The sequence below is a fragment of the Clostridium sp. genome (genome assembly GCF_047718555.1).
GTDB lineage: Bacteria > Bacillota > Clostridia > Clostridiales > Clostridiaceae > Clostridium_I.
The window spans coordinates 1-57,671 of record NZ_JBDNRK010000014.1 but is presented as its reverse complement, the minus strand read 5'-3'; the positions used below and the strand labels follow the sequence as shown (position 1 = coordinate 57,671).

Here is a 57,671-nt window from a genome sequence, read left to right as displayed (position 1 = left end):
CTAATGAAGGCACCATTGAAATACTTGGAAAAGATATAAGAAAGAATAAAATATTTGCAAAGAGAAATATAGGAATAGTTCCTCAGGATATAGCTATATATGAAGATCTTACTGCCTATGAAAATGTGAAATTCTTTGCAGGTCTTTATGGTTTTAGAGGAAAAGAGCTAAAAACAAGAGTAGAAAAAGCACTTGAATTTGTGGGACTTATAGATAAGGCAAAAAGCTTTCCAAAAGGATTTTCTGGTGGAATGAAAAGACGTCTAAATATTGCCTGTGCCATTGCTCACAGACCTAAGGTTATAATAATGGATGAACCTACCGTTGGAATTGACCCACAGTCAAGAAATCATATACTTCAGTCTGTTAAAAAATTAAATGAAATGGGAAGCACTATTATCTACACCAGTCACTATATGGAAGAAATAGAGGAGATTTGTACAAGAATAGGTATAGTAGATCATGGAAAGCTTATAGCAGAGGGTACAAAGGAGGAACTGAAAAGCAGCATTTCTGATACAAATACAATTTGGGTAACTATACAGTCTTTAAACAATTTTCAGTTAGATGAATTAAATGAGATTAATGGAGTTATAGGTGCTGAATTGGAGGATAATATTGTTAAGATAAGCAGTTCACAGGATGTAAATAATCTGGATAAAATAATTTTGTTCTTCACTGAAAAGAATATCCATATAAAAAATGTAGAGACAAAGACACCTGATTTGGAAACTGTATTTCTTACGCTTACTGGCAGAAAGCTTAGAGATTAGGAGGGAATTTTATGAGTGTTTTAATTATAGCATTAAAAACCATAAAGCAAACTTTTAGAAATAAACAAGCAGTTATCATGGGACTTCTGTTTCCAATAGTATTAATTTTTATATTGGGTACAGTATTATCCAGTGATTTTAGTGACTCCACTACCTTTAAAAATATAAGTGTAGCATATTTGGAGCAGGACAGCGGCTATTTATCAAAGGGCTTTGATGGTTTTATAGATAAAGGAAATTCTATTGGAATAAAATATTCAAAGGTGAACACAGAGGAGGAAGGTTTAAAAGCTGTTAAAAATGGTAAGGCTTCTGGTTTTCTCGAAATAAATGATAAGGGAATGAAATTATATAAAAGTGACCTGGCGGGTATTCAAGGTAATGTTGTGGAATCCATAATGAAATCATTCCTTGAAAGATATGGTGCTGTAATGGAGATAGCTAAGGTTAATCCAGGAGCTTTAAATGAAATTAATAATAACGCCAGCTATGAAGGATTAGTTACTAATATTTCCTTGAATAATAAGGCAAAACCAGAAGCTATGGATTATTATGCAGTAACTATGCTGACCCTTATAATACTCTATTCTTCTATGACTGGAATGTATTCAATAGCTGGTGAAAGAACGGGAAAAACACAAGATCGTCTGTTTTGTGCTCCTGTAAGTAAATATAAGATATTAATGGGAAAGACACTAGGTATTATTATTTATTCAGTACTGCAGATTATACTAATTATAGCCTTTAGCAAATTTGTATTTCATGCTTACTGGGGAGATCATCTGGGAACAGTGTTTATTATAGCCTTGGCAGAGTCTGTAATGACTGTAAGTATTGGGGCAGGTCTGTCCTTTATAATAAAAGACACTGGAGTATTAAGCGGATTATTAAGCATGTTTAGTTCTATACTGGCATTTTTAGGGGGAGGGTATTTCCCTTTGGATGGTATGGGTAAAACTATGCAGCTGGTAACTAATATATCTCCGGTAAAATGGATTAATCAGGCAATGTTTCAGGTAATATACAGTAATGATTTCAGTTCTGTAGGTATTGCTATAGGTATAAGTTTATTAATATCTGCTATTTTTATTGTAATTTCATCACTTGGATATAGAAAGGAGGCAGTCTAAAATGAAAAATGTAATTTGGCTGGCAATGAACAATTTAAAAGTAACATTAGGAAAGAAAAAAAGTATAATTGCATATTTTGTGTTACCTGTGCTTTTTATGTTAATTCCAATGATTCTATATAGTAATGTTGGAAATGGTTCCATAAAAGTAGGAGTGATAGACAGGGATAAAAGTGCCTTATCCAGTGATTTTGCAAAGGCTATTGGGAAACAGGATAGTTTCAAGTTGACGAGTATAAACAGTGAAAATCCAAAGGGAGACATCGCAGCAGGAAAGGTAGATTGTGTTATCACTATTCCTCAGGGTTTTGAAGAAAGTGTGTACAATAATTCTTTGAAAAATCCGGAAATATTGTCTCTAAAAGGGGAGTCTTCTACTGCTTGGATAAATAATTATTCTAATATATACTTGAGAAATCTGCTGGACATCTGGAAAGCATCTAAGGGAGATAAGCAGGTATTCAATAAAATGTATGATGGCTTGAAAGAAAACAGCCTGTCTTTTAAATCCACAACTGTTCAGGATACGGCAAGAGGTAAGGGAATGACCTCACAAAGTATTGGATTTTTAATTATGTTTATGATGGTAGGAGCAGGCTCCTTTACAGAAATTATTCTTAAAGAAAAGAAAAATAGAACCTATTTTAGAATATGTTCTGCACCTGTAAGCTCTAAAATATATATATTCAGCAATGTAATTTCCAGTTTTGTAATTGTGGCAATTCAATCTTTGATCACTTTACTTGCTATGACAAAGATTTTTAAAATTCAAACCTATGTACCTTTTTGGCAGATGTACGTAATACTCTTATGTTTTGGCTTTGTAGCCATAGGACTAGGATTACTTTTAGTGGCCTTCTCAAAGGATTCCACACAATCAAATATGTTAATGAATCTAATAGTAACGCCGACCTGTATGCTTAGTGGATGCTTTTGGCCAATAGATTTTATGCCTGAAACCGCAAGAAAGATTGCAGATTTTCTTCCACAAAGGTGGGCAATAGCAGCTGTAGAGAAACTTCAAACCAATAGCAGTTTTTCCAGTATATATCTTCATCTTCTAATTATATTGGGCTTTGCATTTACTTTCTTCATAGTAGCAGCCTATAGATTCAGTAGAGATGAGAATATAAAGAATTTTGTATAAATGATTAAAAAAGGCTCAAAAATTTGAGCCTTTTTTTAACTACTATGCTGAATTTCCTTTGCCTTTTCACTTAAGATTTCAAAATTATCCTCTTTTTCTTTAGCATCAACTACAGGTATATTCAAGGAAACTGCCCCATCAGGCAATTCGCCTTTTAATCCCAAATAATAATTCCTTATTGGTTTTAGATTATCATCCAGTTCATAAACCAGAGGAGTGCCTGTTGGAATATTTAGATTTACTATTCCATTTGCAGGAATCTTATCTAAATATTTTACTAGTGCTCTAAGAGTATTACCGTGAGCAGCTATTATAATTTTTTTATTTGCTTTAATTTCTGGCACAATAACTTCATGCCAGTATTCCAGTACTCTTTTTTCTGTATCTTCTAGATTCTCCGTAAGTGGAATTTCACTTTCTTTTAATCCATTATATTTAGCTTCATTGCCAGAATATCTTTTATCATTTTTATCTAGAGCTGGTGGTCTTACATCTACAGAACGTCTCCAGGTATGAACCTGTTCTTCACCATATTTTTTAGCAGTTTCGGCTTTGTTTAGACCCTGCAGAGCACCATAGTGCCTCTCATTTAATTTCCAGCATTTATTTACAGGAATCCACATGAGATTCATTTCATCCAATATAATATCAAGAGTTTTTATTGCTCTCTTTAATACTGATGTATAGGCAATATCAAAATTATATCCATTATTCTTTAATATTTTCCCTGCTGTTCTGGCCTCTTCAATTCCCTGTGAAGATAAATCTACATCTGCCCATCCGGTGAATCTATTTTCTTTATTCCATTCACTTTGACCATGTCTTATTAAAACTAACTTTATCATAAAATCACTTCCTTTTTCTAATAGAGGAAATTTTAGAATTAATTTGTTTATAACATTAAATTTATATACAGTATTTCAGTTTTCAAACTAGTGAAATTTTTAAATTGATAATTTCATTGATATTAGTATGATTATTTATCTCTACTTATATTATAGTAAATTTTAGCTATTTGTGAAATGAGATACTGGTAATGATATTCATTATTACCTAGAGATTTAACAACATGTAATGCTTTTTTTCTCTATTTTTCTAACATTAAATTTATATTTCATTTGCAAGTGTATTTAAGTATATTGTAAGAATTTTTAGTAGATTTTATTCATAAAAATTCTTTACTCAGAACATATGTTTGCATATAATATAGTTAATAGAATAAAATCTAGTAACTATATTTATCTAAACGCAATGAAATAGATAAATTTTAAAGAACTGAAGTTGATGTAAAGGGGACTTAAGTTTGATTATGGAGAATAGTAATAATAGAGTTATATTTCACATTGATGTAAATTCTGCATTTTTATCCTGGAGTGCAGTCTATAATCTTCAGCAAGGTGGAATCATAGATTTTAGAGAAATACCAGCTGTTATTGGTGGAGATTCTAAAAGCCGCCATGGGGTGGTATTGGCAAAATCTATTCCAGCAAAAAAATATAATATAAAAACAGGAGAATCTTTATTTTCTGCAAAAAAGAAATGCCCTGAACTAAAAGTTATTCCGCCTCAACATGATTTATACAGAAAATACAGCAATGGCATGATGAAAATTCTGCAGGAATATACACCTGTCATAGAGAAATTTTCCATTGATGAATGTTTTATGGATTTTACAGGTGTAAAAAAGGCCTGTGAAGATCCTATAAATTTTGCCTATATCATAAAAGAGAGAATAAAAAGAGAGCTTGGCTTTACTGTTAATGTTGGTATAGCTCATAATAAGCTTTTGGCTAAAATGGCTTCAGATTTAAGGAAACCGGATAGAATACATACTCTTTATCCACAGGAGATAAGGAAAAAAATATGGCCGTTGCCTGTAGAAAATTTATTTATGGTAGGAAGAGCCACAGTTCCTAAACTTCATAAATTACACATAAAGACCATAGGTGAACTTGCCAATTGTGATTTAAATACTTTAAAAAGTGAATTTAAGAGCTATGGTGCTTTAATTTGGAATTATGCAAATGGTATTGAAGCTTCACAGGTACAGGATAATAGACTTATAAATGCCAAAAGTATAGGTAATTCTACTACTCTTGCTGCTGACATAAAGGATAGAAATTCTGCCCATATAGTTCTGTTCTCACTATGTGAAACTGTTGCCATGAGACTTAGAAGTTCACAAAATCTTTGTAAAGTAGTAACTGTAGTAATAAAGAACAGTGAATTTATAAGTTATTCCAAACAAAAGCAGCTCTGCAGTGCCACAGATTCTACAAAAGAGATTACAAAAACAGCGTATGAAGCATTTGATAGGGCATGGAGAGGGGATAAAATAAGATTACTTGGAGTAGCTGTATCCCATTTATCTTCCAATGAGCTATATCAAATGTCTTTATTTGATAATAAAGATAAAGTTAAAGATAAGAAATTGGATACTACTTTAGATAGTATAAGGCTCAAGTATGGTTCTAAGGCCGCTATGAGAGGAGTATTTGTTAAATCTGAAATTAAGCCTATGAGTGGAAGATTAAAAAAGGATGATTAACTATGCTAAAAGAACTAGTAATTCTTGTTTATATAAGACAAGAATACCATACTCTCAGAATATACGAAATCATGGTATTCTCTTATATAATACTATAAAACCGCAATGTTTCGTTAAGATCTTTTTTATATCTCTTTAAATTACAAATTGTAGTATTATTAAAAAAATTAAGGGTTGTTCATATTAATTTTTACATCAGCGGTGAAAAAAGTCTGCTTATTCCCTGTAAAACTCTAGTAATGATACCTCTAGAATAATACCATTCTTTAGTAACAAGCTCAGAATCTTTCATATCATTTTCAAATATATTTATGCATTTTGATAAGAAGGCTGTATTGTATACAAAGACATTTACTTCAAAATCTAGAGCAAAGCTTCGTATATCTATGTTTGAAGTACCTAAAGAACAGACATTATCATCTATTAATATCATTTTGGCATGTAAAAAACCAGGATATAGGTAAACTTTTATTCCATACTCCAAAAGATCATTTATGTAAGATGTGGTAGCTTTATATACAAATTGTTTATCAGGTATTTTTGGCAGCATAATTCTTACGTCTATGTTGCACATGGCTGCTGTTTGCAGTGCTTCTAAAAATGGACCATCAGGAATAAAATAAGGAGTTTGAATATATATCTTTTTCTTTGCAGAAGAAATCATTTTTATAAAGCTTCTCTTTATTTGCTCTTTGTTTGAATCTGGTCCACTGGAGACTACCTGAATGCCAATGGAACCCTGAGGTTTTATATCTGGAAATAAACGTTCTATAAACAGTCTTTCATGAGTTTCTTTTTCTTTTGAAGCATAATACCAGTCAGTTAAGAATATTTCCTGAAGGAAGTAAACCGAACTGCCCGTAATTCTCAAATGAGTGTCTCTCCAGGGAAGCTTGCGTTTCCCAAGGCCCATGTATTCATCACCGATGTTCATTCCGCCTACATAGCCAATTTTACCATCAATTGTTATTATCTTTCTATGATTTCTATAATTTAAACTGATATGATGTCCAATAGTTACAGGAAAAAATTTGCAAACTTTTCCACCAGCATTTATTAATTTCTTAAACATTTTAAAGGGAGTAAGAATGCTTCCTACCTGATCGTAAAGAATACGTACTTCAACACCATTTTTTGCTTTCTCAGTTAATAGATCTACTATCTTTTTTCCTATGCTATCATTCCTTATTATAAAGTATAAAATATTTATAGTATCTTTAGCGTTTTTTATATCTTCTATAAGAGCATTATATTTATCTGCACCGTTAGTAAATATGGATACATCGTTATCTTGTGAATAAATACTCTTATTTGCATTAATGTTTAATTTTATAATATTAATGTAGTTAATTGTATTTTTATCTGTAAATATTACACTTTCACTGTTTATTAAATATTTTTCTCTTATAAGATATTTGTTGTAAAGAGCTTCAAAATCTTTTTTTATTCTTGTTATCTTTTTATTCACATGTACATTTCTTCCGAAGACCAGATATACTATAAATCCTATTATGGGTAAAAAATTCATTATAATTATCCACACAATACCCATCATAGGTTTTCTTCTTTCTATATAAAGTGTTATAAGAACACAGAAAATATTAGCTAAATAAGTGCATATTACTACGTAAAGCAATATTGAAAAACTCAAAACTTCATCTCCTCTTAGGTTGATTTTTTAATACAGAATTAGTATTACCATTTATCTTTTGACTAACCATTGTAAAACTGAATATCAATGAATCTTATTTAGTGGGAATTTGTACTCCCACTAAATTTAGATGAATTATCCAGGGACGTGTCGCTGTTATCTCCAGCTTTATATGGTGGAGTGTTACAGCGACTAGTCATCGGATAAACTTTTTTTAAATAAAAATATTCACTATACAAATTATATATACTAATTGAGAAAATATCAATTTTCAAATAATTTATATTTTTAATTTAACTTTTGTATTAATATTTGATAAGAAAGATAATAGTAGAGCAAGAAATAATAAATTTGGCCAGAATTTTGACTACAACTATAAGATATAAAAGTAAAAAATGGATTTGCAGAATCACCCTAATTCATGAGTATATCTTCCATAGCCTCCAAATTTAAAATCTTAAAGGCATTTTTATGAAAATCTATAAGTCCATCTTTTTTCATGTTTATAAGTTCTCTTGACAGGGAAGGGCGGGGAACTCCCAATGACTCTGCCATTTCTTTTCGAGAGGAATTTATTTGAAATAGTGTTTTCCTATTTACATGATAGCTTTCAAGTAGAAGGCTTGTAATTTTCTGTCTTAGGGTTTCATAGGATAGATTTTTTAATTTATTATTTAACATTAGAATTTTGTTAGATAATAACCCCATAAAATTATTTAAAATAGACACGTTCATACTACAAAGAGTAACAATATCTTCTTTTGATATAAATAGTATTTGAGAATTTTCAGAAGCTACAATTGTAGAAGGGTATTTATTTATATCTGAAAATATTATAACTTCACCAAAAATATCTCCACTGAAAAATTTTGCTATAGTAACAGTTTTACCAGAGGCAAAAAATTTCTTAATTTCTATGGAGCCGTTTATTATTATACCGATACTGGAACAATTATCACCTTCAATGGCTATAGTTTCGTCTTTTAAATAGGAACATATTTTATAATCTATTTTAGCTAAAAGTGTTTTAATAGTTTCTTCGTTAAAATTTTTAAATATAACACAGTTTTTAAGTATATCAGTTAAATTATTCATAGTATATCAATCCCATCAATAAATTATTTTTTATGTTTCTCTATTTTTATTAAACTTCAGCTCTGTAAGTAATATATCCAATCGTTAATAATAATTAATTATCCTTAAAAATTAATAAATATGTTTAATTTAGTAACCTAGGTTACGGATTTTATATTAATATGTTACTATAATAGAGTAATAGAAACAAGAGAATAAATCTATTAAATTTCAATTTATCCGACGACTACCATCTGTAATACTCCCATCTTCTATCAAAGTGGGAGATAACGGATGCTACGTCCCTGGATAACGATTTCTAAGTTTCAGATGGAGAAAAAAACTCCACCTGAAACAAAGAACTCTGTTTATAATAGTGAGAAAAGGCGAACTATTATAAATTGAAATTTAGTTTGTAATATTCAAAAATTATGAATTAAATAACAATCAAAAACGGAGGTAATATAAAATGAAAAGAAAAATAGTTAAAATACATGAAGAAAAATGTAACGGCTGTGGAATATGTGTAAATGCCTGTCATGAGGGAGCTATAAAAATTGTTGATGGTAAAGCAAGACTTATAAGTGATGAGTATTGTGATGGGTTAGGAGATTGCTTACCAGGCTGTCCTGAAGGAGCTATAGAAATAATAGAAAGAGAAGCAGTGGATTATAGTGAAGATGCAGTTCAAAAACTAAAAGAAGAGAAACTTGCTAAAAACCAAGAGGTACAAGCTATGCCTTGTGGATGCCCTGGAACTGCTGCAAAAGCCATAGTTAGAAAGGCATCTGCTGCAAACAATATAAAAATTAAACAGGAGTCTCTAGCAGAAAGCAGTTCTAATGCTTCAGAATTAAGGCAATGGCCTGTGCAATTAAAACTTATAAATACAAGAGCACCATATTTAAAGGGAGCTGATCTCTTAGTGGCAGCAGATTGTACAGCCTATGCTTATGCTGATTTCCATAAGGATTTTATAAAGGATCACATTACTGTCATAGGATGCCCGAAATTAGATGATGTTAAATTCTATGAAGAAAAATTAGCAGAGATTTTGAAAATTAATGATATTAAAAGTGTAACAGTAGTGAGAATGGAAGTACCTTGCTGCGGAGGAATTGTCAATGCAGTAAAGGCAGCTATGTTAAATTCACAGATTATTGTTCCTTATAGAGAAGTTATTATAGGAACAGAAGGAAATATATTATCCAGTAAATAAAGCGTTTGTAATGGCCTAAAATTAAAGTTAGATGGCTGTGTAACAATGTATGCATTGTTACACAGCTTTTTGTCTATTCAGTTATTAAAAGTAGTTATTAAAATAGATTTAATAACTGAGGAAAGTACATATTTTTCAGATTGCTGCATAGTTACTTGCCTGTAAGAATGTTGTTGTTTATAATATCCCACTCATCATCAGTAAGCCAGCCCTGTATATTATTCTTTATTTCCACTACGATAAAACTTTCGTCATCAGTGTTGAAGGAATCAGCTATTCTATCCGTTATATCTTCTGTAGAAAGGCTAGACTTAATAAACCATACAGAAGATCGGGGAAAGTGCCAGGAAAAGCTTGAACAATTTTCAATAACCTCTAAAAAATCACCAAAGTCTTTAGAATTTTTATCTACACTTGTAACCACAATGTATGAAGCCATAAAATCACCTCTAAAATTGATTTTAATAATGATTATGTTTTTTTATAAATAGAATTACTGGGTAAACATATTTATAATGTATTTTCTAAAATAATTCTATAGATAAATAAGAAATCCTTCTTTGCTTGTATTTATTTTCAGAGATGCTTTAAAATAGGCTTATATATTGTAAATATCCTAAATATCACATTAAATATATCCATAAAACTTATTTTATGTCTATTATTCAATAAGATCTTGATGCTAGTATTCCTATAAATTCCTTTACAGATAAGCTCAATTCTAAAAGTGCATTACTTGAAGGGATAAAATCATTTAATTCAAAGCTGCCTTTAATATTGGTTTGATAATCCGTCGGGAAAGGTAATACAGCGGTATTAAATTTTTTAAATTGTTGAACAGCTCTAGGCATGTGGAAAGCTGAAGTAACTAATATAGGATTTTTAAAATTGCATTTATCTAAAATTTTCTTTGTATATTTAGCATTTTCTGTAGTGTTGATACTTTGGTTCTCAATAATTATTTTATTTTCAGGTATTCCCATGGTAATTAATATGTTCTTTGATATTTCAGATTCGGTTCCTGTAGATTTAAATACTTTACCACCTGAAATTATTATGGGTACATTTAATTTTTTGTATAATTCTACAGTGGTGATAAGTCGATTTGCAGCGAAACCAGACAGATGACCCTTAAAGCCTAGATTTGGAGTATCCAGAGTTGCTCCACCACCAAGCATTACAATTACATCTCCTTTTGGATTTTCTGGTACATTGTACTTATTTTCTAATAATCCTATTATAGAATTATCTACAAGAGGCGTAGTAAAAATATAAAAAATAAGAGTTAATAACAACAGATTTTTACCAAATTTAGCTTTGTATTTAAATAATTTGAGACTAAATATTAAAAGCAATAATATGAAGATTCCTGGAGGCAAAATAAAAGTTGAATATAGAAATTTTATAAAATAAATCAAGTCCAAAATCACTCCCTTTTATAAAATAATTTAATGTAACTATCAATATAAATTTATCACAACAGTACTTATAAGAAAAGTTTAAGTCAAAAAAGTTTTAGGTGCATAAGCTATAAATAGAGTAGTAACTAATATGAAAGGAAAATTTGAAAAGCTATTATATCAGTATATAAAGAAATATGGAGTTAAAATATTGGAATGTCTTTATTGATATTAAATTTATAGTATGTACAAGTTATATGTGTCAATTTGTAATAGGTAGAATAGTATATAGTAGGTAAAAAACAAAAGATGAAAAAATTATATATAGGAGGATGTGATTTTATGGGTTGTAAATCTAGTAGTGATTTTTTAGGTTTAGGAAGAAAAAATAACAAGATAATAATCATAATACTGATATTTGTTTTATTTATTGGCTGCGGAGGTAGCCAAGGCGGAGGATGCTGCCCAGATCCTTGCTGCAGGGGAAGAAGAAGACGTTCAGGTTTTGGCGGATCTTCATTAATACCAATAGCGATAGTTCTTGCTATAGTATTTGGACTTGGAAATAATAGAGGTGGAAATACAAATATAATTAAAGTTAATACAGATCCATCAGATGTTCGAGGAGAATCTACAGAATTCTCATCTTGTGATTATTAGTTTATCCGATGACTAGCCGTTGTAACACTCCAATGCGCTCTGTGAAAGCGATCCGCACAAAATCTAAGATTTTGGTTCTCTGCTCTTCAGAAGGTGGAGATAACACTGGCACGTCCCTGGATAATTCATCTAAACCCAGTGGAAATACAAATTCCCACTGAGTAAGATTCATTAATAATACTTTGACGTAAGTCCTTAAAGGGAGAGATAATATGTATGAAAACTGTTGCAGCTTAAACACACTTACAATACTGATTTTAATAATTCTTCAATTTGGAAATAAGGGGAAAAAGTCAAGTACAGAGGGATGTAGTAGCAGTAGTAGTAGTAGTAGTAGTAGCAGTAGCAGAAGAAGTAGTAGAAGAAGTAGTAAGGAACTTGTAGATAATGATGTATTATTTATAATTACATTATTTTTTCTATTCTGCTATAAATCCCGTAGAAGAAATTGTTTTTAAAGATAATTTGGAGGAGTGTAATTTAAAAGTCCTCCTAATTAAGAGGTGATACTATGGCAATAAACGAAGATGAACCTTTAGAAGGGGAAGAAGTAATAGATGGCAAAAATACAGGCTTTGGTAATATGGATTTTGGGAATTTGGCTGGAATGCTAAAGAATGTAGATATGAGCCAGATAATGAATTTACTAGGATCTGTTGATATGAATCAGATGTCGTCTCTATTTGGATCCATGTCTGGTGGCGGTGGAAATTCTGGAAATGGCGGAAGTACTGGAAATACTGCCAGATATTCTGGAGGCAGAGGCAGAGAATTTGAGCTTTTAAATGCGATAAAGCCTATGGTGAGTCCTGAGAGAGGCGACCTCATAGATATAATCCTGCAAATTTATACTATAAGTAAAATACTGAGGTAATCATTTGGTGCATTTGGTGAAAATGCACCATTTTTAAATATACAAGATAAATTATGTATATCTATTAAGTTTATTAATGGAAACAAATGAGATGAGAGCAAAATTATAAATTTAGAATAATATATTATAGAGCTTTTAACAATATGGGAGGAGTGAGTATTATGGGAATAGGAGATATATTGGGAGGTGCAGGTAATGGTTCTAATAAATTGATAGTCTGGGCATTAGTTTTAGTTATTGTATTTGGCTTTGGTAAAGGAAAAAAATTCAATAATTTTAATTTTAAGAAAAAACCTTATTCTGCATCACAATCATCGAAAGGCAAATATGCATCACAACATCGCAAAAAAAGGCATACTACAGAAGAAACCTTCAAGAATAATCCTTTCAATAATAATCCGTTTTCCAATCTTGGAGCTAGCTTTGGAGGTAGTAGCAAGGGACTTGGAAAAATGCTGGGTGGCAATGCTTTATTTATTATAGTAATAGTGGCAGTAATTTTCTTTTGTAAGGAAAAAGAGGAAAAGGAAGAAGCTAGAGAGGAAAATAGAGAGGAATACGGAGAAGAATATAATACTACACCATAGAAATTACAATAAAAACTTTATTTTTAAATAATTGATAGGTTAAAGGAGGAGAAAGCATGTCCAGACATAGTAGAAATCATCATCATAAGAGTATAAGCCCACAGAATAGTAATAATGGTAACAGCATTAATAACAATAGTGGTGGTTCCTTTAATTTTGGAAATATAGCTCAATTGTTAAGTAATATAGATATTAATCAAGTTTCATCATTATTAGGAAAAATTAATAATCCGCGGGCAGATAATAGCCAAGTAGGTGAAGTGGTAAATAGAGATAATATGGCTGATGAGGTTAGCAATATTAGCACTATTAATCAAGGTAATGGTCAAGGTAATGGAGCAAGAAATACAAGCAGAGAAGAAATAATAAGATCTATAAACACTCTTGTAAATTCTGATAAAGCAGAATTGTTAAAGATAGTAATGGAAATATATGGAGCAAGTAAAACTAAGGGCAAATAAAACATAAATTAAAATATAATTTATGATATCACACTTTATAGAATAATGAATAATATATATTAGAAAACAAAAGATGGAAAATATGATACAGTGCATTATTAGCCAGAGGAGGGTTATTAATGAGTAGAAGATATGAAACAGAATGCTGCGGTGGAGGATATGCAAATCCAGGATTTCCTAATGTAGGATATCCAATGGGAGGATTCACCGGTGGCCTATTTGGAGGTAAAAACTGTGCTTGCAGCTTACCTACTTTGATAATATTAATTTTAATAATACTTCAATTTAGTAAAAAGAGAAGAACAAGTTCATGCACAAGCTCAAGTTCAAGAACAAGTTCAAGTTCACGATCTTCAAGCCATGGAAAATTAGTGGATAACAGCATATTATTTATAATTGCTTTATTCTATTTATCTTGCGCTAATCCTTGTAAGAGAGGCTACTAATTGTTTTAAGGGGATGGGCATATGCCCATCCTTTAAATAAAGAGGTGATTTAATGTCTAGTAGGAGATCAGATCATCATAAAGAGGAAAAAAATGACAATTCAAATCAAACTGAACAAAATTTAAATCCTAATGAAATACAAAATATGCTTAAAAATGTTGATATGCGAGAAATACAAAAAATGTTAGGTAATGTAAATATGAATGAAATACAGAATTCATTAAAAAATATAGATGTTAAGCAGCTTGCGTTTATAATTAACATTATAAATTCACTATCAAAGAATAAAAAATAATACACCATTTCAAAAAATATGAATAATATATATTAGAAAACAAAAGATGTAAAAAAATGTAACATTGGCCACAGCCCAAAAAAAGGGGGGTATATAGTATGAGTAAATGTAAAAAACATGAAAGACATGAAGAAGTAGGATATCCAGGAGTTATTGGAGTACCATTTGTAAGTGGAAGTTCTTGTGCATGCAGTTTACCAACATTAATTGTTTTAATATTAATAATACTTCAATTCTCTAAAAAAGGCGGAACCCATAAGAAAATAGATAAAGGCATATTATTTATAATAGCTTTATTCTATCTATCTTGCGCTAATCCATGTAAACAAGGTTTATACTAAAAATAGAGGGCTTAAGGGCCCTCTTTATTAATTAAAAACAGGTTTGTTTTTTTATCCTTTGTGTTATAAAATTATATATAGGATTTGTATATTTTCACGATATAAAATATCCTGCAATTGGAGTTATTATTTAATATTTCAAGGCTTCCTAATATTAAAATGGTTAAAAAATTAATCAGTGTAGCTTTGTTTACACAAGATGTTTAAAGGAGAGATTTATTATGCTAAAAGCAGTGATTTTTGATATGGATGGAGTTTTAATTGATAGTGAACCAGAACATTTAAGAATACACGAAAAAATGCTAGAATCCCTAGGCATAGAACCGTCATCACTTGATCATTCAAAATATATTGGAGTTACTACTAATTATAAATGGAGTGATATAAAGAGCAAATATGACTTAAGCTATTCTGTTCAGGAGTTAGTTGATATAAATAGACATAATTATTTTGAATATATAACTGCTAAGGATACAATAATAGAAGCAATACATGGAGTTGATGAATTTGTAAAAAATATACATAGCGACGGGCTGAAATTAGCAGTTGCATCATCATCGCCTATAGATGTAATAAAAACCGTGGTTAAGGGAATTGGACTGGAAAAGTATTTTAATGTATTAGTAAGTGGAGATTTTGTGAAAAGAAGTAAACCTGAACCGGATATTTTTTTATATGCAGCAGAAAAACTTGAAATAAATCCTGAAAATTGTTTAGTGGTAGAGGACTCACATAATGGTTCTATTGCTGCCAAGAGAGCAGAAATGAAATGTGTTGGATATAAAAATATTAACTCAGGGAACCAGGATATATCAGCTGCAGATTTAATAGTAGATTCTTTTAATAAAGTACAGTTAGAGGAGTTAAAAAGGTTGTTTACAAAATAGGGTATAGTAAATATAGAGAGAAGTTAGTACGCTGTTATATCTGAACTGATAGTTTTTATTACAAGCCTAATAGTGACTATGTTGGAGGAGATACAATGATTATTGGTACTGCGCAAATAAAACTAGGAGCAAATTGGGTTCATTCATTAAAAGAGAAAAGAATGATAGTGAAAAGTATTATTGGAAGAGTTAAGAATAAATTTAACGTATCTATAGCAGAAGTAGATAATCAAGATTATCATCAAACTATAAGTCTTGGTATAGCCTGTGTTAGCAGTGAGAGAAAACATGCTGATGAGATGATTCAGCATGTAATAAATTTTATTGAAGGCAATACGGAGGCAGTTTTAGAAGATATAAACGTGGAGATACTATAATAAAATTTATATTATTTTGTCATAAAGCGTTGAAGTTTTTCATTATTTCTATTAGAATTAATGGAGAGTAAGTAATTTTTAATTACAAATTAATACTTTAAGATAATAGATTTTATAAATTATATGGGACGTATTTAGTCCCATGTGGTTGCAGGAGGTATGTATATGAAAACAATAGCTGTATTAACAAGTGGTGGAGATGCACCTGGAATGAATGCTGCCATAAGAGCAGTAGTAAGGACTGCTCTTGATAAGGGCATTAAGGTTATGGGAATTGAAAGAGGGTATAGTGGACTGATAAATGGTGAAATCTTTGAAATGAAGCGACAAAATGTGTCAGATATAATTCAAAGAGGTGGTACTATTTTAAGAACTGCTCGTTGTGCTGAATTTATGACTGAGGAAGGAAGAAAAAAGGCAGCAGGTGTTTTAAAGGTATTTGGCGTAGATGGATTAGTTGTTATAGGTGGAAATGGGTCTTTTATGGGAGCACAGAAACTTTCAAAGCTTGGAGTTGCTACAGTAGGTATTCCTGGAACTATAGATAACGATTTATCATATACAGATTATACATTAGGTTTTGATACTGCATTAAATACGGTATTAGATGCTATAAACAAGCTAAGAGATACTTCTACTTCCCATGAAAGAGTAAGTATAGTTGAAGTTATGGGAAGAGACTGCGGAGATATTGCTCTATATTCCGGTATAGCTGGGGGTGCAGAAAAAGTTATAATTCCTGAAAAGGATTACGATTTTGATGAGTTATGCAAAACTATTCTTGAAGGAAAATTAAATGGAAAAATGCACAATCTAATTATAGTTGCAGAGGGAATTGGCGGTTCAGCTGAATTAGCTAAGGGAGTTGAAAATATTACAGGTATCGAAACAAGAGCAACTATTTTAGGACATATACAGAGAGGAGGAAGTCCATCCGCCTTTGATAGAATGCTTGCTTCAAGAATGGGTGTTAGAGCTGTGGAAGTTCTAAATGAAGGAAAAACATCAAGAGTTATAGGAATAAGAGACAATAAGATAACTGATGATGACATAGATGAAGCCTTAGCTATGCCAAGGAAGTTTGATGAAAGACTATATGAGATATCAGAAATACTTTCAAGATAAGTTGCAGATTTATACAAAGATATTGTGAAGAAGTATTAACATATGTGTAAACGTTTATGGACAGGCAACTCATACTTAATTCTTTAAGCATAAAAAACTTTGTTCTGAGATAATAAACATTGTCTCAAGGATGAAGAAAAAGCAGGAATAATTACCTGCTTTTTCTTCATTTACAGTATATTAACCAATTGGTCTATATTAATATAATTCCTATAAATGCATATTAAAATTTATTATTTCATAAGATTAGAGCGTAGTATACCTATAGAAATTAAACTTTAAATACCTATTTATTCGTCTATTTCAATTCCAACCATTTTCATGAGATATTTTGCATTAGTACTATTACAGCGGCCTTCTCTTAATTTGTAGTCAAAGTGTATTTTATTTGAGCTATAGCTTTCGGAAAAATGGTAATTTTTAATTTTCTTATTGTTGCTGTACTCTAAATCGCACAATTCAAAATCATGAGTGGATATTAAACCACATACCCAGGGTTTATCTAAATTTTTTAATACACTTTTTGCTCCAATAATTCTATCTCTTGAATTAGTACCTCTAAATATTTCATCTATAAGAAAAATCATAGATTCTTTTTTTGGCAAATTATCAATGATTTTCTTTATACGCATGAGTTCTACGTAAAAGGTAGATGCTCCTTCCATTAAATTATCATTTATACGCATAGAAGTAAAAATATCCATAAGAGAACATTCCATGGATTTCCCATAAATAGGTGCTCCAGCATAGGCTAAAACAAGATTAATTCCTATAGTTCTAAGAAAAGTGGTTTTACCAGACATATTTGAACCGGTAACAATTAATATATTGTTTATCATATTAACATCGTTGCTAATACGGGATTCATTATTAATTAAAGGATGGCCTAAATTTTCAGCCTTTATTACCAGATTTTCTTTTGTAAAAGTAGGAAAGCTGTATTTTGTATCCAAATGAGTGAGTACAGATAAACTGGAGATAACCTCGAAATCTCCAAGAGTATTAATATATTTTCGTATTAGTTTACCGTATTGTAATTTCCAATTTTCAAGAGAAAATAAGCATCTGAAATCCCAAAATATTAATAAATTAAGAAAGAAATAAAGTAAAAAATTATGTTTCAAGTTTATATTGTTAATAACTGAAGTTAGTTCTTTCATAACCTGTGAAGAGGATTTGTCCTTGAAAAATAAATTGGACTTCAATTTATTTAAATAATTATCTTCAAAATTTTCACCTTCAATGAGTTTAAGAGAATCAGCATAGGCATGTAAATCATCATTAAAACCCTCCACAGAATCTAAAGTTGAGGGTACGTTCCTATAGCTTATAAAATTAATAATAGCATGAACTATAAAAATAACAGGTATAACATAATAAAGGTATTTTATTTTAAATATCAAGGTTATAGCAGAAAATAAGATAGAAAAAATAGGCAAAAAGTACACTATGTACTTAATAGGTGATTTTTCAAATAATATATGTGGATCTTCAGCATAATTTAAAAGTGCGGAGGGATCTTTCATATTTTTTTTATTAAAATTACCTGTAGATTCAAGATCTTCACAAAATTTAATCTTTTGTGACAGTTCTTTAACAGAATTTTGACGGTTAACTATATTATCCGCATTTTTTTCTTCAATTTTAAGTAAGCTTATTAATTTTTTTCTGCCTAAAAAGGTATTTGTAGCATTTATTAATTGAAATAGTGAGTTTTTACCAAATACATCTAAATCTGTTGTATAAGGATGATCTAAATCTATTCCATCCTCGCCTAGATCCTGAAAATCTGACCAATTTCCATCTATTCTCTTTATATATTTTTTATTAATTTCTATAAGATTTTTTATTCTATTTAGGCGAGTTCCTATATCACCGTGATGCTTTATTAAAAATACAAAAATTGCCAAAGCGAAAATAGTCCCCATAGAAGTATATATACTTATTGATCTTATAAGCAGATATATGTATATTAAAGTTACCACAAAGGCTACTAGTCTTAACGTGCCAATGACATTATAATTTTTTTTGCAATTTTTTTCTTCATCCTCCAAGGACTTAATACGGTTTAAAAAGGTTTCTCTGTTAGTCATATATTTACTCCTTTTAGAATAATTTTTTAAAGCAGGATCTACATAGCATTATTTTACCCTTATTTGCAGAAATAGCATCACAGGATTTTATTTCTTTATTACATATAGCACATATAGTTTTTCCAGAAGATATTTTTTTACTATTTTCAATATGCTTTGTGGGGTTCTTTTTATTAGGAGGAGGAGAATAATTAATTGGATCATCAACTATATCTTTTTTCATTATAGCATAATTTACAAAATAACTGCTTTCGCCAAACAATTCTAATTCAAATCTAGGATTTTCAGCATCGTAAAATTCTTCAATTACAAGCCTTCTTATTTGAGCATCATTTACTATTAGACCGCTTTTTTCAATTCCGTCAAATATACTTTTAGTAATATTGTTTGTATCTGGATGCCTTTTCATGCTTTTATAATAGACCTTTAAAACTGCAATTAAAGCTTCTGATAAAATTACATTTGGGTTTTGTAATCTTGCTGAGTAGGCTATTTCTTCTTCGTATAAAGCATATCTATCATGATATTTACCAGAATTAAAAGGTAGAATAGCTCTACCTTGGATATTAAATAATTTAAAATTGGATTTTGAAATGGGAGACCCCTTCACTATGATTTTGGCATAACAATTTTTCATTAGCTGCTCCTCGTATGTATTTTGGCATATTCTAAATAAATAGCTATTCAATATGCTGCTCTATTTTATATGTCCTATTTGTAAAATAAAATTATATTAAATATTATAACATATTTATATACTTATAAGAATATATGTTCGTAGTACAAAAATTAAATTTTTATAACATAGATGAAAAAATTTTTTATGTAGGTTATAATTTTATCTGATGAATAAGAGGTATAATATTAAATGCTCATAAAAGGGTAGAGGAATAAGTATGAACTTTAACTAAGTAAAATTTATTAGTTATTTGCTATAGATACAGAATAGATAAGTTTTTAGGGGGGGATTTTCGTGGCAATAGTAAAAAATAAAGAGAGGTCTTTAAACAAAAAAAGCAATAATAGTCTAATGATGAAATTTTTTGGCATACTAATGTGTATATCAGCTATACCTATTTATGCTTTTTTTAGAAATATATACCTATCAGCAGTAATTATTTTAATAGCTCTTTTAATAATTGTTCATTTTTCAAGGGAAAGAAAGCTGTATAAATATGGAATTCAAGGTGAAAAAGACATAGCAGAATTATTAGCTACTCTTAATAATAAATATATAGTATATAATGATATTGTAATTGGTGGAAAAGAAAAGGGTGCCCAGATAGACCATTTGGTGCTATCGCCTTATGGAATATTTTGTATTGAAACGAAGAATATGAAGGGTATGATTACTGGTAAAGAAGATGATAAAGAGTGGACACATATAAAGGTTATGCAAGGAGGAAAGAAATCTGAAAAGAAATTTTATAACCCCTGTAAGCAATCCAGAGGTCATGTAAATGCAGTAAAAAATATTTTAAGGCATTCGGATTTTATGAATACACCAGTTTATTCTGTGGTTACCTTTAGTTCAAATAAGGATACAAATTTAAAAATTCAGCTTCAGTTTACACCTGTATTTAAATCAGATAAATTAATTGATTTTATAAATAGTAAAAGAGAAATTTTTATAAGTGATGATAAATTAAGAAGGATAGAAAATATCATAGATAAGCAGATATCATAATTTTACATACGTAAGAGTATTAAAGCTTGGAATAATTAAATAAATATATTAAGATACTAGGAGAGGTTAATAAGCATGAATAGTGAGATAAAGATACTAGCTATAGAGAGCAGCTGCGATGAAACTTCAGCATCTATAGTAGTGAATGGAAGAACAGTATTATCAAATATAATTTCATCACAAATAGCTGTGCATACTAAATTTGGAGGAGTTGTACCAGAAGTTGCATCGCGAAAACATATTGAGGTAATTAGTGAAGTAGTGGATAAGGCTCTAAAAGAAGCAGAAGTTGACTTTAAAGATATAGATGCCATAGGAGTTACCTATGGTCCGGGGCTAGTTGGTGCACTTTTAGTAGGAGTGCAATATGCAAAGGGCCTTGCCTATTCATTAGGTAAACCACTTATTGGAGTAAATCATATAGAAGGTCATATAAGTGCAAATTTTATTCAGTATAAGGATTTAAAACCTCCTTTTGTCTGTCTAGTAGTATCTGGTGGCCACACTTTTATAGTGTATATGAAGGATCACGGTAAATTTGAAGTAATGGGTCAAACAAGAGATGACGCAGCAGGAGAAGCTTATGATAAAGTTGCAAGGGCTATAGGACTTGGATATCCAGGCGGACCTAAAATAGATAAACTTTCTAAAGAGGGAAATGAAAATGCAATTAAATTTCCAAGAGCAAATTTTCATGAGGAGTCTCTAGATTTTTCCTTTAGCGGATTAAAATCAGCAGTACTTAATTATTTGAATAAGATGGAGATGAAAGGAGAAGAAATAAATAGAGCTGATGTAGCGGCATCTTTTCAGAAGGCAGTAGTAGATTTTTTAGTTGCAAATGCAATGAAAGCCTGTTCTATAAAAAAAGTAGATAAGATTGCCATTGCAGGAGGGGTAGCATCAAATTCTGCTCTTAGAAAGGCCATGATAACTGAGGGAAATAAGCAAAATATTGATGTATTGTTTCCAGAACCGGTATTATGTACAGACAATGCTGCTATGATAGGAAGTGCGGCATATTTTGAATACATTAAAGGAGCCACTTCCCCATTGGATTTCAATGCAGTACCAAATTTAAAATTAGGTGAAAGATAACGTAAAATCTGCAACATATATAACTTAAAGCTATAGAATTCATTTTATCCGATGGCTACCCACTCTAATACTCCCATCTTCTTCAAAGTGGGAGTAAAGAGTGGCTATGTCCCTGGATAACGACTTCTAAGCATCAGATGGAATAAAAACTCCACCTGATGCCAAGAATTCTGTTTATATAAAAAATCTAATAATTGTGATTAACGGAACGTTTTTGTACAGTAATGCCATATAGAATGAACTAATTATTTTTATTTAAAGAGATGGAGGAGAGATTTTGGAAAGAAGCCAGCTTATGACAGTTAAAAGGTTAGCTTTAATATTGTTAGGTAGCTTTATTTCTGCAATAGCAGTGAATATGTTTTTTATACCATTTAAACTCTTAAGTGGTGGTATAGGCGGCATTTCTCTTATCATACAATATCTTAGCGGAATTCCAGCAGGATATTTTATAATATTGTTAAATATACCCCTGTTTATACTGAGTATAAGGGAAGTTGATAAGCAATTTACGGTATTGACTATATTTGGTACTGTAGCCCAATCTATTTTTTTAATAATAACTAAGAATGTATCTTATTATTTTCATTTAAAGGATATTTTATTGTCAGGTATATATGGAGGAGTTCTTCAGGGAGCAGCTATGGGGATAATATTTAGTAATCATGGTTCACTGGCTGGAGCTGATATAATATCTGTAATAATGAGAAAAAAATATGATTATGATGTGGGAAAAATAAATTTTATTATAAATTTAATAATTATAGCTATTGGATCTGCATTTTTTGGATTGGAAAAGGGACTTTATACCTTAATGTCTATGTATATAGTTTCTTATACCGTAGATAAATTTATTAAAGGTTTTAATAGAAAAAAACTACTCTTTATCATAACAGAAAAGGAAGAAGAGATAAATGAGAGGATTAAAGTAGATCTTAATAGATCCTCTACTCTTTTTTATGCAGAGGGATACTATACTAAACATAAGATTAAAGTAATATATTGTGTAGTTTCATTGACCCAAGTTCCAAAGTTAAAGCATATAGTAAACAAGATAGATCCAAGAGCGTTTATATCAATCCTGGATGCCTCAGAAGTTCAAGGCAAAGGATTTAAGAATATATTTTAACCTGACTAACTTGGCGTAAGTCTCCCACGCACTCTGTGAAAGCGATTCACACAAAATCGAAGATTTTGGTTCTCTGCTTTTCTTCAAGCGGGAGTTCAACGCCAAGTAAGCCATGCATTTGCAGTTCTAAAATTCAGATGGGGTAAAAGAATCCCCACCTGAATTAAGAACTTGCTTCAAAAAAGTAAAAGTAATAAATTAAAAAATGCTCAAAGGTGTTTAACTTTGTAAAGATTATGATAATTACAATTAATATAATAAAAATATTGTATTAATTGTATATGAATTTAAAATGTGTCCATAATGTAGATATTAAGGCACCTTCAAAGAAATAGACTAGTATATTTTCTTGAGGATGCCTAATTTAAATATTGTGGAGGGAAAAGTGTGAATAAGGTTTTATTAGTAGGAAGATTAGTAAGGGATCCAGAATTAAAACATATTGAATCAAATGGCAAGGAAGTAAGTAATTTTACCATAGCAGTAAATAGAAATTTCGTAAACTCAAAAGGGGAAAGAGAAGCGGACTTTGTACCAGTGGTAGTTTGGGGCAAGACAGCTGAATTGGTGTGTAACTATATGAAAAAGGGAAGACTTATCAGCATTAGTGGAAGGCTTCAAATAAGGAGTTATGACACAAAAGAGGGTAATAAAAAATATGTAACAGAAGTAGTTGGTGAAGAAGTATTATTCTTGGATTCTAAAAAAGAAGATGCTGTCTAATAGACTGCGTTATGACAAATAAATTTTGAAATTTAATTGAACAATAATTCGCTGAGCTATTGTTAGTATTAAGCCTGTTATTATTTAAAGTGAGCTGATGTTTTAACTTAGATTTATTCGATGACTAGCCGCTGTAATACTTTAAGTAAGATTCATTCATAATTGTAAAAGAAACACTATGAAATTCAAATGATTTTGATTGGATTTCATAGTGTTTTTCATATATTTAATCTTTTGTTTTTAATTAGTTAAAGCCTTTAATGGGATCTGTAGTGTTTTCTTTGCTTTTAATAGGATTTGTAGTATTTTCTTTTGGTACATTATAATTTCCAGATTTTAAATCGGAAATCCAATGTTTAATACTTTCATAAAGTATAACTACCAGTATAACTATAAGTATTATAGATAATATTGTGAGTGTAGTTTTGTGATTCGGTATATAATTGCCCGTTATATTTTCAATTGAAGCTGTTAAAGTTGCAACACTTATGAGTGCCATTGGTAATATTGTAATAGGTATATATTTTTTCTTTCTCATTCTTATAAGCACTGAAGTACCTATGGCAAAAGTTATAGCTGCCAAACTTTGATTTGCTACACCAAATAGCGGCCATATGGTAGATATATTCCCTGTATATAATAGATATCCCCAACAGAAAGTCATAAGCAGACTGAAGAATATTATATTAAACCAGGAATCCTGTTTTTTAAAAGGTGTATAAATTTTTCCGAATAGATCTTGAAATAAATATCTTCCTATTCTGGTACCTGAATCTATAGTTGTTAGTATGAATAATGCTTCAAACATTATACAGAAGTGATACCAGTAGGACATCAATGCACTTAAACCAGGAATTTTATAAAATACATAGGACATACCTACTGCAAGAGAAACTGATCCGCCAGGTCTTCCAGCTAAATTTTCTCCAACCAATTGTGACAGCATAGGAAGCTCTTTTGGTATCATGCCAAGTTTTGCAAATAAAGCTGGTGCAGAATTTATAGCAAAGTAATCAGCAGTTGGAAGGCAGGTTGCAGCTATCAACGCTATTAATGCTATAAAAGATTCTATAACCATGGAGCCATATCCAACAGCAAGTACATGTTTTTCATTTGCAATGAGTTTAGGTGAAGTACCTGTACTTATTAGGGAATGAAAGCCGGACAATGCACCACAGGCTATGGTTATAAATATAAATGGGAATACTTTACCGGGGACTATAGGCCCGCCGCCATTTACAAATTGTGTCATAGCGGGCATTTGAATTGTTGGTCTTACAAATATGATTCCAAGTACAAGCATTAACATAACTCCAACTTTCATATAAGTACTCAAATAGCCTCTTGGCAATAACAATAGCCAAACAGGAAGGACAGCTCCGCAAAATCCATATATAGCAAGTATAAGTGATATCTGTTTTACATTAAAAGTAAAAAATGGAGCAATAGCTGAATGCTGTATAGTTGGTCCAAGAATTACTCCAACCATTATAAGTGCCATACCTATTATAGTAGCCTCTCCAATCTTACCAGGTCGTATAAATTTAAGATAAATACCTATAAATATTGATGCAGGAATAGTGAAACCTACAGTAAAACTTCCCCAAGGACTGCTGGCAAGAGAATTTACTATTGGGAGTCCAAGTCCAGCCATAGTTATTATCAATATAAATATAACTGAAACAGAAGTAATTAATCCCATTCTTCCCCCTAGATTTTTTCTGGCAATTTCTGCAATGGTCTGACCATCTTGCCTAACAGAAGCAAATAGTATAACCATATCATGTACTCCACCAGCTAGTACACCACCAATTAAAATCCAAAGTGTACCTGGAAGGTATCCAAATTGGGCAGCTAAAACAGGTCCTATAAGTGGTCCTGCACCAGCGATTGCAGCAAAATGCTGACCTAGAAGTACCCATTTGTTTGTAGGTAAATAGTCATGTCCATCTTCAAATTTTTTAGCTGGAACTTCTCTATTACCATCTAGAACTAAAACTTTTGCTGCTATCCAGCATCCGTAAAATCTGTAGCCAAGGGCTAATACTAAAGCTCCTATGATTACAAGTACTATAGAATTCATATAAAGACCTCCTCTTAAAATTGAGTAATAGTAAAATTATAAGTTAATTTTTAAAAACGTTTACACAACAATTATAATTTGGGTTGATAAATTTTCATACTTATATCTTCCAAAGTGATAAAAAAGGAGGATGAATAGTCGAAATTCACATCTAATTGGCATTAAAAAATGTTAACAATGTATTAAATTTTGTTATATAATTTAATTGTTAAGAAAATTTTTGCGTAAAAATGTACATGTACATTTTTATCCGACGACTAGTAGATGTAACACTCCACCTTCTAAAAAGTTGGAGATAACAGCGATACATACCTAGATGAATTGATAGGTTTAAAGGAGTTGATAATTTGATATATATTCAATTGCTTGAGAATATGGCACTTATTGTACTGTTTGCATATATTTATAATCAATCAAGGGTTTTAAAAAGGTTAATTAGTAACAATTTTAAAATTAGGAATAAGATTTTAATGGTTATATTTTTTAGTATTTTAGGGGTTATAGGTAATTATACAGGAATAGATGTAGGACCTTATGAAATGAATAAAACTAATATATCTACTGGGTATTTGGGTATGTATGATGCAATAGCCAATACAAGGCCAATAGCTCCAATAGTATCTGGATATATCTATGGACCTGTAGTGGGAAGTATAGTTGGATTTATTTCAGGGACACATAGATATTTTTTAGGCGGGTTTACAGCACTGGCCTGTGGAATTGCTACTGTAATGGAGGGAATTGTAAGTGGAATTATAGGAAAGAAATTAAAAAATACAAATTTAAATATAAAATATGCCTGTGCAGCAGCATTAATTTCGGAATGCATTCAGATGATTGTAATTTTAATATTTTCTAGACCTGTTTCAATGGCATTGCAGCTAGTTAAGATTATAGCTGTGCCAATGATAATTATAAATTCTTTGGGTACAATTATTTTTATAAGTATAATAAAAAATGCTAAAGAAGAATGTGATAGAATTGGGGCAATAGAAGCTCAAAAAGCTTTAAATATAGCTCAGAATACTCTGGAATATATGAGGAAAGATGGGCTTAATATTGAAACCGGAAAAAATATTTCTAAAATAATATATGAAATGACAAATATAGATGGAATATTTATAGGAAATAAAGATGGATTTTTAAATTGTGTTGGTGAAGATATAGATGAAAAAAGCATAAAAAATTTTTTGAACGAATATTGTAAATTTCCGCATTCCAAAGTCATAAAATTGGGTAACATGTTTTTTACATGTACCACATTTAATATATCAAATTCAGGATTTGAAGGAGTACTTGGACTTGGATTAAAATCTAAAAAGAATATAACTACTTATTTTCTACAATTTGCAGAGGAGCTTAGTGACCTTTTATCAAATCAAATAGAATTATATAAATTAAATAAATTGGCGGAAGAAGCATCTACGGCGAAATTTAGAGTATTAAGAGCTCAAATAGAACCACATTTTTTATTTAATGCATTGAATACTATAGCATCATTTTGTAGGACAAACCCTTTAAAGGCTAGAGAACTTATAATAGATTTATCTAATTATTTTAGAAAAACCTTAAAGAGGCAAGAGGATTTTGTAACTTTAAGGGAGGAAGTGGAGTTTGTTCAATCTTACTTTTCTATTGAAGAAGCCAGGTTTGGAAATAGATTAAAACTTATTATTGATATACCGGAATCAATAATGAACATGAAGATGCCCTCATTTATACTTCAGCCTATTGTAGAAAATGCAGTGAAGCATGGAATATTGCCTAAACCAGAAGGAGGAAGTATATATCTAAAGGCATTTTCGGAAAAAAATGAGATAAAGTTTTATGTAAAGGATACCGGTGTAGGAATGAATGAAGATAGACTAAAGGAAGTATTGCTCAACTGGCCTGGAATAGGGCTTAAAAATGTAAATGAAAGATTGAAATTGCTATATGGTGAAGAGTATGGATTGAGTATAGAAACATCTTTTAATAAAGGAACTAAAATTAGTTTTACTATACCCATAGAGGAGGTTTTGTCAGTAAATGGATAAAATTAAATGTGTAATTATAGAGGATGAAATACCTGCCGCTGAAGAATTAAATTATATAATATCAAAAAATAAATCTGTAGATGTTGTGGGAATTGCTTATGATGGTAAAAGTGGAATAGAAATTATAAAAAGAGAAAAGCCTAATGCAGTTTTTTTGGATATAAATATGCCAGTAAAAAGTGGAATTGAAGTGGCCCAAAATGTAAAGGAATTCAATGATTCTATTGATATAATATTTGTTACTGCTTATGAAGAATATGCAGTAAAAGCCTTTGAAATCTATGCCCTTGATTACGTGCTTAAGCCTTTTGTGGATAGACGAATAAATATTACTATAAATAGACTTGTAGATAAATGGAGTAAAACAAAAATAGAAACTGAAAAAATACCCAACATGTTAAATAAGATAATAGATAAAATAGATAAAGATAAAAAAATAGTAAAAAAGATACCCTGTGATAGAAAAGGGAAGATAATATTGGTAGATTTAAAAGATATTTATTATTGTTATATAGAAGATGATAAAACCTATGTAAAAGTCAAGAATGACAGGTATGTGGTTGGATATAATTTATGTCAGATAGAGGAGAAGACTAATTTTTTTAGATGTCATAGAAGCTACATCGTAAATATGGACAATGTAAAAGAATTCTACTCATGGTTTAATGGAACTTATAAATTAGTTATGGATGACCAGCAAAAATCTGAAATACCTATAAGTAGAAATAATGTAAAGAAGCTAAAAGAATATTTTGAAATTTAACTTGATTAGGCATATGAAAATAAATAATAAGTCAAAGATGCGACGGATATTTTGAATGATACAAGGAAACAGGTTCCGAAGATAGTGAGCTATCTGAGGGTTCTGTTGACGCAGTAGGATTCAAAATAGACTAGCATACTGACTAGTTATTTATTTGAATGTGCCTTAGTGAAGCAGAAATTAAAAATTCTCCTTCACTAAATTTTAATTATCAATGCTATGTCATATCATCCCATTGTTCATAGAGTTTTTCTAGATCTTTTTGGAAATTAGTTATTTTAGTATTTATTTCCTTCATTTTTTCTGAATCAGAATATATTTCTTCACGGCATAAACTATTTTGAAGTTCTTCTATTGAAGTTTCAGTCTCCAAAATGGAAGCTTCTATGTCTTTAATTTTTTGTTTTTCTGCTTTAAGTAATTTTTCCTCATCCCTTTTTTTCTTTTTCTCAAGATTTATTTGAGTTTTTGTTTTACCTGAAACTTTTTCTTCTTCTTCAAATCTGGTAGGATTCTTCTTTTTTTCTATGTAATAGGTGTAGTTTCCTAAATATTCTTTTACTCCATGGATTTGAAGCTCATATATTTTAGACACAACTTTGTTTAAAAAATATCTGTCATGAGAAATTACTAGCACAGTGCCATCATAGCCTAAAAGAGCTTCTTCTAGGGCTTCACGGGATACTATATCTAGATGATTTGTAGGTTCATCCAAAAGAAGAAAATTACTTTTTGATAACATTAATTTAAGAAGGTTAATTCTACATTTTTCACCGCCGCTGAGATTGCATATTTTCTTAAAGACATCATCACCTACAAATAGAAAGGCAGCCAATGCATTTCTAACTTCTGTGGTAGTCATATTCGGGAAATCATCCCATACTTCATCAATAATAGTTTTTTCATCATTTAAATTGGATTGTTCCTGATCATAATAACCTATAAATACATTTTTACCTAAAACTTTTATGCCTGCGTCACTTTTAATATTATCTAGCAATATATTAAAAAGTGTAGTCTTACCTCTGCCATTTTCACCAATGAGAGCCGTTTTCTCTCCACGTTTCATATCTATATTCAGGGATTCAAAGAGTTTTTTTTCACCAAAACTTTTAGCCAGTCTCTCAATATGCAGCACATCGTTACCACTTTTAATTAAAGTTTCAAATTGTATTCGCGAGGCTTTACCATCTTTGTCTGGAGCTTTTATTCGTTCAATTTTATCTAGAGCTTTTTGTCTGCTTTCAGCAGCCTTTATACTTTTTTCTCTATTAAAGGAACGATACCTTTCAATTACTTCTTCCTGTCTTTTTATTTCAGATTGCTGCAGTTTATAAGCTTTTAACTGAACTTCATAATTTTTCTTTTTTAGTTCCAAAGCCTCGGTGTAATTGCCAGCATAAGCATTTATGTGTCCTGATATCATTTCTAAAGTTTTTTCTGTAATGGCATCTAAAAAATATCTATCATGAGATATTAAAATAACAGTACCTTTGTAGGCAATAAGATATTGTTCAAGCCATTCAATAGCTTCTAAATCAAGGTGGTTTGTAGGTTCGTCTAAGAGCAGAATATCAGGTTTTGTAAGTAGAAGTTTACAGAGAGCTGTTCTAGTTTTTTGGCCTCCACTCAAAAGATTTATGGGTTTATTATAATCATTTTCTGAAAAACCTAGACCCTTTAGAACTCTATTTATTTCGCCCTTATAGGTATAACCACCCTTGGTATCATATAATTCTGATAAAGTAGTGTAATCTTTAATTACCTTACTATGGTAATCCTCATTTTCAGCATTATAGGGCTCATTCATTTTAATTTCTAGTTCGCTTAATTTTTTTTCCATGTTTAATAATTCTTTAAAAACTGATAGAAGTTCTTCAAATATTGTAGAAGAATCATGTAGAGATAAATGTTGAGAAAGATAACCTAATTTTTTATTTTTTTCTATAAATAATTCTCCACTATCCTGTTCTAGTTGGTTTGTTAAAATTTTAAACAAAGTAGATTTTCCAGCACCATTTGCGCCAATAAGGCCTACTTTTTCACTTTCATTTATAGTAAAGGTTACATCCTCTAAAATCACATCTATGCCATAACTTTTAGTTATATTTCTTGTACTCAAAACTATCATAATTAATCACCAGCCTTATATATTAAGTATAATTATATATTTTACTATTTTAATGCGAAAATTTGTAGTATAATTTAAATTTTATAAAGCTATGTTAATTTTTTATTAAAAAATAAGTGTAAAATTATTGATATGTGGTAAAATAGAATAAGTATATATTTTTGAGATATAAGGGGTGCAGCAGTTGGAAAAGAAAAAAAATATATCTATGGCAGTAATAAAAAGATTACCTAAGTATCATAGATATTTAAATGAGCTAGTTAATAATGAAGTAGATAGAATTTCGTCTAAAGAATTAAGTGAGAAAATAGGTTTTACTGCTTCTCAAATAAGACAAGATTTAAATTGCTTTGGTGATTTTGGACAACAAGGCTATGGATATAATGTGAAAGATTTGCATTATCAAATTTGTAAGATACTTGGGATTACAAAAGAATATGAAACTATAATAGTAGGTGCTGGAAATATTGGTCAAGCTATAGCAAATTACCTGAATTTTCAAAAAATGGGATTTAAAATGAACGCAATATTTGATATAAATCCAAAATTATTTGGACTTAAGATAAGAGATGTGGAAATACAAGATATTGATTGCTTAGAACCTTTTTTACAAAAAAATCCTACAGATATAGCCACCATTTCTGTTCCGCCTAAGAATGCACAAAGTGTGTGTGATATTCTAGTGAGAAATGGTGTGAAAGGAATTTGGAATTTTGCACCAGTGGATTTAATAGCTCCTGATGATGTTATGATAGAAAATGTACATCTTAGTGAAAGTCTACTTACATTAACTTGCCTAATGAACGGAGAAATGTAATATATCATTTGAGGTGCAGGTAAGTAAATTTTAATAAATAAGCAAAATTTCTTATGCGCATTATAATAGTTAATTTTGCTTATTTGTAAAAATATTAAAATTAAAGTAGTTATTTTACAATTAATTTCAATAAAATCAATAGTAGACTGTAAAAAATATGTTAAAAAATTATTTAATTAAAATAGAAAAATATATATTAAGGCATGTCATAGCAACTGAATAAGTTTATGTGAAATCAATAGTTTTAAGAATAAATTTTTAAAACTATTGTATTTTTGTTTGCACTCATACAAGAGTAACGCAATAAAATGCCCATTTTAAAGTTTTAATTCTTATAAATGATAGCAAACAATAAATAATTTTTTATTATTCAATTTTTATTGAAAACTAATTAGTTTCAGTATATAATAAAAATTGAAGCAATAAATAGTATGTTTTTAATTTTCCTTGTTAGAATATTAACAAGGAATTAAAATTGTGGGAGGATTAGGCATGGAATTAAAAAATATTATCCTTGAAAAGGAAGGAAAAATTGCCTTAGTTACAATTAACAGACCAAAAGCTCTTAATGCTTTAAACAGCGAAACATTAACTGAGCTTGATTATGTAATTGATGAAATTGAAAAAGATGATGAAGTTTTAGCAGTAGTACTAACTGGAGCAGGAAAATCCTTCGTAGCTGGAGCAGACATATCTGAAATGAAAGACAAAAACGTAATAGAAGGTAGGAAATTTGGAATACTAGGTAATAAGGTATTCAGAAGATTGGAAAGCCTTGAAAAGCCAGTAATAGCAGCACTAAATGGTTTTACACTTGGTGGAGGCAATGAACTTGCTTTGTCTGCTGACATAAGATTAGCTTCAACTAAGGCTAAATTTGGTCAACCAGAAGTAAGTCTTGGAATAACACCAGGCTTTGGTGGAACTCAAAGACTTGCAAGAGTAATAGGAATAGGAGCTGCTAAAGAGCTTATATTTACAGGAAAGATAATTAATGCAGAAGAAGCGTACAGACTTGGATTAGTAAATAAAGTTGTTGAGCCAGAAGCATTGTTAGAAGAAGCAAAAGCATTAGCTAATACTATTGCAAATAATGCACCAATAGCTGTTAAGCTTAGCAAGGTAGCTATAAACAAGGGACTTCAGACTGATATAGATACAGCACTTTCTTTTGAATCAGAAGTCTTTGGAGCAACTTTCTCTACTGAAGATCAAAAAGAAGGTATGAATACATTTTTAAATGATAAAAAATATTTAACAGGTAATTTTAAGAACAAATAAGGAGGTAAGTTACATGAATTTTTCATTGACTAAAGAACAAGAATTAGTAAGACAGATGGTAAGAGAATTTGCTGAAACTGATGTTAAGCCCATAGCAGCAGAAATTGACGAGACAGAAAGATTTCCTATAGAAAATGTACAAAAAATGGCTAAGTATGGCATGATGGGTATACCTTTCGCTAAAGAATACGGCGGAGCTGGTGGAGACACATTGTCCTACATAATAGCTGTAGAAGAATTATCAAAAGTATGTGGTACTACAGGAGTTATACTTTCAGCACATACTTCACTTTGTGCTTCATTAATAAATCAATTTGGAACACCAGAGCAAAAACAAAAATATTTAACACCACTTGCAAAGGGTGAAAAAATAGGTGCTTTTGGTTTGACTGAGCCAAATGCTGGAACAGATGCAGCTGGTCAACAAACTGTAGCTGTACTTGATGGTGATAATTATATAATCAATGGTTCAAAAATATTTATAACAAATGGTGGAGCAGCAGACATATTTGTTATATTTGCAATGACTGATAGAAGCAAGGGAACAAAAGGAATAACAGCGTTCATAATTGAAAAAGGTTATGAAGGTTTCTCAATTGGTAAGGTTGAAGATAAATTAGGAATAAGAGCTTCATCAACTACTGAGCTTATATTTGAAGATATGGTAGTACCAAAAGAAAATATGATTGGTAAAGAAGGAAAAGGCTTCGGCGTAGCAATGAAAACTCTTGATGGAGGAAGAATTGGTATAGCTGCTCAGGCTCTTGGTATAGCAGAAGGTGCTTTCAATGAAGCAAAAGAATACATGAAAGAAAGAAAACAATTTGGAAGAGAATTGTTTAAATTCCAAGGACTTGCTTGGATGATGGCAGATATGGAAGTTGCTATAGAAACAGCTAAACTTTTAGTTTATAAAGCAGCTTGGGCAAAAGATCAAGGACTTCCATACACTGTTGAAGCTGCTAGAGCAAAGCTTCATGCTGCAAATGTAGCAATGGATGTAACAACTAAAGCAGTTCAATTATTTGGTGGATACGGATATACAAAAGATTATCCTGTAGAAAGAATGATGAGAGATGCTAAAATAACTGAAATATATGAAGGAACTTCACAAGTTCAACAAATGGTTATTTCAGGAAGCGTTTTTAGATAATAAGGAGGGTTATAGACTATGAATATAGTTGTTTGCTTAAAACAAGTTCCAGATACAACTGAAGTTAAAATAGATCCTAAGACAGGAACACTTATAAGAGAAGGAGTTCCATCAATAATAAATCCAGATGATAAGAATGCATTAGAAGAAGCATTAGTAATAAAAGAGAACACAGGTGCCAAGGTTACTGTATTAAGTATGGGACCTCCACAGGCACAAACAGCTTTAAGAGAAGCTATGGCTATGGGAGCAGATGAAGCAATACTTATATCTGATAGAGCATTTGCAGGAGCTGATACTTTAGCTACGTCAAATGCACTTGCAGGAGCACTTAGAAAACTTGATTATGACATAGTATTCGCTGGAAGACAGGCTATTGATGGGGATACTGCACAGGTTGGACCAGAAATAGCTGAGCATCTTCAAATTCCACAGATTACTTATGTAGAAAAGGTAGATGTAACTGGAGATAAAGAATTAACAGTAAGAAAAGCTTGGGAAGATGGTTATGAAATAGTTAAAGTTAATACACCAGTATTACTTACTGCTATAAAAGAACTTAATGAACCAAGATATATGGATATTAAGAATATATTTGGATTATTTGACAAAGAAATAACAGTATGGAGTGCAGATGATATAGATGTAGATAAAGAACTTCTTGGACTTAAAGGATCACCTACAAAAGTTAAGAAATCAGCAACTAAGGAAACTAAGGGACAGGGAGAAATTGTTAATAAACCAGTTAAAGAAGCAGTTAGTTATGCAATTTCAAAATTAAAGGAAAAGCACTATATTTAAAGTGATGTAGGAGGTATTTCGAATGAATATAGCAGATTACAAAGGCGGCGTATGGGTCTTTGCTGAACAAAGAGACGGAGAGCTTCAAAAAGTTTCATTAGAACTTTTAGGAAAAGGCCGAGAAATGGCAGATAAATTAAATACAGAATTAGTTGCAGTATTACTTGGATACAATACTGATGACATGGCAAAAGAATTATTAGCTTATGGTGCTGATAAAGTAATAGTAGCTGATGATCAACTTTTATCACATTTTACAACTGATGCATATGCAAAGGTTATTTGTGAATTATCAAATGAAAGAAAACCTGAGGTAATATTCATAGGTGCTACTTTCATAGGAAGAGACTTAGGTCCTAGAATAGCAGCTAGACTTACAACTGGTTTGACAGCTGATTGTACAGCACTTGATATAGATCCTGAAAATGGAAATTTATTAGCTACAAGACCAGCTTTCGGTGGAAACTTAATGGCTACAATAGTGTGTGCTGATCACAGACCACAAATGGCTACTATAAGACCAGGAGTTTTTTCTAAATTAGAAAAAGACGCAGCTAAAGAAGATAGTTCAAAAATTGAAAAGGTTAATGTAAACTTAACTGCTGACGATATAAGAACAAAAGTACAGGAAGTTGTAAAATTAGCTAAGGATGTAGAAGATATAGCAGAAGCTAACATTATAGTAGCTGGTGGTAGAGGCGTTGGAAGCAAGGAAAATGTTGCTAAACTTCAAGAATTAGCAGAGGTTCTTGGTGGAACAGTTGCAGCTTCAAGAGCAGCTATAGAAAAAGAATGGATTGATAAATCAGTTCAAGTTGGTCAGACTGGTAAAACTGTAAGACCTCAGCTTTATATAGCTTGTGGTATTTCAGGAGCTATTCAGCATCTTGCTGGAATGCAGGACAGTGACTATATAATAGCTATAAATAAGGACGAAAATGCGCCAATAATGCAGGTAGCAGATCTTGCAATAGTTGGAGATTTAAATAAAGTTGTTCCAGAATTAATAGCACAGGTAAAAGCTAACGCAAAATAATATAAAATTTGCGTAGAATAATTCTGCTCTGAAAAGGAAATTTTAAGTTTAAAAGACTACAACTTAAATAATTATAATCCATATATTATAATTATTTAAGTATAAAAAATTTATATTTAGGAGGCTACATAACATGAAAAAAGTGTGTGTACTTGGTGCTGGAACAATGGGTGCTGGAATTGCTCAAGCTTTTGCAGCAAAAGGCTTTGAAGTTGTTCTTAGAGATATAAAAGATGAATTTGTTGAAAGAGGAATAAAGGGAATAGATAAAAATCTTTCAAGATCAGTTACAAAAGGAAAAATTACTGAAGAAGCAAAAACTGAAATACTTACAAGAATAACTGGAACAGTTGACCTAAATCAGGCAGCTGATTGCGATCTTGTAGTTGAAGCAGCAGTTGAAAATATGAAAATCAAACAAGAAATTTTTAAAGAATTAGATAGTATTTGTAAGCCAGAAACTATTTTAGCTTCAAATACATCATCACTTTCAATAACTGAGGTTGCAGCTGCAACTAATAGACCTGATAAGGTTATTGGTATGCATTTCTTTAACCCAGCTCCAATTATGAAACTTATTGAAATTATAAAGGGAATGGCTACTTCACAGGAAACTTTTGATGCAATAAAAGAGTTAAGTGTTGCAATCGGTAAAGAACCAGTAGAAGTTGCAGAAGCTCCTGGATTTGTTGTAAATAGAATATTAATACCAATGATAAATGAAGCTGTTGGTATCTTTGCAGAAGGAATAGCTTCAGCTGAAGATATTGATACTGCTATGAAGCTTGGTGCTAATCATCCAATGGGACCTTTAGCATTAGGAGATTTAATTGGTCTTGATGTATGTTTAGCAATAATGGATGTCCTTTATAAGGAAACTGGAGATACTAAGTACAGAGCTCATTCATTGCTTAGAAAATATGTAAGAGCAGGATGGCTTGGAAGAAAATCTGCTAAAGGTTTCTTTGATTACGCAAAATAGTAATTATGTGAAAAGGTATTATTCTTTAGAATAGTACCTTTTTTATTTTTTATTTATTTGATATAATACAAATTAAGGCATCTTCAAAAAATAACTAAGTCAGTATGCTAGCCTATTTTGAATCCCTCTGCGTCAACAGAACCTTCTGATAGCACAACTATCATCAGAACCTGTTTCCTTGAGGGATTCAAAATATACGGCGCATCTTTGACTTCTTATTTATTTTCAGATGCCTAAGTTATATTAAGAAAATAATCTATTAGTATAGTGATAGAAATTTTATTTAATCATATAAAATGGAGGTTAATATGTTTAAAATATTAGATACAAATAAAGATGTGAATGATATTTATACTATGAAGATAATAGCACCAAGAGTTGCTAAGTCTATAAAACCAGGTCAATTTGTAATACTTAGAATAGATGAAAAAGGAGAAAGAAATCCTTTTCCAATTGCTGATTACGATGTAAAGGAAGAAACTGTAACTATTGTTTTTAGAAAAAATGGAGAGCTATCAACAGAACAGCTTGCAAGCTTGAAGGCAGGAGACAGTATATTAGACTTAGTAGGACCTATAGGACAGGCATCTCTTTTATTTAGTGAAGATATAAATGACCTTAAAAATAAAAATATACTTTTTGTAACAGATGATTTATCTGCTGCAAGAATATATCCAGCAATTTCCTGGTTATATAAAAACAATATAGAAAGTGATGCTCTAATTGCTTTTGATACTTATAAGGATATAGTATTTAAAGAGAGAATTGAAGCTGTGACTAAAAACGTATATATTTCTACAAAAGATGGAAGTGAGGGAATTAGTGGACCTATTTCTAGTGCATTGGAGAGCCTTTTACAGGGTGAAAAGAAATATGACATAGTTGTTGCAATAGGACTAACAGAATTAATGGAAGAGGTTTCGGTGATTACTAAAGAGTATAATATAAAAACTATAGTTAGCTTAACTACTTTGATGCTGGATGGAATCGGAATGTGCGGAGGCTGCAGACTTACCATTGGTGGAAAGGTAAAATTTGCATGTCAGGATGGTCCGGAATTTGATGGACATCTTGTAGACTTTGAAGAAGTTAAGAGAAGAGAGAATTTGTATAGCAGTTATGAAGCTAAATTGAAATACAGACAGAAGCATGGAAGCTGTAATCATAGTGAAAATGAAGTTACTATAGGGTTAGAGGAGGAAAATCATGAGTAAATTACAAAGAACACCTGCCCATGAACAGGCTGTAAATGCCAGAATAAAAAATTTTAATGAAGTTTGTTTAGGATATAATGAAGAAGATGCTGTAAATGAGGCTAGCAGATGTCTTCAATGTAAGAACCCTAGATGTGTGGGTAAATGCCCTGTTAATAATAAAATACCTGCTTTTATAAAATCTATAAGAGAAAGAGATTTTAAAGAAGCAGCTAGAATAATTTCTGAGACTAGTGCTTTGCCAGCAGTGTGCGGAAGAGTTTGTCCGCAAGAAATTCAATGCGAAGGCGGATGCGTGCTTGGTATTAAAGGAGAGCCAATATCTATAGGAAACCTTGAAAGATTTGTAGCAGATTGGTGCAGGGAAAATAGTATAGAATTCGGTGAAAAAGCTGAGAGCAATGGTAAAAAGGTAGCGGTTATAGGAAGTGGTCCTGCTGGAATTACCTGTGCGGGAGATCTGGCGAAGCTTGGATATGATGTTACAATCTTTGAAGCCCTTCATGAAGCTGGTGGCGTTTTGGCATGGGGTATACCAGAATTTGTGCTTCCAAAGGAAACTGTAGTTAAACATGAAATAGACAATTTAAAAAGACTTGGCGTTAAAATAGAGACAAATGTCATTGTAGGGAGAACTGTAACTATAGATGAGCTTTTAAATGAAGAGGGTTTTCAGGCTGTATTTATTGGTACAGGAGCAGCTGTACCTAATTTCATGGGTATACCCGGTGAAAACTTTAATGGTGTGGTAGCTGCCAATGAATTTTTAACTAAAAATAACCTTATGAAGGATTATAGAGAAGACTATAAGACACCTGCAGTAATAGGAAAAAGAGTAGCTGTAGTAGGTGGAGGAAATGTAGCTATGGATGCTGTGAGAGCAGCTTTAAGGCTTGGAGCGGAATCTCATCTTATATATAGGAGATCAGAGGAAGAGCTTCCTTCAAGAGTTGAGGAAGTTAAGTTTGCAAAAAATGAGGGGATTAAATTTCATCTTTTAACAAATCCAATTGAAATATTGGGAGATTCAGATGGCTGGGTAAGTGGTATAAAATGCATTGAAATGGAACTTGGAGAAGCAGATGCCTCAGGAAGAAGAAGACCAATACCCGTGGAAAACTCAGAGTTCATTTTGGATGTGGATATGGTAATTATGGCTATTGGCTCAGGGGCTGATCCACTAATTATTAATACTACAGAGGGTCTTGAAGCAAATAGAAAAAATCTTATAGCAGTAGATGAAGAAACTGGACGTACTTCAAGAGCTAAAGTTTATGCTGGTGGAGATGTAGTAACAGGCCCGGCTACTGTAATACTGGCTATGGGTGCAGGTAAGAAGGCAGCAAAGGCTATTCATGAGGATTTAAGCAAATAAATATGTAGACATAGGATGAGATTTCTATTCCATCCTATGTCTAAAAATCTTATATGGAATACTGATGTTGCAAGATAAAGTGTGAAAAGAGAGGGAGTATGATTTTGTTTGTTGATTATGTGAAAAAATACTATGATAAAGAATATAATTTAAATTGTGCGGAAACAATAATTTATGCAGCAAATGAAAGGTATGAGCTTAATTTAGACAAGAAGGCATTAAAATCAATGGCAGCCTTTGGCGGTGGAATGGGTATAGGTGATGTATGTGGTGCCATAACAGGTTCTCTGGCTGTACTTGGAATTGTCTTTGTTGAAGATAGAGCTCATGAAAGTGGTAAAATAAAAGAGATATCTGCAGAGTTTTTTAATAGATTTCAAGCTATTTTTAAAGAAAAGAACTGTATTGAACTTAAGGAAAAGTTTGCAAATTATGAAGAACGTTGTAGTAAAATGGTGTATGCTGCTGGAAAAATTCTTGAAGAATTAATAGAGGAATATAAGTAGTAAAATAGATTGCAGCACTTACTGAAAAGAGGATATAGGATGGATTTTAAAGATATTGAAAGTAATGAGAAGTGTGTAATAGTTAAGGGTATAGAAAATTTTGAATTAGACCATGTATTTGAGTGTGGACAGTGCTTCAGGTGGAATAAAACAAAAGAAGGTACCTTTATTGGAGTTGCCTTTGGCAAGGTGATTGAAGTCGAGAAGAAAGATAATGATTTATTAATATACAATACTACAGAAAAAGAATTCAATGATATATGGGTAGATTATTTTGATTTAAATAGAGACTATGATGAAATAAAAATAGAACTTAGTAAAGATCAACTTCTTAAAAAATCAGTAGATTTTGGAAGTGGTATAAGAATTTTAAAACAGGAACCCTTTGAATTATTAATATCCTTTATTATTTCTGCAAATAACAGAATACCAATGATAAAGAGAGCAATAAAGGCTATAAGTAAAGAATGGGGTAAGGAAATAAAATATAATGGTGAAACTTATTATACATTTCCTAGCGTGGAAGATTTGCAGGATAAAACTATAGAAGATTTTGAAGATTGTGGAACGGGTTTTAGGGCAAAGTACATAAAGGATACCTGTGAAAAAGTATATGAAAATAATGATATTCTGCAGTACATATATAGTTGTGATGATGACAAATGTCACATAGAATTGCAAAAATTTATGGGGGTAGGACCTAAAGTAGCAGATTGCATAATGTTATTTTCTATGCAAAAGTATTCTGCCTTTCCCGTAGATGTATGGGTTAAAAGGGCAATGATGCATTTTTATGTTGCTCCAGATGTTTCACTTAAAAAAATAAGGGATTTTGGCAGAAATAAATTTGGAAATTTGTCGGGATTTGCTCAGCAATATCTGTTCTATTATGCCAGAGAAAATAATATACTAGAGTAGGAAACTTTGAAATATCAAGGGTCGAACATTAATTTGTATCCATATTTCAAAGGATTCGTCAAAAATACTAGTATAAAATACATCATATATGTGTAATGAATTAAAATCTAGAGCTAAGGGTTTATGCCAGCTCTAGATTTTATTATCTATATTTAGGACTATAGGTATACTTGATTTTTTTATGTATAATTCTATAGAGTATGTATAATATTAGTCCAAATATTACAGACAATGATACTATTGTAATTAAACAGTGTAAAAAGAATGATTCTGGAAGAATAAGTATTATAGGATCGGTTTTGGGATCAAATAACCAAAAATTATTTCTAAATAATATTTTATGAAAATCATCAAAATACTCTGTAAAATTTGTTAGGAGAATTGGTATTAAAATTAGAGGCAAAGCCATTAAAGCTATTCCGGATATTTTTAAATATAAATATATTTTGTTTTTTATGGTAATAATAATTGACATGATGATAAATAATAGGGAAAAATATAAAAAATAATTCATAAATGCAAAAATTTTATGTACTTCAAAAAAATGTATTTTAGCATCAGCAGATGAAGTTAGTGTTGGAAGGGTGAAATCTGAAGGGGAAGATTCATTCAAGAAATTAATTACATAATTATAATTAGTCTTTATAGTGGCAATATCCAAGCCAGAATCTTGTTCTACATTTAAATTTACCACATCGTAATAGTAAAGTGGTTTAAAGTTAGAAACAATTTTAGCAAAAAACATGATAGTAGATAAAAATATAACTAATGACATAATTGCTTGAAGTATTATAAACTTTTTCTTAAACATATGTATCTCCTATTCTAATAGGGCATTTTTAGAGAAATAAGCGATAAATATCACAATGTGATAAAATTATATCTTCCTTTGTATGCCTAGATTTATATCTATAATTATATAGGTTTATATGTAGTTTTAATATATATTTATTAAAATATTTGTTAAAATTATTTAAAAGTTAAATTTTACATTAACTTTTTAGAAATATTGAGAAAACAAGAGAAATTAACCAATACGACGACATAATAGAAGATAATTTAGAGTAATTGCCATAATTGACTGTATTAATCTAAACTTAGAATTTGCTTATATAAATCGTATTAATTATTATAATAATTGTATTAGCACTCAAGTGAGACGAGTGCTAACAGGTAAAATAATAATAAATTTTTCTAATAAATTGAGGAGGGTTTAAAGATGAAAATTAGACCACTTGGAGACAGAGTAGTTATTAAAAGATTGGAAGCAGAGGCAACAACAAAGAGCGGAATTGTTTTGCCAGGATCTGCTAAGGAAAAGCCAGAAATAGCGCAGGTTGTTGCAGTAGGACCTGGTGGATATGTGGATGGCAAAGAAATTAAAATGGAATTAAAAGTTGATGATAAGGTATTTTTCTCAAAATATAGCGGAAATGAAGTTAAACTTGATGGAGAAGAATATTTGATTGTAAAACAAGATGACATACTTGGAATTGTTGAAGATTAATGTTTTAAAATAAAATCTAATTTTTAAGGTTAAAATTGTTTGGAGGGATTATATATGGCTAAAAGCATATTATTAGGTGAAGAAGGCAGAAGAGCTATGCAAGCAGGTGTAGACAAACTTGCTAACACAGTTAAGGTAACACTTGGACCAAAAGGTAGAAACGTAGTTTTAGATAAAAAATTTGGTGCACCACTTATAACAAATGATGGTGTTAGTATTGCAAGAGAAATAGAATTAGAAGATCCATATGAAAATATGGGAGCTCAACTTGTAAAGGAAGTTGCTACAAAGACTAACGATGTAGCAGGAGATGGTACTACAACAGCTACTTTATTAGCACAGGCAATTATAAGAGAAGGTTTAAAAAATGTTACTGCTGGTGCTAATCCAATGCTTATAAGAACTGGTATAAATAAAGCAGTTGAGGAAACTATCAAAAATCTAAAAGAACTTTCAAAACCTATAAATGGAAAAGAAGATATAGCTAGAGTTGCAGCAATTTCAGCTAGTGATGAGAACATAGGAAAGCTTATAGCAGATGCTATGGAAAAAGTAGGTAATGAAGGGGTTATCACTGTAGAAGAATCAAAATCTATGGGAACAGAGTTAGATATAGTTGAAGGTATGCAATTTGATAGAGGATATTTAAGTGCATATATGGTAACTGATACAGAAAAAATGGAAGCATCTCTTGATGATCCATATATACTTATAACAGATAAAAAGATATCAAACATACAGGAAATACTTCCATTATTAGAGCAAATAGTTCAGCAGGGAAAGAAACTTTTAATTATAGCTGAAGACATTGAAGGAGAAGCTCTTACAACACTTGTTGTAAATAAATTAAGAGGTACATTTACATGTGTAGGTGTTAAGGCTCCTGGTTTTGGCGATAGAAGAAAAGATATGCTTAAGGATATAGCTATTTTAACTGGTGGAGAAGTTGTATCAGATGAACTTGGAAAAGATATTAAAGATGTAACTTTACAGGAACTTGGAAGAGCTGAAAGCGTTAAAATTTCAAAAGAAAACACTACAATTGTTAATGGTAAAGGCAGTAAAGAAGAAATTAAAGATAGAATTGCTCAAATAAAAACTCAAATTGAAGCTTCAACTTCAGATTTTGATACAGAAAAATTAAAAGAGAGACTTGCAAAACTTGCAGGTGGAGTTGCTGTAGTAAAAGTAGGAGCAGCTACTGAAACAGAACTTAAAGAGAGAAAATTGAGAATAGAAGATGCTCTTGCAGCAACAAAAGCAGCTGTAGAAGAGGGAATAGTACCGGGCGGTGGTACTGCTTACCTAAATATATTGCCAGAAATCAAAGCACTTATTGATGAAGAGCCAGATGTTCAGGTTGGAATTAACATAATAATAAAAGCTCTTGAAGAGCCTGTAAGACAAATAGCAGCAAATGCAGGACTTGAAGGTTCTGTTATAATAGAAAAAGTTGTAAATAGCGAAAAGGGAATCGGTTTTGATGCTCTTCGTGAAAAATATGTAGACATGATAAAGGCAGGTATTGTAGATCCAACTAAGGTTACAAGATCTGCACTTCAAAATGCCGCATCTGTAGCTTCAACATTCTTAACAACTGAAGGTGTGGTTGCAGATATACCTGAAAAAAATCCTGCACCAATGCCAGGAGGAGCTCCTGGAATGGGAATGGACGGAATGTATTAATTTAATAGACCTCAATTTCAAAATATCTCGTAAATTAAATTTTACGGGATATTTTTTTATTCTAGTAAGATTTGTTGATGCTAAGAACTATTTAAATAAATAGCTTATTTTTATGAGTTATTAGTATTTAGTCGTGAAAATTCAATATTTCAATAATTAAATTATAAATTCAATGTTATTTGTTTAAAATTTACTTGTAAATTTAATTATTTTAGCAAAATCTATAAAATAAGCCATGTTTTAATTTTGTAATGTGGGAATTTTTGCAATTGACAAACTTGCTCATTTTAAATAAAATAAGTGATATTGTTGAAAAAAGTATTAACTATTTAATTCATATATTGAACAAATTTAAGAGTTTCTACTGGAAACTTTAATTTTTTAGTATGAATTATTTTTGATGAATCTCTTATTTGAATTTTTAATATCTGATTTTATTTATTTTTATTATAATAATTCTTAAAATGTAATGAAAGGAAGTTGTTGTTAATGGCTAGAATTCTAAAACAGGCCTATACCTTTGATGATGTGTTATTAGTACCTAATAAATCTGAAATTTTACCAAGAGAAACTGATCTTAGTACAAATCTTACTAAAACTATAAAGTTAAATATACCTCTTATGAGTGCAAGTATGGATACTGTAACTGAGTCTAAGATGGCTATTGCCATGGCAAGAGAAGGCGGCATAGGTATAATTCATAAAAATATGACAATTGAAGAACAGGCACTTGAAGTGGATAGAGTAAAAAGACAGGAAAATGGAGTAATAACTAATCCTTTTTCTTTATCTCCTGAAAATACAATTGAAGATGCTTTAGCACTAATGTCCAGATATAGAATTTCTGGAGTTCCCATAACTGTTGAGGGAAAGCTAGTAGGAATAATCACTAATAGAGATATAGTATTTGAAAATGATTATAAAAAATCTATTTCACAGGTCATGACTTCAGAAGATCTTATAACTGCTGTGGAAAATACTACACTGGAAGAGGCTAAAGAAATATTAAAAAAACATAAGATTGAGAAGCTTCCTTTAGTTGATGAAAATAATTATTTAAAGGGACTTATTACTATAAAAGATATAGAAAAGGTAAAGGCGTTCCCAAATGCTGCAAAGGACAGACAAGGCAGGCTTTTATGTGGTGCAGGTGTGGGCGTTACTGGGGACATGATGGATAGAGTAGACGCACTTGTAAATGCACATGTAGATGTTATAGTTGTGGATACTGCACACGGACACTCAAAGGGTGTGGTAGAGGCTGTTAAAGCGATAAAGTCTAAGTATCCGGATATTCAGATTATTGCAGGAAATATAGCTACAGGAGAAGCAGTAAAGGATCTTATAGAGGCTGGTGTAGATTGTGTAAAGGTAGGTATAGGACCGGGATCTATCTGTACAACTAGAGTAGTTTCAGGAATAGGAGTACCACAATTTACTGCTGTAATGGATTGTGTTGAGGTTGCAAATAAATATGGAGTACCTGTAATTGCAGATGGAGGATTAAAGTATTCTGGAGATATAGTTAAGGCACTTGCGGCTGGAGCTAGTGTAGCTATGATGGGATCAATGTTTGCAGGCTGTGAAGAAGCACCAGGAGAAATAGAAATATATCAAGGTAGAAGTTATAAAGTATACAGAGGAATGGGTTCCTTAGCGGCTATGGCAAATGGAAGTAAGGATAGATATTTTCAAGAAGGAAATAAAAAGCTTGTACCTGAAGGCGTAGAGGGAAGAGTTCCATTTAAAGGATCCGTTGTGGATACTATTTATCAGCTTGTTGGAGGAATACGCTCTGGAATGGGATATTTAGGGGCTAGAGACCTGCATACTATGTATGAGACTGCAAATTTTGTAATTCAAACTTCAGCAGGATTAAGGGAAAGTCATCCTCATGATATATCTATAACAAAAGAAGCACCTAATTATAGTGTAAATCAATAAAATTATCTACCTATTGGCATTCATTAATAGTATAATAATTTTAAATGATAACTTTAGTGCGTAATTGTGAGAAAGGGCGAAGTAATGAATGGTAATATTTACATCCCTGGGGTGTGATTTTTTCCAATTTTAGTTTGCACTTTTCTTAAATAACGAATTTAAAATGTTAATATAAATAATTGGGAGGTAAATATGAACAGAGAATTAGTTTTAGTTATAGATTTCGGTGGACAATACAATCAGCTTATTGCAAGAAGAGTAAGAGAACACAATGTATATTGTGAAATAGTTCCATACACATATTCTATTGACAAAATAAAAGAGAAGGATCCAAAGGGAATAATCCTTACTGGTGGACCAAATAGCGTTTATGGAGATAATACACCAAAGATTGATAAGGAATTATTTGATCTTGGAATTCCAGTACTAGGTATATGCTATGGACAGCAGCTTATAACTCATACTCTAGGTGGTAAAGTTGAAAGTGCAGAAATCAGAGAATATGGAAAAGCTGAGATTAATCTTTCTAAAGATTGTAAAATTTTCAATGGAATAGAAGAGAATAATATAGCTTTGATGAGTCATACAGATTATGTATCAGAACCACCAGCAGGCTTTAAAATAGCCGCTACTACTAAGCAGTGCCCTGTAGCAGCCATGGCAAATGAAGAGAAGAATATATATGGAGTTCAATTTCATCCGGAAGTAGAGCATACAGTGTTCGGAAAAGAAATGTTAGCTAATTTTTTGTTCAAAGTCTGTGACTTAAAGGGTGATTGGTCAATGTCATCTTTTGCAGAAGAAAAAATTAAGGAAATTAAAGAAGTTGTTGGAGATAAAAAAGTTATCTGCGCACTTTCTGGCGGGGTTGATTCCTCAGTAGCAGCAGTACTTGTGCATAAGGCTATAGGTAAACAGCTTACATGTATTTTTGTAGATCATGGTCTTTTAAGAAAAGATGAAGGCGATCAGGTTGAAGACATTTTTAGAAAACAATTTGATATGAACCTTATAAGAGTGAATGCAAAAGATAGATTCTTGGGTAAGCTTTCAGGTGTTAGTGATCCTGAGAAAAAGAGAAAAATTATAGGTGAAGAATTTATAAGAGTGTTTGAAGAAGAATCAAAAAAGCTAGGAGATATAGCTTACCTTGTACAAGGGACAATTTATCCCGACGTAGTTGAAAGTGGTACTGCTACTTCAGCAACAATAAAAAGCCATCATAATGTAGGTGGACTTCCAGAAGACATGGAATTCAAGTTAATTGAACCACTTAGAGAACTTTTTAAAGATGAAGTTAGAGCTGTAGGAGAAGAACTTGGAATACCACATAAATTGGTTTGGAGACAGCCTTTCCCTGGACCAGGTCTTGGAATAAGGGTACTTGGAGAAATAACAGAGGAAAAGCTTGAAATAGTAAGAGAAGCAGATGCTATTTTCAGAGATGAAATAGCAAAAGCAAAATTGGATGAAACTATATGGCAGTACTTTGCATGTCTTCCAAACATAAGATCTGTGGGTGTTATGGGTGACGAGAGAACCTATTGTCATACAATAGCTCTAAGAGCTGTAACAAGTTCTGATGCAATGACTTCTGATTGGGCGAGAATCCCTTACGAAGTTTTGGATGAAGTGTCCAGAAGAATAGTAAATGAAGTTAAAGGCGTAAACAGAATAGTATATGATGTGACAAGTAAGCCGCCTGCTACTATAGAGTGGGAATAATTTATAAGCCTAGGAATTAATGAACTGCCCCCTGTCTACTTGACAGGGGGCAGTTCAGTCTAAAATGGTTGTTTATTTTTGTGCTATACACTGAGTAGTTTACCGCTTACGTTAAAACTCAATTTTTAATTGATATTATTAAGAAAATTTTGAAATGGGTATTGAAATACAATTTATTATATAAGAAAAGGTACACCGATCATCCAGTGTACCTTTCATATTTTATAAAGGAGATTGAACGAAGAATTTTCATTGTAGTTAGATCATTGACAGATATTTGGAATTTATTCAATTATTTATCCTTCCTTTTATTTATAATTTTTGAAGAGAAAAATCCTGAGAAAAAACCTAACCATATAACGATAATTGCTTTAAATACATTTTGAGCATTAATTAGATTAAATATTTTTTGAATAATAAAAACTTGTTCACCTCAATAATTTATACTATCTATTCTTTAATTCGATATTAAAGAATAAAGCGAAATAATATTGCATGTCATATTTTAATTTAATATGTTTTACCTTACTCTAATATTAGGACCTCCATCATTTATTATGATGCCTTTATAACCACCCGATTTTTGTTTTTCTACAGTAACAACACTATATCCAATTGTAGGATAAGTATCATTTTCTTTTTCCTTTGCAACAAAGTCAACTTTCCACTCATCTTCCATAATAATTTTTTTACATCCATAATAAGTACATATGTATTCATTTTATTTATAACATTATTATGTTCAGTGCAGTAATAATCAAATATACCCTGTACTGCTGCATTTATGATATCAGGGTCAGCATTTTTTATTTTATCACCAAAGGTAATGTTGTAATAAACACTTACAGTATTAGACTTTTTATTTATTATTTCCTTAGTACCCGCTTGAATAAAATTTTTTTGAAGGTTGATAGTATTAGAAGAAATACTCCATATTGTTAAAGTTATTATAACAATTAAGGCTACTACTATGGCTTTATTAAATCTAATTAACTTATAATGTTTTTTATTCACAACTTAATCTCACCTCTATTTTCACTATAATAATTTTATCATATCATTTCATTGATGTTAAATATCGTATGCTAATTAACCTTATAAAAAGTTCGCATTTTCTTACGAGTCTGTATTAATCAATGTAGTAATTATACCTTGGATTAAACAGTATTTCCACATTTTACAGAATAAAAAAGATGCACCACAAGGGCACATATCGAATGGAGTTGAAAAGTAATTAGTAATAATGCTTAAAAATAGTATACTGAATACTATAGTTGTTTTCAAATGATAATGTTTTGCAATGGAAAAAAGATGCACATGTAGCATATATAAAATTAATAATTGGAAAAAAGAAAATTGTAATATTACCATGCTGTAAATGTTTTTAATTTTCAATTGTTTATATGAAATGAAGAAACAATTAAAAATTAAAATTATTTATGATTATTGGTAAATAATATGATTTTATTTATTTGTTGCCAATTTGTGAACAACTTGTTACAATTAAGGAACAATTTTTAACAGGGGGGATAACGATGAGTAATAAAATTAAGAAAAATATCTTTAAAAAAATTTGGATTTGCCTAATAGTAATAATTATTATTGTTATAGGTATCAATGTTTATGGCAAATCAACTTCTAGTTTTAATGAAAACAAATCTAATACCTCGAATAATAACATACAAAAGTTAGGACAACATGTAATACTAAAACAAAGACAAGTAATAGGAAAAGCTGCAGATCTAGGAGCTGGAACATTCTTTGGAGGTAAAAATATACAGCCAGGATTATATGATATAACACCTGTAGAGGGCCAGGGAAATTGTACAATTGAAGACAAGCAAGGAAAGGTAAATATAAGTGAAACATTAGGCATAGATAAAAAAATATGTGTTACAAAGATTAGAACCAAGATTGCAAATGAAGACAAAATACAATTATATGGAATAAATAAAGTACATTTTGAACCAGCAGTATCGTCATCTAGCATAACAAGTCAAAGTATACAGCTTTATACTGGAGCATGGGTTGTTGGAGAAGATATTGCTAAAGGAACATATATTGCTACCTCATTTAAAGGAAGTGGAAATCTTGCAGTCTATAACAAATATGGAATAACAAAAGTAAATAAAATTTTGGGAACTGATGGAGTTAAAGAAGTTACAGTAGATTTAGAAGACCATAATACAGTTGTAATTAGCAATTTAAATCAAGTAACTCTTACACCAACCAATTAATACATAAATATAGTTACTCCTTTATATCTATAGACATTCCGAAGATAATATAATTAGATCTGCTTCATGCTCTGCAATATAACCTATAACTAGCAATTCTTTTACTAAGCTTCCCAACTGTTGTTTAATTATAACGATAGAGTGGGAACAAAAGTAAATAATTTTAAGCCTAGAGTTCAAGATTTTGAACTCTAGGCTTAAAATATTAGTAGTTATTTCTCTTTATTATCATTTAGAATTACCGCTTGTGCTACAATTACGTCTTGTCCATTAAATGTACATGAAGGGGACCCATGTAGTTTATAGCCTTCATCAAGCAATTTAGAAATTCTCTGACAAAAGCTTGCATCATCCTTTCCCGTAATTAAACGATATCTAAGTTTATTTTCCATATAATCATCTCTCCTTGTTAACTAATATAGTGATTATTTAAATAAATTATAGCATTAAATCTAAAAATAGATAGCTCTGGTGAGCTATTTTCAATTTTGCCTAAATTGGAAGGAATATTGCTTAGTATTAATGTATATAAAATATAGGAAGGAAGTGTATTAAAAATGTCACAACTTATGTTAAATACTAAGTTACTCTTTATCGAAAAACTATTTGCGGTAATATTTGCTATTGTAGGATTGGTATTTATGTTTGTAAGGGATAAAGATGAAAATATTTCAAATGCAACTAATAGTAAAGAATTTTTATTTTGTATATTTAAAGCTGTTGTGTATTTATTATTAGCCCGTTACATATACAGGTACTATATTAAAAAAAGTGAAATACCTATAATTGACTTTTTTACATTTACCTTAGGAATTTTTGAGGGACTGCATAATTTATTGAATTCACTGGGCTCATGGTTTGTAGTTATACTAAAGAGTTTTAGTGTAGCTTTTTTTAGTAAAGATTAAAAGTGCATGCGGTAGTAGGTACACCTATCTTTGTTAAGTAGGCTAGAGTTGCTACTATAGAATAAAATAAGTGAGGTACTGAATGCCAAAGTTACAGTTATGTTTATTGGCGAGCGTCCTGGGCTAGCCGCAAGTGAAAGTATGAACAGCTGCACGTCTAGATAAATTAATTAGTAATAATAAAAACACTATGAGATTAATAAAATTTTAAATCCATTCTCATAGTGCTTTTATTTAAAACAGTAAAATGTATATTATATTGTAGTCATATGTTAATATTGTTTGTAAATGTTTTTACAAACAATATTTGATTAATAAAATTAATCTATTCTAAATACTCCAGCAAGGTTATACATGCCATTCTTTAAATCTATTTTTATTGCATAGTTAGAACTTTTTTCATTGTTATCATAGTCAAGCCAATAAACATAATCAAATTTAGCTAATGAAACTTCATTACCTTTATTTCTTCTTAGATTGTGATTACCATCTATAGTCCAACCCATAAAAGCATTATCAATGCTGTTAATAAGTTCAAGCTTGGTGTCAAAAATGTAATTTTTAATTTGCTTTATTTCGTCCATTACATCCTTAATGGTTTTTTCTCTAACAGTTTTATCTATTACTAATTGCATTTTAAAACCTCCCAACCCATTGTATTAACTAAATCAGATAATATTTTATTATTATCTTTAAGTATATTATACAATATTATCAGAATTTTGTGAATATAAAATGTAAATGTTTTCGTTAAAATATATTTTAACTTATATAATAATTTGCAACTAACATTGTAGATTTAATCAGTAACAGTAAACAGAGTAGATTTTTATAATAAATATAATTTATTGCAATATATATTTTAAAATTATAATTTAAACAAAAAAATAAATACAGCTAAAAGGGTTCAGCTTTTAGCTGTTTCTATAAGGAAAGGGAAAGTTATATATAGTAAATTACATAATAGCTGTTCCGTGAACAACTTTATTGTAATTGTATATATCTGATAAATTTTTAACTTTAATACGTTGAAAGGATTTATCTCTATCTGCAGTGTACAAGAAATCAGAAAATAGATTATAGAAAAAAGTTGTGGGCACCTCATTAATACCAGCAAAATCAAGAACTACAGTATCATTATCATTAGCAAGGTTACCCTTCAATAAGATAGCATCTTCGCAAGTAAATTGTCCACCTATAATATTTTTAACATTTAAAACTTTTTCCATTTTTATTCCTCCTATCAACTTAAAACAAATTTTTTGTTTGATTTGTGTACTAATCTTATGGTTCTATTATATAACAGTTTTTTGCACTTGTCAAATTTTTAACAATAATTTTTAATAATATTTTTTAAAATGAAATATTGAAATTATTTGGCAATAAAACACATGATTTATTGCTAATCCATATGTTTTATTGGTAAATTGTTAATAAATTATCAAATAAGTTTTATAATATTCCCATATATCTGTTATAAATAATACTATGTTAAAAAAAGTTTACATTTTTAAATTTCAATATAATCAAAATTAGAACATATAAAAATGCTCCCGTGCGTGAGCCTTGAATATTTTACGTAGGGAAGGCATAGCTTGGTTATCGCATTTTCGTATTCTTCCTACAACCTTATCTATTCAGTTTACAAAGAGCAACTAACATTAATATTTTATCTGAAATATTAATAATTATACATGTCTAATTAATATAAATAGTATCAAACTATTTACATTAATGTGCTATCCTCTCGCCTATAGGGGATTGGAGAATTCTGCATATTAGGTTAAAATGTATATGAAATATATTTTGTATAAAAGATAAAGTGAGGAAAATAAATTGAGAATAATAGTAGATGCAGATGCTTGTCCAGGAAGAGAAATAATAGAAAAGGCGGCACAGAAAAATTATATAGAGGTAATTATGTATTGCGACATAAATCATATCTTAAAAAGTGATTATAGTAAAATTGTCTATGTAGATAGTGGTTTTCAGAGTGTAGATATGAAAATTGCAAATGAAGCTAAAAAGGGAGATATAGTTATAACCCAAGATTTCGGAGTAGCTGCAATGGTACTTGGTAAAAATGCCTATGCTTTAAGTCCAAAGGGAAATATATATAGTAATGATAATATTGAAAGACTTTTATTTGAAAGACATTTAGGCCAGAAGGTAAGAAGAGGTGGTGGAAGAACTGTAAATCATAAAAAAAGAGATATTGAAGATGATAAAAAATTATATAATAATCTTATTAAAATTATATCTTATTCACAAAATTTATAGAAAAACAAGCTACAAGGCCCTTTAACTTAATATGACTGACAAACTTAAGTTTAATATCTTATCTAGGCTAAATGAAATAAGGCCTTACAGCTTTATTCTATAAATTTTAGGTGTTGTTATAAAGTATATTTATACTTATACCATCAATATAATAGGGATCATTACGATGATATGTGTGAATTATTTTTTCATTAATAGTGTGTCTATCAACTACCAAATTCCAGTCACCATAATCGGGAAATTGTATTTCAGTAGAAGTATCGTTAGAATTATACACTACCAATATATTTTTCCAAAGGTCATTATTGGCGTTGTTCTTTATTAAAAAACCTACTGTATTTTTAGGCATATTTTTTAGAAACTCCACATTATCTTTAATATCTTCAATGGAGCTCATTCTAAAAGCAGGATGGTTTTTTCTTAGAAATATAAGTTCTTTTATATAGTTTACAACATGCATATATTTATCTTTTCTATTCCAATCAATCCAATTTATATAATCCGGTGAGTTATAGCTATTTTCAATACCTTCTTTAGTTCTGAGAAATTCTGTACCAGAATATATAAATGGAATCCCCTGGCTTGTAAGAATAATTCCAAGGGCTAATTTTGTCCTATATATTCTGAGTTCCTCAGATTCAGTTCTATTTGTAAATTGAAGCTTATCCCAAAGAGTATAATTATCATGGCAAGTAACGTAGTTTATTGATTGTACAGGAGAGGAAAAGGGTCCATTTAAATTTTCAGAGTAATTTGTACATCCTATAACAGACAATTCTAAACTATTTTCTAAGTTATCTTTTCCACTTATGAAGCCTTTATCATTTCTGTCAAAGGTATTCCCTTTTAAAATATCTCTGATGATATCATTAAAGAATCCAATTTTAGGGGTCTTTGTGGCATTTGGTATCATTACTTTTTTGGCCTTATCCAGAGCTGTTTTTAGATCCCAGCCTTCTCCATAAAGCATTATTTTTCTTTTAAAAGTATCCAATTTATGCCGCAAAGTATTCATTGTATTCACATCGTGTATACCCATAAGATCAAATCTGAATCCATCTATGTGATATTCGTGGGCCCAGTACATAACTGAATCGATTATAAATCTTTTCATCATTAATTTTTCAGAGGCCGTGTCATTTCCGCAGCCGCTTCCATTGGAAAGAGTATTATCATCATTGTATCTAAAATAATAACCAGGAAATATTTTTTCGAAGCAGTTGTTTTTATAATCAAATATATGATTATATACTACATCCATATTGACACATATGCCGTTTTTGTGCATTGAGTAAACCATTTTTTTTAATTCTTTAATTCTACAAACTGGATCACAAGGATCTGTAGAATAGATGCCTTCAGGTACATTATAATTTTCTGGATCATAGCCCCAATTGTATTTAATTGGATTTTTTTCATCTACACTGACAAAAGAAAAATCAAATATAGGCATAATTTGTACATGTGTTATGCCAAGAAATTTTAAATAATCAATACCGGTAGGGGTATGATTTGAAGTTTTCGAATTTTCTTCTGTAAGTCCTATAAATTTACCTTTATTCTGAATACCGCTATTAGGATTTATACTCATGTCTCTTATGTTGATTTCGTATATAATTGCGTCGGTGTAATTATCAATATTATTGGGATAAATATCTTTATGAAAGCCTTCAGGATCTGTTTCCTTAAGATCAAGTATATAGCCTCTGTAACCATTAACTCCCACTGATTTTGCATAGGGATCTACAGTTTCATTAGTATTTCCATAGACACTTACGCTATAAGTGTAGAAGTGATTTTTTAAATCTTCATTTACAGTTATTGACCAAAGGCCGTTTTCTTCATTCATAGAAAATTTCCTTGGAATTTCATATATAGATGGATCGCCATTTTGGTAAATTAACAAATCTATTGAAGTTGCCGCAGGTGACCATACTCTGAAATCTGAAAAGTTTTTATGATACATGACACCAAGTTCGTCTAAAGTAAAAAATCTGCCATTGAATTCTTCGGAGGAAAATAATTTAAAATAATTACAATTTTTAGTAATATTATCGTAGAATAAAAAGCATTCATATTTTATGTCTATTTCTTCTGATAATATTAAGGTAATAGTAGTGCCATTAATATAATGTGCGTTTATATTTAAGAATTTATCGTTATTTTTTATGCTAAATTTTGATAAATCCAACTGATTTAAATCATCAACAGTTACTTCTAATGATTTAAAACCTTTGACGGATACACTAATAATATTCATTTTAGCCCTCCATAAAATTATACTATGCTAACTATTGGAAATTTTGTTTATACTATTAATTTATAATATTAAATATTCGGGGAAATGTAAATAAAAAACTTGTTACAAATAATGGAATTATAGTATAATGTAAAAAGAATACTTTTAAAACAGGGGATGAAGAAGTATGAATGAATTTGAAGTTAATTTTAATCGTGAAAGCCCTCAAAAAATAAATGATGAAATAGTGATGTCAATAGGGAATAAAATTGAAGAAAATTTATCATATAAATATTGTGTAGGTTTAAATGGAAAATGGACTACTTTAAAGGAATTTTCCAAAGAAACACAGGCTACTTGGAAGCCAACAGAAAATGGTATTTATACTATTATAGTTCAAGCAAAGCGAGAAGATGAACAAAAGTCCTTTAATTATTTAGGTAAAGTAGATTATGTCATTGGAGAAATTGAAGAAAATATTATAAAAGCTGTGACTTTAGATAAAAGGGAACTAACTGTAGGGGAGAAAATAGAAGCTAAAGTTGAAGTGGTTAGAAAAGGGGTTTTATTTAGATATGGTATTGTAGAAAACGGAAAATGGCGTCTTTTAAAGGACTATAGTGCAGAAGATATGATAACCTGGACCGTTACTAAAATAGGCAAACAGGAAGTAGTAGTTCAGTGCAAGCTTATAGATTCAAAAGAAAAATTTGATGACACAAAAAGTGTTGAATTTAACGTACTGCCCATAAAAAACATGCAAATTAAGGATTTTAAATGTCTTACAGAAGAACTTTTTACGGGAAATGAAATAACTTTTCAGGTAGAGGCTGAGCATGATGACAGTAGACTGATTTTGTATAAATTTATAAAAATTGATTCAAAAGGTGCCGCGGAATGCATACAAAACTACTCTACTAAGAGAATAGTAAGTTATATTGAAAATGATTTTGGTGATTTTAAGCTTTTATGTCTGGTTAAAGATATGTATTCCCCAAATAAATATGATGATAGGGCTGTAATTTTGTATAACATAAAGAAATATAAAACTATAGCAATTAAAAGTTTTACTTCAGATGTTACATCGCCTCAAACCTTAGGGAATGATATAAACTTTAAGGCTTTGGCAGAGGGTGGGAAAAAACTTTTGTATAGATTTATAATAGATGGCAATTCCAGTGAAGATTCCGGATATATAAGGAATAATAATTTTAATTGGAAAACCAAAACAGCAGGTACATATAAAATAACTTTATTTGTAAAGGATGCTTCATTTGAAGAGAGCTATGAGGATAAGGCTCATATGGAATTCATAATAGATGAAGAGAATAGAGATCCTGTAGTTATTAAAGAAGTAATTAAAGATACAAAGACAAAGATATTAAAGGGAGAAACTATAAATATAAAGGTAGTAGCAGAAGGTGGGATAGAACTTAGATATTCCTTTATCGTAAAAAGTGAGGATAAAGAGATTGAAAAAATAGACTATGGCCCTTGTGAATGGGTAAATTATACTCCAGAAAAGGCTGGAAGCTATGAGGTTGAAATAAGGGTAAAGGATAAATTTTCTACAAAAGAATATGATAGTTCTTCTACCGTTTATGTGGAAGCTTTTGATTATATACCTGCTAATATAGATTACGTATTAGTACCTTCTAATGAGTATTACATGATTGGTGACAAAATAGAGCTTACGGTTGTTTGCGAAAATACAAAAGATACTCTAAATAAATATATGTTAAAAATTAACAATCGAAAAGTTGAGGAGACAAATTATGTACAGGCTTCTCAATATGTAATAAATCCTAAATGTGCAGGAATTTATAATATTGATATATTTGCTAAGAACAAAAAAAGTGATAAAGATTTTGATTGTAAAAAAACTGTGAGATTTGTGATACATGAAAGCTTACCTGTAACTAATACAGTAATAGAATGTGACAGGATTAAACCTAAGGTCAATGAAGGAATTAATTTTAACGTAAGTAGTGAAGGTGGGAAAGAAGTTATTTATGAGTTCTATTTAATGGAACAGAGTGAATGGAATCTGGTACAAAAATATAGTAGGAAAAACTTCTATACTTTTATTCCCTTTACAAAAGGCAGCTATAAGCTTTTAGTCTTAAGCAAAAGCCAAATAAATAAGTCTTCCTATGAAGATTATGCTATATTGGGATTTGATGTAGAAAAATAATAATATTATTAGTATAATTAGCTTAGATATCGTAAATAAATAACTAATGTATTTTGTTGGTATTTTTAGATGTTATAGTTGAAGCAAGTTCTTAATTCAGGTGGGGATTCTTTTACCCCATCTGAATTTT

The 57,671-nt window shown here is 30.5% G+C and carries 54 protein-coding genes and 1 pseudogene (1 of these 55 running past the window's edge); 40 read left to right on the top strand and 15 right to left on the bottom strand.

The window, feature by feature from the left end; genetic code table 11:
* The 3 genes in view from ABF633_RS07940 to ABF633_RS07930 are tightly spaced (at most 11 nt apart) and all read left to right on the top strand, a layout consistent with a single transcriptional unit that may run on beyond the window.
* Positions 1–773: the 3' portion of an ABC transporter ATP-binding protein gene (locus ABF633_RS07940; RefSeq protein WP_415523130.1), read on the top strand. Its footprint begins 163 nt before the window's first position; 773 of the gene's 936 nt are visible here — the last part of the coding sequence; its start codon lies beyond the left edge, outside the window; it ends in the stop codon at positions 771–773.
* Between the two features lie 11 nt (positions 774–784).
* A complete protein-coding gene (locus ABF633_RS07935) occupies positions 785–1,903 on the top strand; it encodes an ABC transporter permease (protein WP_415523129.1) in 1,119 nt (372 codons plus the stop codon).
* A 1-nt stretch (position 1,904) separates the two neighbouring features.
* A complete protein-coding gene (locus tag ABF633_RS07930; protein ID WP_415523128.1) occupies positions 1,905–3,050 on the top strand; it encodes an ABC transporter permease in 1,146 nt (381 codons plus the stop codon).
* A gap of 35 nt (positions 3,051–3,085) precedes the next feature.
* Here the strand turns inward: ABF633_RS07930 and gpmA are convergent, their stop codons facing one another.
* Positions 3,086–3,895 (bottom strand): 2,3-diphosphoglycerate-dependent phosphoglycerate mutase, encoded by an 810-nt coding sequence (gpmA, locus tag ABF633_RS07925; protein WP_415523127.1) that lies wholly within the window; start codon positions 3,893–3,895, stop codon positions 3,086–3,088.
* A 464-nt stretch (positions 3,896–4,359) separates the two neighbouring features.
* Between gpmA and ABF633_RS07920 the strand changes: the two genes are divergently transcribed.
* On the top strand, positions 4,360–5,598 hold the full coding sequence (locus ABF633_RS07920) for a DNA polymerase Y family protein (RefSeq protein ID WP_415523126.1): 1,239 nt from the start codon (positions 4,360–4,362) through the stop codon (positions 5,596–5,598).
* A 190-nt stretch (positions 5,599–5,788) separates the two neighbouring features.
* On the opposite strand, the gene cls is transcribed toward ABF633_RS07920, so the two are convergent.
* Together cls and ABF633_RS07910 are read right to left on the bottom strand one after the other, a co-directional pair.
* Complete coding sequence (gene cls / locus ABF633_RS07915; protein ID WP_415523125.1) at positions 5,789–7,249, bottom strand: cardiolipin synthase; 1,461 nt, start codon at positions 7,247–7,249, stop codon at positions 5,789–5,791.
* Positions 7,250–7,663: 414 nt separating this feature from the next.
* Positions 7,664–8,344, bottom strand: a complete 681-nt coding sequence (locus tag ABF633_RS07910) for a Crp/Fnr family transcriptional regulator (protein ID WP_415523124.1) — start codon at positions 8,342–8,344, stop codon at positions 7,664–7,666.
* Positions 8,345–8,792: 448 nt separating this feature from the next.
* Here ABF633_RS07910 and ABF633_RS07905 point away from each other — a divergent pair, with 448 nt between their 5' ends.
* A complete protein-coding gene (locus ABF633_RS07905; RefSeq protein WP_415523123.1) occupies positions 8,793–9,542 on the top strand; it encodes an ATP-binding protein in 750 nt (249 codons plus the stop codon).
* Between the two features lie 151 nt (positions 9,543–9,693).
* Here the strand turns inward: ABF633_RS07905 and ABF633_RS07900 are convergent, their stop codons facing one another.
* Together ABF633_RS07900 and ABF633_RS07895 are read right to left on the bottom strand one after the other, a co-directional pair.
* On the bottom strand, positions 9,694–9,981 hold the full coding sequence (locus ABF633_RS07900) for a TetR family transcriptional regulator (RefSeq protein WP_415523122.1): 288 nt from the start codon (positions 9,979–9,981) through the stop codon (positions 9,694–9,696).
* A 226-nt stretch (positions 9,982–10,207) separates the two neighbouring features.
* Complete coding sequence (locus ABF633_RS07895; RefSeq protein WP_415523121.1) at positions 10,208–10,960, bottom strand: YdcF family protein; 753 nt, start codon at positions 10,958–10,960, stop codon at positions 10,208–10,210.
* A 324-nt stretch (positions 10,961–11,284) separates the two neighbouring features.
* On the opposite strand from ABF633_RS07895, the gene ABF633_RS07890 reads away from it, so the two are divergent.
* From ABF633_RS07890 to pfkA, 10 genes are all read left to right on the top strand, one after another.
* A complete protein-coding gene (locus ABF633_RS07890; protein WP_415523120.1) occupies positions 11,285–11,602 on the top strand; it encodes a hypothetical protein in 318 nt (105 codons plus the stop codon).
* A 511-nt stretch (positions 11,603–12,113) separates the two neighbouring features.
* Positions 12,114–12,476 carry a hypothetical protein gene (locus ABF633_RS07885; protein ID WP_415523119.1) on the top strand — a complete coding sequence of 121 codons (363 nt, stop codon included), beginning with the start codon at positions 12,114–12,116 and terminating at the stop codon, positions 12,474–12,476.
* Between the two features lie 161 nt (positions 12,477–12,637).
* A complete protein-coding gene (locus ABF633_RS07880) occupies positions 12,638–13,063 on the top strand; it encodes a hypothetical protein (protein WP_415523118.1) in 426 nt (141 codons plus the stop codon).
* Positions 13,064–13,119: 56 nt separating this feature from the next.
* Positions 13,120–13,524, top strand: a complete 405-nt coding sequence (locus tag ABF633_RS07875; RefSeq protein ID WP_415523117.1) for a hypothetical protein — start codon at positions 13,120–13,122, stop codon at positions 13,522–13,524.
* A gap of 119 nt (positions 13,525–13,643) precedes the next feature.
* Positions 13,644–13,970: a hypothetical protein gene (locus tag ABF633_RS07870; protein WP_415523116.1), complete on the top strand. Its 327-nt coding sequence runs from the start codon at positions 13,644–13,646 to the stop codon at positions 13,968–13,970.
* A gap of 52 nt (positions 13,971–14,022) precedes the next feature.
* Complete coding sequence (locus tag ABF633_RS07865) at positions 14,023–14,265, top strand: hypothetical protein (protein WP_415523115.1); 243 nt, start codon at positions 14,023–14,025, stop codon at positions 14,263–14,265.
* Positions 14,266–14,363: 98 nt separating this feature from the next.
* Positions 14,364–14,606 carry a hypothetical protein gene (locus ABF633_RS07860; RefSeq protein ID WP_415523114.1) on the top strand — a complete coding sequence of 81 codons (243 nt, stop codon included), beginning with the start codon at positions 14,364–14,366 and terminating at the stop codon, positions 14,604–14,606.
* 221 nt (positions 14,607–14,827) lie between these two features.
* Entirely contained in the window at positions 14,828–15,493 is a 666-nt protein-coding gene (locus ABF633_RS07855) for an HAD family hydrolase (RefSeq protein WP_415523113.1), read from the top strand.
* Positions 15,494–15,588: 95 nt separating this feature from the next.
* The gene (locus ABF633_RS07850) at positions 15,589–15,870 is read left to right on the top strand and encodes a DUF503 domain-containing protein (RefSeq protein WP_415523112.1); all 282 of its coding nucleotides are present in this window, start codon (positions 15,589–15,591) and stop codon (positions 15,868–15,870) included.
* Between the two features lie 165 nt (positions 15,871–16,035).
* Positions 16,036–16,995 (top strand): 6-phosphofructokinase, encoded by a 960-nt coding sequence (pfkA, locus tag ABF633_RS07845; protein WP_415523111.1) that lies wholly within the window; start codon positions 16,036–16,038, stop codon positions 16,993–16,995.
* A 290-nt stretch (positions 16,996–17,285) separates the two neighbouring features.
* Here the strand turns inward: pfkA and ABF633_RS07840 are convergent, their stop codons facing one another.
* On the bottom strand, positions 17,286–19,088 hold the full coding sequence (locus tag ABF633_RS07840) for a MutS-related protein (RefSeq protein ID WP_415523110.1): 1,803 nt from the start codon (positions 19,086–19,088) through the stop codon (positions 17,286–17,288).
* 13 nt (positions 19,089–19,101) lie between these two features.
* Positions 19,102–19,725 (bottom strand): RusA family crossover junction endodeoxyribonuclease, encoded by a 624-nt coding sequence (locus ABF633_RS07835; protein ID WP_415523109.1) that lies wholly within the window; start codon positions 19,723–19,725, stop codon positions 19,102–19,104.
* Between the two features lie 336 nt (positions 19,726–20,061).
* Here ABF633_RS07835 and ABF633_RS07830 point away from each other — a divergent pair, with 336 nt between their 5' ends.
* The 4 genes from ABF633_RS07830 (at position 20,062) to ABF633_RS07815 (ending at position 23,725) form a co-directional block, all read left to right on the top strand.
* Positions 20,062–20,775 carry a nuclease-related domain-containing protein gene (locus ABF633_RS07830; protein WP_415523108.1) on the top strand — a complete coding sequence of 238 codons (714 nt, stop codon included), beginning with the start codon at positions 20,062–20,064 and terminating at the stop codon, positions 20,773–20,775.
* A gap of 75 nt (positions 20,776–20,850) precedes the next feature.
* A complete protein-coding gene (tsaD, locus tag ABF633_RS07825; protein WP_415523107.1) occupies positions 20,851–21,873 on the top strand; it encodes a tRNA (adenosine(37)-N6)-threonylcarbamoyltransferase complex transferase subunit TsaD in 1,023 nt (340 codons plus the stop codon).
* Between the two features lie 295 nt (positions 21,874–22,168).
* Complete coding sequence (locus ABF633_RS07820; protein ID WP_415523145.1) at positions 22,169–23,002, top strand: YitT family protein; 834 nt, start codon at positions 22,169–22,171, stop codon at positions 23,000–23,002.
* Positions 23,003–23,389: 387 nt separating this feature from the next.
* Positions 23,390–23,725 (top strand): single-stranded DNA-binding protein, encoded by a 336-nt coding sequence (locus ABF633_RS07815; protein WP_415523106.1) that lies wholly within the window; start codon positions 23,390–23,392, stop codon positions 23,723–23,725.
* A gap of 244 nt (positions 23,726–23,969) precedes the next feature.
* On the opposite strand, the gene ABF633_RS07810 is transcribed toward ABF633_RS07815, so the two are convergent.
* Positions 23,970–25,808 (bottom strand): carbon starvation protein A, encoded by a 1,839-nt coding sequence (locus tag ABF633_RS07810; RefSeq protein ID WP_415523105.1) that lies wholly within the window; start codon positions 25,806–25,808, stop codon positions 23,970–23,972.
* A 347-nt stretch (positions 25,809–26,155) separates the two neighbouring features.
* Here ABF633_RS07810 and ABF633_RS07805 point away from each other — a divergent pair, with 347 nt between their 5' ends.
* Both ABF633_RS07805 and ABF633_RS07800 read left to right on the top strand, forming a co-directional pair.
* Positions 26,156–27,844, top strand: coding sequence for a LytS/YhcK type 5TM receptor domain-containing protein (locus tag ABF633_RS07805; RefSeq protein WP_415523104.1), 1,689 nt, complete (start codon positions 26,156–26,158; stop codon positions 27,842–27,844).
* Positions 27,837–28,607 (top strand): LytR/AlgR family response regulator transcription factor, encoded by a 771-nt coding sequence (locus ABF633_RS07800; RefSeq protein WP_415523103.1) that lies wholly within the window; start codon positions 27,837–27,839, stop codon positions 28,605–28,607. The genes ABF633_RS07805 and ABF633_RS07800 overlap by 8 nt, the downstream gene beginning before the upstream one ends.
* 217 nt (positions 28,608–28,824) lie before the next feature.
* Here the strand turns inward: ABF633_RS07800 and abc-f are convergent, their stop codons facing one another.
* Positions 28,825–30,738: a ribosomal protection-like ABC-F family protein gene (gene abc-f, locus ABF633_RS07795; RefSeq protein ID WP_415523102.1), complete on the bottom strand. Its 1,914-nt coding sequence runs from the start codon at positions 30,736–30,738 to the stop codon at positions 28,825–28,827.
* Between the two features lie 184 nt (positions 30,739–30,922).
* On the opposite strand from abc-f, the gene ABF633_RS07790 reads away from it, so the two are divergent.
* From ABF633_RS07790 to ABF633_RS07745, 10 genes are all read left to right on the top strand, one after another.
* Positions 30,923–31,555: a redox-sensing transcriptional repressor Rex gene (locus ABF633_RS07790; protein WP_415523101.1), complete on the top strand. Its 633-nt coding sequence runs from the start codon at positions 30,923–30,925 to the stop codon at positions 31,553–31,555.
* Positions 31,556–32,047: 492 nt separating this feature from the next.
* Positions 32,048–32,836: a short-chain-enoyl-CoA hydratase gene (locus ABF633_RS07785; RefSeq protein WP_415523100.1), complete on the top strand. Its 789-nt coding sequence runs from the start codon at positions 32,048–32,050 to the stop codon at positions 32,834–32,836.
* A 13-nt stretch (positions 32,837–32,849) separates the two neighbouring features.
* Complete coding sequence (locus ABF633_RS07780; protein ID WP_415523099.1) at positions 32,850–33,989, top strand: acyl-CoA dehydrogenase; 1,140 nt, start codon at positions 32,850–32,852, stop codon at positions 33,987–33,989.
* Between the two features lie 18 nt (positions 33,990–34,007).
* Positions 34,008–34,790 carry an electron transfer flavoprotein subunit beta gene (locus tag ABF633_RS07775; protein ID WP_415523098.1) on the top strand — a complete coding sequence of 261 codons (783 nt, stop codon included), beginning with the start codon at positions 34,008–34,010 and terminating at the stop codon, positions 34,788–34,790.
* Between the two features lie 22 nt (positions 34,791–34,812).
* The gene (locus tag ABF633_RS07770) at positions 34,813–35,826 is read left to right on the top strand and encodes an electron transfer flavoprotein subunit alpha/FixB family protein (RefSeq protein WP_415523097.1); all 1,014 of its coding nucleotides are present in this window, start codon (positions 34,813–34,815) and stop codon (positions 35,824–35,826) included.
* A 133-nt stretch (positions 35,827–35,959) separates the two neighbouring features.
* On the top strand, positions 35,960–36,808 hold the full coding sequence (locus ABF633_RS07765; RefSeq protein WP_415523096.1) for a 3-hydroxybutyryl-CoA dehydrogenase: 849 nt from the start codon (positions 35,960–35,962) through the stop codon (positions 36,806–36,808).
* A 308-nt stretch (positions 36,809–37,116) separates the two neighbouring features.
* Positions 37,117–38,022 carry a sulfide/dihydroorotate dehydrogenase-like FAD/NAD-binding protein gene (locus tag ABF633_RS07760; RefSeq protein WP_415523095.1) on the top strand — a complete coding sequence of 302 codons (906 nt, stop codon included), beginning with the start codon at positions 37,117–37,119 and terminating at the stop codon, positions 38,020–38,022.
* The gene (gene gltA / locus ABF633_RS07755) at positions 38,015–39,397 is read left to right on the top strand and encodes an NADPH-dependent glutamate synthase (RefSeq protein ID WP_415523094.1); all 1,383 of its coding nucleotides are present in this window, start codon (positions 38,015–38,017) and stop codon (positions 39,395–39,397) included. Before ABF633_RS07760 ends, gltA begins: the two co-directional genes overlap by 8 nt.
* A 104-nt stretch (positions 39,398–39,501) precedes the next feature.
* On the top strand, positions 39,502–39,903 hold the full coding sequence (locus ABF633_RS07750; protein ID WP_415523144.1) for a C-GCAxxG-C-C family (seleno)protein: 402 nt from the start codon (positions 39,502–39,504) through the stop codon (positions 39,901–39,903).
* A gap of 39 nt (positions 39,904–39,942) precedes the next feature.
* Positions 39,943–40,821, top strand: a complete 879-nt coding sequence (locus tag ABF633_RS07745; protein ID WP_415523093.1) for a DNA-3-methyladenine glycosylase family protein — start codon at positions 39,943–39,945, stop codon at positions 40,819–40,821.
* Positions 40,822–40,963: 142 nt separating this feature from the next.
* Here ABF633_RS07745 and ABF633_RS07740 read toward each other — a convergent pair whose 3' ends face one another.
* Entirely contained in the window at positions 40,964–41,632 is a 669-nt protein-coding gene (locus ABF633_RS07740) for a TIGR01906 family membrane protein (RefSeq protein WP_415523092.1), read from the bottom strand.
* Between the two features lie 408 nt (positions 41,633–42,040).
* On the opposite strand from ABF633_RS07740, the gene ABF633_RS07735 reads away from it, so the two are divergent.
* The 4 genes from ABF633_RS07735 (at position 42,041) to guaA (ending at position 47,683) form a co-directional block, all read left to right on the top strand.
* On the top strand, positions 42,041–42,328 hold the full coding sequence (locus tag ABF633_RS07735; RefSeq protein ID WP_415523091.1) for a co-chaperone GroES: 288 nt from the start codon (positions 42,041–42,043) through the stop codon (positions 42,326–42,328).
* Positions 42,329–42,382: 54 nt separating this feature from the next.
* Positions 42,383–44,014 carry a chaperonin GroEL gene (groL, locus tag ABF633_RS07730; protein WP_415523090.1) on the top strand — a complete coding sequence of 544 codons (1,632 nt, stop codon included), beginning with the start codon at positions 42,383–42,385 and terminating at the stop codon, positions 44,012–44,014.
* Positions 44,015–44,503: 489 nt separating this feature from the next.
* On the top strand, positions 44,504–45,958 hold the full coding sequence (gene guaB, locus ABF633_RS07725) for an IMP dehydrogenase (protein WP_415523088.1): 1,455 nt from the start codon (positions 44,504–44,506) through the stop codon (positions 45,956–45,958).
* Between the two features lie 192 nt (positions 45,959–46,150).
* The gene (gene guaA, locus ABF633_RS07720; protein ID WP_415523087.1) at positions 46,151–47,683 is read left to right on the top strand and encodes a glutamine-hydrolyzing GMP synthase; all 1,533 of its coding nucleotides are present in this window, start codon (positions 46,151–46,153) and stop codon (positions 47,681–47,683) included.
* A gap of 591 nt (positions 47,684–48,274) precedes the next feature.
* Here guaA and ABF633_RS07715 read toward each other — a convergent pair.
* Positions 48,275–48,697, bottom strand: coding sequence for a hypothetical protein (locus ABF633_RS07715; protein ID WP_415523086.1), 423 nt, complete (start codon positions 48,695–48,697; stop codon positions 48,275–48,277).
* Between the two features lie 521 nt (positions 48,698–49,218).
* Here ABF633_RS07715 and ABF633_RS07710 point away from each other — a divergent pair.
* On the top strand, positions 49,219–49,920 hold the full coding sequence (locus ABF633_RS07710; protein ID WP_415523085.1) for a hypothetical protein: 702 nt from the start codon (positions 49,219–49,221) through the stop codon (positions 49,918–49,920).
* A gap of 212 nt (positions 49,921–50,132) precedes the next feature.
* Here ABF633_RS07710 and ABF633_RS07705 read toward each other — a convergent pair whose 3' ends face one another.
* Positions 50,133–50,312, bottom strand: coding sequence for a DUF1737 domain-containing protein (locus ABF633_RS07705; protein ID WP_415523084.1), 180 nt, complete (start codon positions 50,310–50,312; stop codon positions 50,133–50,135).
* Between the two features lie 177 nt (positions 50,313–50,489).
* On the opposite strand from ABF633_RS07705, the gene ABF633_RS07700 reads away from it, so the two are divergent.
* Positions 50,490–50,828 (top strand): hypothetical protein, encoded by a 339-nt coding sequence (locus ABF633_RS07700; protein WP_415523083.1) that lies wholly within the window; start codon positions 50,490–50,492, stop codon positions 50,826–50,828.
* A gap of 14 nt (positions 50,829–50,842) precedes the next feature.
* Positions 50,843–50,978 (top strand): annotated as a pseudogene (locus ABF633_RS07695) (ethanolamine ammonia-lyase light chain EutC); the annotation flags it as partial.
* Between the two features lie 170 nt (positions 50,979–51,148).
* Here the strand turns inward: ABF633_RS07695 and ABF633_RS07690 are convergent.
* Both ABF633_RS07690 and ABF633_RS07685 read right to left on the bottom strand, forming a co-directional pair.
* The gene (locus ABF633_RS07690) at positions 51,149–51,463 is read right to left on the bottom strand and encodes a hypothetical protein (RefSeq protein WP_415523082.1); all 315 of its coding nucleotides are present in this window, start codon (positions 51,461–51,463) and stop codon (positions 51,149–51,151) included.
* A 321-nt stretch (positions 51,464–51,784) separates the two neighbouring features.
* Positions 51,785–52,057: an STAS-like domain-containing protein gene (locus ABF633_RS07685; protein ID WP_415523081.1), complete on the bottom strand. Its 273-nt coding sequence runs from the start codon at positions 52,055–52,057 to the stop codon at positions 51,785–51,787.
* A gap of 607 nt (positions 52,058–52,664) precedes the next feature.
* On the opposite strand from ABF633_RS07685, the gene ABF633_RS07680 reads away from it, so the two are divergent.
* Positions 52,665–53,108 (top strand): YaiI/YqxD family protein, encoded by a 444-nt coding sequence (locus ABF633_RS07680; RefSeq protein ID WP_415523079.1) that lies wholly within the window; start codon positions 52,665–52,667, stop codon positions 53,106–53,108.
* A 106-nt stretch (positions 53,109–53,214) separates the two neighbouring features.
* Here ABF633_RS07680 and pulA read toward each other — a convergent pair whose 3' ends face one another.
* Positions 53,215–55,368 carry a type I pullulanase gene (gene pulA, locus ABF633_RS07675; protein WP_415523078.1) on the bottom strand — a complete coding sequence of 718 codons (2,154 nt, stop codon included), beginning with the start codon at positions 55,366–55,368 and terminating at the stop codon, positions 53,215–53,217.
* A gap of 166 nt (positions 55,369–55,534) precedes the next feature.
* On the opposite strand from pulA, the gene ABF633_RS07670 reads away from it, so the two are divergent.
* Positions 55,535–57,541 (top strand): triple tyrosine motif-containing protein, encoded by a 2,007-nt coding sequence (locus ABF633_RS07670; RefSeq protein ID WP_415523077.1) that lies wholly within the window; start codon positions 55,535–55,537, stop codon positions 57,539–57,541.
* The last annotated feature ends 130 nt before the right edge of the window (positions 57,542–57,671 follow it).

Coding starts and splice junctions, on each gene's coding strand:
- ABF633_RS07745 (WP_415523093.1), top strand. CDS start 39,943: ATGGATTTTAAAGATATTGAAAGTAATGAGAAGTGTGTAATAGTTAAG.
- guaB (WP_415523088.1), top strand. CDS start 44,504: ATGGCTAGAATTCTAAAACAGGCCTATACCTTTGATGATGTGTTATTA.
- groL (WP_415523090.1), top strand. CDS start 42,383: ATGGCTAAAAGCATATTATTAGGTGAAGAAGGCAGAAGAGCTATGCAA.
- ABF633_RS07870 (WP_415523116.1), top strand. CDS start 13,644: ATGAGTAGAAGATATGAAACAGAATGCTGCGGTGGAGGATATGCAAAT.
- ABF633_RS07850 (WP_415523112.1), top strand. CDS start 15,589: ATGATTATTGGTACTGCGCAAATAAAACTAGGAGCAAATTGGGTTCAT.
- gpmA (WP_415523127.1), bottom strand. CDS start 3,895: ATGATAAAGTTAGTTTTAATAAGACATGGTCAAAGTGAATGGAATAAA.
- ABF633_RS07735 (WP_415523091.1), top strand. CDS start 42,041: ATGAAAATTAGACCACTTGGAGACAGAGTAGTTATTAAAAGATTGGAA.
- ABF633_RS07860 (WP_415523114.1), top strand. CDS start 14,364: ATGAGTAAATGTAAAAAACATGAAAGACATGAAGAAGTAGGATATCCA.
- ABF633_RS07775 (WP_415523098.1), top strand. CDS start 34,008: ATGAATATAGTTGTTTGCTTAAAACAAGTTCCAGATACAACTGAAGTT.
- pulA (WP_415523078.1), bottom strand. CDS start 55,368: ATGAATATTATTAGTGTATCCGTCAAAGGTTTTAAATCATTAGAAGTA.
- ABF633_RS07780 (WP_415523099.1), top strand. CDS start 32,850: ATGAATTTTTCATTGACTAAAGAACAAGAATTAGTAAGACAGATGGTA.
- guaA (WP_415523087.1), top strand. CDS start 46,151: ATGAACAGAGAATTAGTTTTAGTTATAGATTTCGGTGGACAATACAAT.
- ABF633_RS07855 (WP_415523113.1), top strand. CDS start 14,828: ATGCTAAAAGCAGTGATTTTTGATATGGATGGAGTTTTAATTGATAGT.
- ABF633_RS07890 (WP_415523120.1), top strand. CDS start 11,285: ATGGGTTGTAAATCTAGTAGTGATTTTTTAGGTTTAGGAAGAAAAAAT.
- ABF633_RS07810 (WP_415523105.1), bottom strand. CDS start 25,808: ATGAATTCTATAGTACTTGTAATCATAGGAGCTTTAGTATTAGCCCTT.
- ABF633_RS07670 (WP_415523077.1), top strand. CDS start 55,535: ATGAATGAATTTGAAGTTAATTTTAATCGTGAAAGCCCTCAAAAAATA.
- ABF633_RS07900 (WP_415523122.1), bottom strand. CDS start 9,981: ATGGCTTCATACATTGTGGTTACAAGTGTAGATAAAAATTCTAAAGAC.
- ABF633_RS07880 (WP_415523118.1), top strand. CDS start 12,638: ATGGGAATAGGAGATATATTGGGAGGTGCAGGTAATGGTTCTAATAAA.
- ABF633_RS07875 (WP_415523117.1), top strand. CDS start 13,120: ATGTCCAGACATAGTAGAAATCATCATCATAAGAGTATAAGCCCACAG.
- ABF633_RS07690 (WP_415523082.1), bottom strand. CDS start 51,463: ATGCAATTAGTAATAGATAAAACTGTTAGAGAAAAAACCATTAAGGAT.
- ABF633_RS07910 (WP_415523124.1), bottom strand. CDS start 8,344: ATGAATAATTTAACTGATATACTTAAAAACTGTGTTATATTTAAAAAT.
- ABF633_RS07905 (WP_415523123.1), top strand. CDS start 8,793: ATGAAAAGAAAAATAGTTAAAATACATGAAGAAAAATGTAACGGCTGT.
- ABF633_RS07765 (WP_415523096.1), top strand. CDS start 35,960: ATGAAAAAAGTGTGTGTACTTGGTGCTGGAACAATGGGTGCTGGAATT.
- ABF633_RS07760 (WP_415523095.1), top strand. CDS start 37,117: ATGTTTAAAATATTAGATACAAATAAAGATGTGAATGATATTTATACT.
- gltA (WP_415523094.1), top strand. CDS start 38,015: ATGAGTAAATTACAAAGAACACCTGCCCATGAACAGGCTGTAAATGCC.
- ABF633_RS07705 (WP_415523084.1), bottom strand. CDS start 50,312: ATGGAAAATAAACTTAGATATCGTTTAATTACGGGAAAGGATGATGCA.
- ABF633_RS07740 (WP_415523092.1), bottom strand. CDS start 41,632: ATGTTTAAGAAAAAGTTTATAATACTTCAAGCAATTATGTCATTAGTT.
- ABF633_RS07920 (WP_415523126.1), top strand. CDS start 4,360: ATGGAGAATAGTAATAATAGAGTTATATTTCACATTGATGTAAATTCT.
- ABF633_RS07885 (WP_415523119.1), top strand. CDS start 12,114: ATGGCAATAAACGAAGATGAACCTTTAGAAGGGGAAGAAGTAATAGAT.
- ABF633_RS07685 (WP_415523081.1), bottom strand. CDS start 52,057: ATGGAAAAAGTTTTAAATGTTAAAAATATTATAGGTGGACAATTTACT.
- ABF633_RS07840 (WP_415523110.1), bottom strand. CDS start 19,088: ATGACTAACAGAGAAACCTTTTTAAACCGTATTAAGTCCTTGGAGGAT.
- ABF633_RS07835 (WP_415523109.1), bottom strand. CDS start 19,725: ATGAAAAATTGTTATGCCAAAATCATAGTGAAGGGGTCTCCCATTTCA.
- ABF633_RS07820 (WP_415523145.1), top strand. CDS start 22,169: ATGACAGTTAAAAGGTTAGCTTTAATATTGTTAGGTAGCTTTATTTCT.
- ABF633_RS07935 (WP_415523129.1), top strand. CDS start 785: ATGAGTGTTTTAATTATAGCATTAAAAACCATAAAGCAAACTTTTAGA.
- tsaD (WP_415523107.1), top strand. CDS start 20,851: ATGAATAGTGAGATAAAGATACTAGCTATAGAGAGCAGCTGCGATGAA.
- abc-f (WP_415523102.1), bottom strand. CDS start 30,738: ATGATAGTTTTGAGTACAAGAAATATAACTAAAAGTTATGGCATAGAT.
- ABF633_RS07700 (WP_415523083.1), top strand. CDS start 50,490: ATGTTAAATACTAAGTTACTCTTTATCGAAAAACTATTTGCGGTAATA.
- ABF633_RS07800 (WP_415523103.1), top strand. CDS start 27,837: ATGGATAAAATTAAATGTGTAATTATAGAGGATGAAATACCTGCCGCT.
- ABF633_RS07930 (WP_415523128.1), top strand. CDS start 1,905: ATGAAAAATGTAATTTGGCTGGCAATGAACAATTTAAAAGTAACATTA.
- ABF633_RS07770 (WP_415523097.1), top strand. CDS start 34,813: ATGAATATAGCAGATTACAAAGGCGGCGTATGGGTCTTTGCTGAACAA.
- ABF633_RS07785 (WP_415523100.1), top strand. CDS start 32,048: ATGGAATTAAAAAATATTATCCTTGAAAAGGAAGGAAAAATTGCCTTA.
- ABF633_RS07710 (WP_415523085.1), top strand. CDS start 49,219: ATGAGTAATAAAATTAAGAAAAATATCTTTAAAAAAATTTGGATTTGC.
- ABF633_RS07865 (WP_415523115.1), top strand. CDS start 14,023: ATGTCTAGTAGGAGATCAGATCATCATAAAGAGGAAAAAAATGACAAT.
- pfkA (WP_415523111.1), top strand. CDS start 16,036: ATGAAAACAATAGCTGTATTAACAAGTGGTGGAGATGCACCTGGAATG.